We start from the raw sequence: 45,835 nt of genomic DNA on the forward strand, positions 1-45,835 counted from the left end.
CCGGTGCGGGGTTGTGGTCCGGTGCGGGGTCGTGGCCCGGTGTGGTGGCGTCGGACCGTTCGAGGGCGGTGAGCAGGGGGAAGCGCTCGGCGAAGTCGGGGACGAGTTCGGCGAGCGGGGCGGACCGGGCGTGCCACCACTCCTCGTCGGGCACGCCGGTCGCGGTCGCGGCCGCCCGGGCCTCGGCCATCGTCCGGGCGGAGCCCCGGACGAACTGCCACAGGGCGGCGACCACGCCCCGCAGCCGGCGGGCGTCGAGGGCGGTGGCCCCGAGGACGCGCAGCAGGGTCTCCATCGCGCCGAGTTCGGCGGGGCCGAGGACCGGGCGGGCCTGGGAGATCTGGAGCACCCAGGGGTGACGGAGGTAGCAGGCGAGGGTGTCCTCGGCCCAGGCGGTGACGGCGGGCCGCCAGCCGGGGGTGAGGTCGTAGCCGGTGGGCAGCTCGGCGAGGACGCGGTCGTGCATGAGGTCGAGCAGTTCGGCCTTGCCGGGGACGTAGGTGTAGAGCGCCATGGCGGTGCGGCCGAGGTGCTCGCCGACCGCGCGCATGGAGAGCGCGGACATTCCGTCGGCGTCGGCGACGGCGATCCCGGCGGCGACGATGGCCTCCACGCTCAGTCCGGGCTTGGGCCCGCTGCGGCCGGTCCGCGGCGCCTCGGGTGCGCGCCAGAGCAGGGACATCGAACGGCGGGCATCGCCCTGCCCGGCGAAGACGGTCACGAACACAACTCCTTACGGCATAAGGTAACCTCCTTCGAGGCAACTCTTTACGGCATAAGCTATCAGTGCAGCAGGGGAACCGGAGGTCGGCCGTGCGCCTTCCCGTCACATCCGTCCAGGTCACCGAGGTCGAGCGGGTCACTCCGCGGACGGCCCGGATCACCTTCGAGGCCGAGGAGCTCGACCCGGGCGTCGGCGGCTCGCCGGACCAACAGGTCAAGCTCTGCTTCCCCCGGCCCGGCCAGGACGCCCCCGTCCTGCCGGAGCGGAACGACGACGCCATGGGCTGGTACCAGGCCTACCTGGCCATCCCGGAGGCGGAACGGCCGTGGATGCGCAGTCTCACCGTCCGCCGCCGACTCCCCGGCACCCGGCTGCTGGAGATCGACTTCGTGCTGCACGGCGATGCCGGCCCGGCGAGTGCCTGGGCGGAGCGGGCCCGGCCGGGCGACCGCCTGGGCCTGGTCGGCCCCTCCGAGCTGTACGCCCGCCCGGTCCCGCTCGGCTCCGCCGTGGCCGCGGCGGACTGGGTGCTGCTGGCCGGCGACGAGACCGCGCTGCCCGCGATCCACACCCTGCTGGCGGCGCTGCCCGCCGGAACCACGGCGCTGGTGTTCGTCGAGGTCGCGGACCGGGCGGAGGAACAGCCCCTGCCTGCCCCCGACGGGGTGGCCGTGCGGTGGCTGCACCGCGACGGCGCCGCTCCGGGCCGGCCGCTGACCGAGGCCGTCGTCGCCGCCGAACTGCCGGCCGGCACGCCGTTCGCCTGGCTGGCCGGTGAGGCCGCGGCCGTCCGCACGCTCCGGCGCCACCTGGTCGAGGAGCGCGGCGTGCCGAAGGCCTCGATCGAGTTCACCGGCTACTGGCGGCACCGGTTCACCCAGGACGACGCGCCCACGGCCGAGGATCTGGCGGACGCCCGGGAGAAGTCGGCCCAGGCCACGGCCGACTGAGGGCGGGCGCCGGCCCCGGGAGCAGGGGGAGGTTCCCGGGGCGGGTCCGGTGGGCAGGGTGGGAATGGGCGGTCGGGCGCCGGGCGTTCGACCGGATGACGGATCGTCAGACCGGGGAGGGGTCGCATGACCAAGCAGGCGTACGGGCTGATCGCGCACCGGGACGTCGAGGTGAACGGGGTCCGGCTGCACGTCGCCGAGCAGGGGGAGGGGCCGGTGGTGCTGTTGCTGCACGGGTTCCCGGAGAGCTGGTACTCCTGGCGGCACCAGTTCGCCCCGCTGGTCGAGGCCGGGTACCGGGTGGTCGCCGTCGACCAGCGCGGCTACGGCCGCAGTGAGCAGCCCGAGTCGGTGGACGCCTACACGCTGCTCCACCTCGTCGGGGACGTGGTCGGCCTGATCGGGGCGCTCGGCGGCGGGCCGGTGGTGCTGGTCGGGCACGACTGGGGTGCGCCGGTCGCCTGGACCACCGCCACCCTCCGGCCCGACCTGGTGCGCGGGGTGGCCGGGCTCAGCGTCCCGCCGGTGCCGACGCTCGGTCTGCCGCCGCTGGCGCAGGCCCGGGAGCGGTTCGGCGAGGGTTTCTACCAGATCTACTTCCAGCGCCCCGGCGTCGCCGACGCCGAGCTGGCCCGGGACCCGCACGCGACCTTCCGCCGGATCCTCTACAGCGGCTCCGGCGACCGGCCGCGCAGCGAGCAGCCGCGGGCCTGGGTGGTCCCCGAGGGCCAGACCCTGCTGGACGGGCTGCCCGAGCCGGAGAAGCTGCCCGACTGGTTCTCCGAGGCGGACATCGAGGCCTTCGTCGCGGACGTCGCCGGCCTCGGCGAGCGGGCCTTCACCGGCGGTCTGAACTGGTACCGCAACATCGACCGGAACAACGAGCTGCTCGCCGGGCTCCACGGCCGCCCGGTGGAGGTCCCCGCGCTCTACGTGGCGGGCGACCGGGACATGGTCGGCGCCCTGATCCCCGAGGAGGCGATGACCCTGCTGCTCGAACACCTGGCGCCCAAGCTGGTCCGCCGGGTCACCCTCCCGGGGGTGGGGCACTGGACCCAGCAGGAGGCGCCGGCCGAGGTCAACGCCGCTCTGCTGGACTTCCTCGGCCACCTGGACGGCTGAGCGGGCACGGGGAGCCGGGCGGCGGTCAGACCGGGAGCAGCCGGGCGATGAACTCGCCCAACCGGCGGGCGTTGCGGCAGGAGTGCATCTCCACCGCCTCCGCGTAGGCGGGGGCGGCGGAGTCGCCGGTGCCCCAGAGGGCGGGCTGCTCCGGGTTGAGCCAGTAGACCCGGCGGGCCCGGGCGGCGATCCGGTGGAGGGCGGGCAGGTTGGGGTCCCGGTGATTGTTCCGGGCGTCGCCGAGGATCAGCACGCTGGTCCGCGGGCCGACCGCGTCCAGGTGCCGTTCGGCGAACTCGCCGAGCGCGGAGCCGTAGTCGCTGTTGCCGTGGTAGCCCATCACCTTGGCCTCGGTGAGGATCCGCCGGGCCAGCGAGGCCGGGTCGCCGCCGCCCCGGGTGAGCAGGTCCGTCACCTCGGCGGTGCGGTTGACGAAGGCGAACACCCGGACCTTGCTGAACTGGTCGCGCATCGCCTGGACCAGCAGCATGGTGAAGTCGGCGAAGCCCGCGACCGAGCCGGAGACGTCGCAGAGCAGCACCAGCTCCGGGCGGGCGGGGCGGCGCAGCCGGTAGGCCGGGCGCAGCGGGACGCCGCCGGTGGAGAGCGAGCGGCGCAGGGTCCGGCGCAGGTCGATCCGGCCGCGGGCCGCACGGCGCCGGCGGGCGGCCAGCCGGGTGGCCAGCTTCCGGGCCAGCGGGTGGACGGTGCGGCGCAGTTCGGCGAGCTGGTCGCGGCCGGCGGCGAGGAAGTCGATCCGGTCGGGGCTGGGGGCGACGGCGCGCTCGGCGACGCGTTCGGTGCCGCGCACCTCGGCGGCGCGCCGCCGGGCCTCGGTGGCGACCATGGCGCGGAAGCCCTGGATGCGGCGGCGGATCTCGTCGGGGAGGACGCGGTCGGCGAGGTCGGCCCCGGCGGCATCTCCCGCACCGCCGCCCGAGCCCGCGCCCGCGCGCAGGGCCGCGAGGACGCGGGCCAGGAGCGTCTCGGGGGCGAGCCGGCCGAGCGTCTGGTACGCCGACCAGCCGTCCGTCCCCGGGGAGCCCGCGCCGCCGGTGGTGCCGTAGCGGCCGAACACGGCGACCGCCTCGCCCGCCAGCCGGGCCTGGGCGGCCAGGTCGTCGGCGGCGAGCGCGGCGGCCAGCCGCGCCCGGAGGTCCTCGCGCAGCGCGGCGGGGTCCGGGTCGGCGGGGTCCGACGCGGTCCGGGAGCCTTCGGCGATGTCCGGCGCGTCGGGACCGGCGCCCCGGCGGACCGCCTCCGGGTCGCCGACCCCGAGCGGGAAGAACAGGTCGAAGGTCGCGTCGAACACCCCGCGCTGCCCGTCGGTCCGCAGCAGCGCGGCGGCGAGCCCGGCCCGGACCTGCTCGCGCTCGGCGAGGCCGAGGACGTCCAGGACGGCGGCGGCGTCGACCGTCTCGGCCGGTCCGATCCGCAGGCCGTGACCGCGCAGCGTCCGCACGAAACCGGTCAGCCGGGCGGACAGGTCGGCGGGCTCGCCGGAACCGGTCATGCGAGGGTGAGCTTCCGCGCGGCCTTCAGCACGTCGTCCTGGTGCTTGAGGACCACCCCGAGGGTGGCCCGGACGAGCGCCTCGTCGAGCGTGTCGGCGCCGAGCGCGAGCAGGGTGCGGGCCCAGTCGACGGTCTCCGCGACGGAGGGGGCCTTGCGCAGCTCCATCGCCCGCAGCGCGCCGACCACCCGGACCAGCGAATCGGCCAGCGTCGCGTCCAGTCCGGGCACCTTCAGCCGGACGATCCGGCGCTCCAACTCGGCGTCGGGGTAGTCCAGGTGGAGGAAGAGGCAGCGGCGGCGCAGCGCCTCGGAGAGCTCCCGGGTGGCGTTGGAGGTCAGCAGGACGAACGGGCGGCGGCTCGCCGTGATGGTGCCGAGCTCGGGCACGGTGACCTGGAAGTCGCTGAGCACTTCGAGCAGCAGCGCCTCGACCTCGACGTCGGCCTTGTCCATCTCGTCGATGAGCAGCACGGTCGGTTCCTCACCGCGGATGGCGGTGAGCAGCGGCCGGGTGAGCAGGAACTCCTCGCCGAAGATGTCGGTGCGGGCCTGGTCCCAGCCCTCGTCCCGGCCGGCGGTGATCCGCAGCAGCTGCTTGGCGTGGTTCCACTCGTAGAGGGCGCGGGCCTCGTCGATGCCCTCGTAGCACTGGAGCCGGACCAGCCGGGCGCGGCCGATCGCGGCGACGGCCTTGGCGAGTTCGGTCTTGCCGACCCCGGCCGGGCCCTCGACCAGGAGCGGCTTGCCGAGCCGGTCGGCGAGGAAGACGGTGGTGGCCACCTCGGTCGAGGCGAGGTAGCCGACCTCGGCCAGCCGGGCGGCCGTGTCGGCCACCGATTCGAAGAACTCCGTGCCCTCGCCGCCCATGCGTGCCCCACATCCCCGTCGTCCGGTGTCCGTCGCCAGCACCCTACCGGTGGGTCACTTCGCTGTCCCGGCCCGAGGGAGGAAGGGCGCTTCAGGACGGACGGCCGAACGGGCACGCCGGGCGGTGCGCGCCGACCGTCGGTCGTCGCCGCGCACCGCCCGGCTGGTCAACCGGCCCCGCGGAGCGGGTCAGTTGATGTAGATGTGCGGGCTGCCGGCCACCGAGCTGTCGCTCACCGGCCCGTAGGTCGCGCTGAAGTAGCCGGTCGGGAAGCAGGTGCTCGGGCCGGAGACCTTCGGGAACGGCTGGGCGGTGAAGCCGATGGTCTGGCCGACGTTGCTGGTCGTGCCGGCGATGCTGCCGGGCGCGCGGTAGACGCAGGTGATGGTGCCGAGGATGGTCTTCAGCACGACCGTGGTCTGCAGCGGGCCGGCGGCCGTCGGGGCGAGCGTGACCGGGTTGCCGGCCGCGTCGCTGACCGAGTTGGTGTACGGCAGGTTGTTGACGGTGATGCTCTGGACGCCGGTCACGCCGATCACGTTGGCGGTGCAGCTGCCGAAGGTGTGGCTGTTGAGCGACTCGGTGGCCACCCCGGGCGCGGCCGGGTTGCTGGTGACGGTGGCGGAGAAGGAGGAGCTGGCGCACTTGATGCCGCTCGTCCCGGTCGCGCTGGAGTAGAAGGTGGCGTAGCCGCCGGCCACCAGGTCGGCGGTGAGGACGTCGCCGACCGCGACGTCGGGGCCGCCGGGGGCGGTGTGGGTGAGCACGGCCGGTCCGGCGGCCTGGGCGGGGGTGACGGTGCCGGCGGCCAGCACCGCGACGGCGGCGAGGGCTGCGGTTCCGAGGGTACGGCGGATGCGCATGAGGGTGTGCCTCTCTCCGGGCGGAGTCGGGTGGGGGAGCCCGCGCGATCGGTGGTGGGGGTGCGCGCGGCGGCGTGGGCCGCGCCGTGACCGCGACGGGGCGGTGCGGAGAAGGTGGTGCGGGAGTGGATGCCGCGGACTTCGACTCGGCGGGCCCGGCGCCACGGGCCCGCCCCGTAGGGCCGCACGTTCGGCGGCTGCCACCGCCGGGCATGCGTTCGCCATACTGAGCAGTCGGAACGCGTGCGGGTTCCCGGCGGACTCGGCCGCGGATTGGAAACCCGTCAGTGTTGTAAACCGGGCGTCGCGTCAATGTCAATACCGAACACAGGAGTTGGCGATGAAACCGGAGATCGTTCGGAAGCCCGAGGTGGTCCTGCTGCCCGGCGCGCGGACCGGCCGCGACCCGGCCAGATCCATCAAACGGGGCCCGAGCCGGCTGCCCCCGGACGTGGTCGCGGCCACCCAGCGCGAGCGGCTGCTCGACGGGCTGGTGCACACGGTGGCGCAACACGGGTACCAGCACGCCACGGTGAGCGACATCTGTCGCGCGGCGGGAGTGACCAGGCCGGTCTTCTACGAGCTGTTCACCGGCAAGGAGGACGCCTTCCTGGCCGCCCACCGGCACGGCACCGGGGTGGTGATCCGCCGGATGGCGGCGGCCTTCGCGGCGGCGCCGGACTGGTGCACCGGGATCCGCGAGGCGCTGCGGTCGATGCTCGGACTGCTGGCCGGGGTCCCGGCGTTCGCGACCATGGCGGTGATCGAGCTGGACGCGGTCGGCCCGGCCGGCCGTCGCGAGCGCGAGCAACTCCTCACCCGTTTCCGGGGGTTCTTCGCCGAGGTGCCGCAACTCCCGGGCGGGGTGGCGAAGAACGCGATGGTGGACGCGGTGGTCGGCGGCGTCTACAGCACCCTGCAGCGGTGCATCGACGCCGGTCGGACCGCCCAACTCCCGGATCTGCTGCCGACCTTGAGCCTCTTCTGCCTGGCCCCCTTCCTCGGTCCGGCCGAGGCGGCGCGTCGACTGTCGGCGGTCCCGGCACCGGATCCGGCACCGGCCTCGGCCCCGCCGACGGACCAGGACCCGGGCGCGGATCCGGCCCAGGCCTCGGATCCGGCCCAGGCCGACCACCGCCGGGCGGACGATGATCCTTCGTGCACCCGTATTGACCCGCCGAATACCGGGCAGTAGCTTCCCAGTTACCCACTGCGGTCCGACCGTTCCGCCCCGCTGCCGAGGGGCGGAACGCCCGGTCGGGCCGCGCGACGCTGTCCGCGCCAGGACAACGTGCCAGTGCCTGCCCGTCCACCACCCGAGGGAGCACACATGGCCACGTCCGAGGACGCCGCCCCCACCACCGAGAGCGCCGGGAGCACCGAGCCGACCGTCCGGCCCAGAGGCAGGGTCCGGCTGAAGCGCACCGCGCTGATGGCCGTCCCCGCGGTCGCCGTCGGCGCCGTGCTGATGACACTGACGGCACAGGGCGTGCTCGCCGCCCAGTTCGCCATCTCCGGAATGCCGTTCACCGTCACCGCCGACAGCCTGGACGGCGTCGGCTTCGCACAGTTCGGCAGCATGGACCACATGATCGAGAACAGCCCCAACCAAGGGGACACCGGCGGCCAGGTGCTCGTCATGATCTCCGCGATCAAGGACGCCTCGCTCACCAAGCTCTGCCAGAGCGTCGACCTGGGCGGCATCAACCTGCTGATCAGGGCCGGCGACGCGGGCACGCCCGTGACCGCCACCGACCTCACCACCGACTCCGATCTGCTCTCCGGCGACGCGGAGTTCAAGAACATCGAGATCGGCGGCGACGCGAGCACCTACACCAAGGGCGGGGCGAAGGGCCTGCCCGGCGTCTTCGGCCAGCAGGCGGACACCGTCAAGATCCGCAACCTGCGGCAGCACAACTACGCCACCACCGCCGCGGCCTTCAAACTGCCCAACCTGCGGATGAGCTTCAGCTCGGAGGGCTGCTGACGGTGGCCGAGCCCGAACCCGCCACCCCGGCGGCCGCCACCGCTCCCGAGCCCACTGCCACCGCGACCACCCCTGAGGCGGCGCCACCACCCCGGGCGCGCGGCTCCTGGCGGGGGTGGCGGGGCCGGCGGCCGTTCTGGGGCGGCCTGCTGGTGCTGCTGGGCGGGGCGGAGATCCTCTTCACCCTGCGCGCCCCGCTGCCGGTCATCCTGCACATCGGGCCGCAGGGGCTGGCCGGCTACGTCGTCCCGGTGGTCATGACGGTCTGCGGCCTGCTGATCCTGGTCAACCCGGCCCAGCGGCTGTTCTACTCGATCGTCGCCGTCCTGGCCTCGCTGGCCAGCTGGCTCACCTCCAACCTGGGCGGGTTCCTGCTCGGCATGGCGTTCGGCGTGCTCGGCAGCTGCCTCACCTTCGGCTGGCTGCCCGACCAGCCCCCGCGCCGCCGCCGGCTGCGCCGGGGCCGCCCCCGCCCCGAGGCCGCCGACCCGGCGACATCCTGACCCGGCCGCCCGCCGTCCTGCCCCGGCGGCCCGCCGAGCAGTCGGGCCGCCGGGCCGCCGGGCCCCACCGACCGACGCCCCGCCCCCGGTGATGGGAGAGCACCGGGGACGGGGCGTCGTGCACCCGCGGATTCACGGACCGAAGCCCGCGGCCCGCAGACCGCGATCAGATGGTGGCGGTGTCGATGACGAAGCGGTAGCGCACGTCGCTGGCCAGGACGCGGGCGTAGGCCTCGTTGATCCGGTCGGCGGGGATCAGTTCGATCTCGGCGCCGATGCCGTGCTCGGCGCAGAAGTCGAGCATCTCCTGGGTCTCCGGCAGGCCGCCGATCATCGAGCCGGACAGCGAGCGGCGGCCGGTGAGCAGGGCGTGCGCGTTGACCGTGACCGGCTTCTCCGGCGCGCCGACCTGGACGAGCGTGCCGTCGAGGCGCAGCAGGCCGAGGTAGCCGCTGAGGTCCAGGTCGGCCGAGACGGTGTTGACGATCAGGTCGAAGCGGCCCGCCAGCTCGGTGAAGGTGGCCGGGTCGGAGGTGGCGCGGTAGTCGTGGGCGCCGAGCTTCAGGCCGTCCTCGCGCTTGCGCAGCGACTGGCTGAGCACGGTGACCTCGGCCCCCTTGGCCCGGGCGATCTTCACGCCCAGGTGGCCGAGCCCGCCGAGGCCGACGATCGCGACCCGCTTGCCCGGGCCGGCGCCCCAGTGGGTGAGCGGCGAGTACAGCGTGATGCCCGCGCAGAGCAGCGGCGCGGCGACGTCCAGCGGCAGCGCGTCGGGGATGCGCAGCGCGTAGTCCGCGTCGATCACCAGCTGCTTCGCGTACCCGCCGTAGGTCGGCGTGCCGTCCCGCCCGACGGCGTTGTAGGTGAAGACGGGGCCGCCCTCGCTGGTGCAGTACTGCTGGAGGCCGGCCCGGCAGTTGTCGCACTCCCGGCAGGAGTCGACGAAGCAGCCGACCCCGACCCGGTCGCCGACCGACCAGCGGGTGACCCCGGGGCCGACCTCGGCGACCACGCCGGCGATCTCGTGGCCCGGGACCATCGGGAAGATCCCCTGGCCCCAGTCCTCGCCGACCTGGTGGATGTCGGAGTGGCAGATGCCCGCGAACTTGATGTCGATCAGGATGTCGTTCGCGCCCAGCGGGCGGCGCGGGACGGTGCCGCGCTCCAGCGGGGCCTTCGGGGCCGGCGCGGCGTAGACGGCGATGGTGGCGGGGGCGGCGGCGTCGGCGATGTCGGTGGCGTCGGTGGCCGCCCGGGTGGCGGTGGTGGTGAGCGTCGTGTTCGTCATGCCTTCAAGGCTCGGCGCGGCGCCCCCGGCCAACCAGGCCTGTGATCGTCGTACGTTCGCCGTTCCTACCACCGGCAGTATCACCCTGGACCGCCCGCCGGCGCGCCCGGCGGCCGCATACTGCAGACATGGACCAGCGCACCGAGCTCAGCGAATTCCTCCGGTCCCGGCGCGCCCGGCTGCGGCCGGCGGACGTCGGCCTGCCCGACTACGGGGGCCGGCGGCGGGTGCCCGGGCTGCGCCGCGAGGAGCTGGCCCAGCTGGCGGGCGTCAGCACCGCGTACTACGTCCGGCTGGAGCAGGGGCACGGCGAGAACGTCTCGACGGCCGTCCTGGACGCGATCGCCCGCGCGCTGCGGCTGGACTCCGCCGAGCGCGAGCACCTGCGCCGGATCACCAAACCGGCCGCCCGCGGCGCCGGACGGGGCCGCCCGTCCCGTCCGCAGCAGGTCCGGCCGGAGTTCCAGCAGCTGCTGGACGCGATGGAGGGCGTCCCGGCGTACGTGCTCGGGCGGCGGCTCGACGTGATCGCCTGGAACCGGCTCGGCAACGCCCTGATCGGCGACTTCGCCGCGCTGCCGCCGGAGCACCGGAACATGGCCTGGCAGGTCTTCCTCGACCCGGCGGCCCGCGAGCTGTACCGGGACTGGGAGGGCAAGGCGACCGACCTCGTCGGCATCCTCCGCCTCGACGCCGGGCGCGACCCCGACGATCCCCGGCTGGCCTCGCTGATCGGTGAACTCTCCCTCAAGAGCGAGGAGTTCCGCCGCCTGTGGGCCGCCCACGACGTCAAGGACAAGGGCCACGGCGTCAAGGAGCTGCACCACCCGGTGGTCGGGCGGCTCACCCTCCGCTACGAGACGCTGCGCCCGGCGGGCGACCCGGACCAGGTGCTGGTGACGTACCACGCCGCCCCGGGCTCGGTCTCCGCCGAGTCGCTCCGGCTGCTGGCCAGCTGGACCGCCACCGGGCCGACGGGCCCGGACCCCGCACCCGGGCTCGCCCCCGAGGCCGCGCCGGTGGCCGAAACCCCTACGGGCCGGGAGTCCTCTTCGCGCCGCCCGCAGTAGTCCGGTGGTCCCGGCCGACCCGGGACCACCGGCCCTTCCCCGGGCCTCCCGCGCGGCCGTTTACTGGACCAGTCGCCGGTGCGGGCCGCCCCCTGCCCGAAACCGGCCCGGATGCCCGATCGAAGGTGAACAACCGCTTTCCGGACGGTATCTGACGGATGGTTAGGCTGCGGTCCATGGAGCTCACCAGCAACACCGCCGAGTACGACCGGTTGATCGCGCGCCACCACGCCATGCGCCTCCGCCGGCAGATCCTCGCGCCGGCGCCGTCCTTCCCCGACCCGTCCGCCGCGCCCCGTACCGCCCCGGTCCCGGTCGGCGGCGCGCTCGGCACCGGCGGCGCCGGGGACTACGACGGCGCGGCCGACCAGCGGCTGATCCTGCGCAGCCTCGGCCTGGTGACCCCGTTCGCCGACCTCATCGACCACCTGTACGCGTTCATGTTCCGCCGCCGCCCCTATCTGCGCTCCCTCTTCCCGGAGTCGATGGAGTTCCAGCAGGCCCACCTGGAGCGGATGTTCGACTACCTGATCGAGCACCTCCACGACCCCGGCCGGCTCGCCGCCACGCTCGCCCAACTCGGCCGCGACCACCGGAAGCTGGGGGTGCGCCCGGTCCACTACGAGGCCTTCGAGGAGGCGCTCCGCGAGGCGATCCGGCACCGGGCCGGCTCCGGGTGGAGCACCGACCTGGAGGACGCCTGGGTGCGGATGCTGCGGTTCGCGGTCCGCTCGATGGTGGCCGGCGCCGAGTCGGCGCTCACCGAACCCCCGTACTGGCAGGCCGTGGTGGTCGGCCACGAGCGCCGCCGCCCCGACCTCGCGGTGCTGCGGGTCCGCACCGGCGAGCCGTACCCGTACCGGGCCGGGCAGTACGGCACCGTCGAACACCCGCTGCTGCCGCACACCTGGCGGCAGTACTCGATGGGCTGCGCGCCGCGCGCCGACAACGAGTTGGAGTTCCACGTCCGCCGGACCGGGCCGGGCGGGGTGAGCGAGGCGCTGGTCGGCCGCACGGCCGTCGGCGACCGGCTGCGGCTCGGCCCGCCGCGCGGCTCGCTGATGCCGGAGGACGACACCCGGGACCTGCTGCTGGTGGCCGGCGGCACCGGGCTGGCGCCGATGAAGGCCATCGTCGAGGAGCTCGTGGAGCACCGCCCGCGCGGCCGCCGGGTCCACCTCTTCGTCGGCGCCCGGGCCCGGGCCGACCTCTACGACTGGCCGGCCCTCGCCGAACTCGGCGGCCGCAAGCCCTGGTTGGAGCTGATCCCGGTGGCCGACGACGCCGCGCCGGGCGGTGCCGGACCGGGCGGACCGGGTGGGCCGGGCGGCCGGCTGGCCGAGGCGGTCAGCCGGGCCGGCGACTGGTCCCAGCACCTGGCCTGCGTCAGCGGCCCGGCCGGCCTGGTGGACGAGGTCCGCACCCGGCTGGTCGCCGGTGGCCTGCCGTCCGGCCGGATCCACCACGACCCGGTCCTCGGCCGGATCCACCGCGGCCCCGCGCTCGGCCCGGTCCACCGCGGTCCGGTCCTCGGCCGGATCTGACCGGACGGCCCGGTCGGCGACCGGTCAGGGCAACCAGCCGCTACCGGTAGCAGTACGAGTCCGAGGAGGCGTCCCCGCCCGCCAGGTGCGTCTGGTGCACCCGCAGCCCCCGGAACTCCTCGCCGTGCGGGAAGAACCGCGGGTCCACGGTCAGCCCGCCGGCCTCCGGGTCGGCGTCCAGCTTGACGATCCACGGCTCGATGCCGTCGGGGTAGAACTGGTCGTCCCACGAGCCGTACAGCGAGTTGGTGAGGTAGAGCCGCCGGCCGTCCCGGCTGATCTCGACCATCTGCGGCGCGCCGCTCAGCGGACGGCCCGGCTCGGACGGGTGCGGGGTGCGGGCCGCCACGCCGCCGAGCCGCACCGAGGCGGTCTTGCGCGGGTGGAACGGGTCCGACACGTCGAACTGGAACAGCTCGCCGGTGCCCCAGGCCGACACGTACAGCCACCGGTCGTCCACCGACAGGTTGATGTCGGTGATCAGCGGCGGCACGGCGCCGAACGGCTGGAGGGCCGGCGGGAGGTCCTCGGACTTCGCCTCCTCGGCGGGTATCTCGATCACCTTGCGCGCGGTGAACGCCTCGCCCTCGCGGTACCAGAGCCAGACCGAGGCCGAGAGGTCCTCCACATTGGCGACCACGCCGGCGAACCCCCACTCCGCCTGCGGGTCGTGCGCCGGGCGCAGCTCCAGCACCATCTGGTACTGGTCGCCGAGGTCGATCCGCTGCAGGTGCCGCCCCGAGTCCAGCTCCCAGAAGTGCAGCGCGTGCCCGTACTTGCGGCCGAGCAGCAGCTCCGGCACCACGCCGTCCTCGACCATCCACGGCGTGCCCCACTCGCTGGTGACGCCGACGTTGGTCCCCAGGTGCCACCACACGTCGTAGGCGAAGTGCTGCGGGCCGCGCTCGGTCTCCCAGGGGCGCAGCACGTCGAAGGTGGTGTGGTCGAGCAGCGCCACCCCGCCCGGGCCGTCCCCGCCCTCGGCCGCGCCGAGGCAGGAGAGGAACACCCCGTCGGGCCCGCAGTGCAGGGTGTGCGGCCGCGAGTAGCCGGCCCGCGCCGCCAGTTCCTCCGCCGCCACGGTCTTCACCAGTCTGGGCCGCACCGGATCGGGGCGGGTGTCCAGGACGTGCAGCCGGGACGACCGCAGGCCGGGCAGCAGCAGGAAGCGCCGTTCGGGGTTGTCGTGGCAGGCGTGCTGGAGCGCGCTGGAGCAGGCGTTCCAGCCGAAGTGGTGCAGCTCGTCGCCGACCCCCGGCATGTCGGTGAAGTTGAGCACGCGCCCGTAGCTCGGCGAGGCCGGGTCGGTGTCGACGGTGATCAGCGCGTCCGGCCGCTGGGCCGAGCGGTCGAAGCCCGCGACGTAGGCGAGCTTCTCCGGCGGGGCGGCGATCGCCTCGGCGGGGGTGCGGTACAGGGAGGGGTCGCTGTGTCCGTCCGGCTGATGTCCGTCCTGCTGCTCGTGCTGGGGGCCGTGTCCATGCGGCATGCTGGCTCCTCAACTCGCCTGGTCGGCAAGGGAAGTGACAGGGGCCCGGGTAGCCTTCCACAGAGTCGTGGGCGCACAGCAGGCGCACGTAGGAGCGAGCGGGGGGCGGGCGGCGCACCCGGCCGGCCCGCCCCCGGACCTGCTGTCGTGCCGGCGTCCCGGCGTCCCCGGCTCAGTGCACGGCGAGCGGGAAGTAGGCGCCGAGCCAGCGGTCGAGTTCGGCGAACACCTGGCCGCGGGCGGTCTCCCCGGAGAGCACGAGGTCGTGCATGCCGCCCTTGATCCGGACGATGGTGACGTGACGGCCCAGGTGGGGGCCGGCGGCGGCGATGTCGTCGGCGCGCAGCACGGCGTCGGCGTGGTGCAGGGCGTTGTGCCAGCGGGTGGTGGAGATCGAGGCGGTGGAGGCCATCAGCAGGACCGGCACGTCGATGCCGAGGCCGCGCCGGACCTCGCGGTGGCCGCGCTGGATGGCGGCCAGCCACCCGGCGAACAGCGGCACGCCCTCGGCCGGCTTGAGCCGCAGGTCGAACTCCCATTCGCCGCGGAAGTCCTGGTGGATGCTGTGCACGTAGTGCGGGTTGAGGGCGGAGGGCAGCACCCGGGTGGGGGCGAAGCGGCCGAGCGCCTCCAGCGCCGGGGCGCCCAGCGTGCGGACGGCGGGGGCGGTCGGCATGGAGAGGAACGGGCTGTTCAGGAAGAGGCCGTCGACCAGACCCCGCCCGGCCCGGCGGCCCGCCCACAGGGCGGCGATCAGCCCACCGGTGGAGTGGCCGTTGACCAGCAGCCGGCCGTGGCCGTCCTGCTCCCGGATGACGCGGACCGCCTCGTCCAGCTCCTCGTCGTAGGCGGCGAGGTCGCGGACGAAGTTCGGCGAGTGGTGCGGGCGCAGCGAGCGGCCGTACTTGCGCAGGTCGAGGGCGTAGAAGGAGAACCCGGCGGCGACGTAGTGGTCGGCGAGGTGGGTCTGGAACCAGTAGTCGTTGTAGCCGTGGATGTAGAGGACGGCCTGCTCCGAACCGGGGACCAGCCGGCGGACCAGGGTGGCGGAGACCTCGCCCTCCTCGTCCGGACGGAGCGGCAGCTCGGCCGCCTCGTAGGGGGCACCCAGGATGTCTTCGCGGAACTCCATGGCCTCTCGCACCCATCTCTGCTCGGAATCGCGGAATGTCGGAATGTCGGAATGACGACGTGCGGACCCGGACCTCGTCGGGCCCCGGACGCACCGACCATACCGGCCGGTAGCCTCGGGCGTGACGGCGACTCGGGCGGGGCGCCTATGCTGCCGACATGCCCGAGATGCCCGACCCGCCCACCCCCCGACCGCAGGACCCGCCCGTCGGACCCCCGGATCCGCCGGACGAGCCGCTGCCGGTGGTGCGGCGCACCGACCTCGGACAGGCCAAGCTGCTCCCGGACATCGACCACGACGGCGGCTGGCTGCTCACCCTGGACGACACCCCGCAGTCCTACGTCGACCTCGGCGACCCGACCCACCTGGAGTTCGAGTACACCCGCCGGATCGGCCACCTGGTCGACGCCCTCGCCCCGGCGGGCCGCCCGCTGGACGCCCTCCACCTCGGCGGCGGCGCGCTCACCGTGCCCCGCTACCTGGCCGCCACCCGCCCCGGCTCGCGCCAGCGCGTGGTGGAGGTGGACGGTCCGCTGCTGGCCCTGGTCGAGGAGCACCTCCCGTGGCAGGGGCCAGGCGTGGACGTCACGGCGGTGGTCGGCGACGCCCGGGCGGCCCTCGCGTGCGTCGCGCCCGGCTCGCTGGACCTGGTCGTCGCGGACGTCTTCCACGGCTCGCGGACGCCCGCCCACCTCACCTCGGTGGAGTTCCTGCGGCTGGCCGCGGCCGCGCTGCGCCCCGGCGGCTGCTACGCGGCGAACCTCGCCGACGGCCCGCCGCTGGCCTTCGCCCGCGCCCTGGCGGCGACGCTGCGCGCCGTCTTCCCGGAGGCCTGCCTGATCGCCGAGCCGCCGGTGCTGCGCGGGCGGCGGTACGGCAACATCCTGCTGGTGGGTTCGGACGCGCCGCTGCCGGTGGCCGACCTGAGCCGGCGGCTGGCCGGCGACGTCTTCCCGGCCCGGCTGACCGACGGCGCCGACCTCGCGGCGTTCGCCGCCCGCACCGCGCCGGTGACCGACGCCACCGCCGCCGACTCCCCGCCGCCGCCGGACGGGGCGTTCAGCGTCGGCTGACCCGGCGCCCGGGCGCGCGTCGGGCGCGCCGCGGGCGCGAGCGGGCGGGGTCGGCGCGCCGCCGCGCCGCGCGCCCCGTTCGCGCCCCCGGCGGTGTCAGAATCGGCGGGTCCGTGCAGGGGAGCGGCAGGTCGGTGCCGGACCGGACGAGGCCACGGCGGGCCCGGCGCACGAGGAGGCGCGCGCGAGCGGTCGCGCGCGGCAGCGAAGGAGCGAGCGAGTGATGAGCAGCGTGGAGCGGCCGGAGCTGTCGGCGGTGCCCGAGACGGCCCTGTGGACGCTCTGGCACCGGGCCGTCGAAGCCCGCCGGCCGGACACCGTGCTGCCCGACCCCAAGGCCGTCGAGCTGGTCGGGCGGATCGACTTCCCCTTCGACGAGCGGTTCGGCAGCGCGGCGCTGGTGTCCCAGCTCCAGGGGCTGCGGGCGGGCTGCTTCGACCGCGAGGTGTCCGACTTCCTCGCCCGCCACCCGCGCGGCACCGTGGTCGGCCTCGGCGAGGGCCTGGAGACCCAGGCCTGGCGGGTGGACAACGGCCGCGCGCACTGGCTCTCGGTCGACCTCCCCGAGACGGCGGCGCTGCGCGAGCGCCTGCTGCCACCCGACGAGCGGCACCGCATCGTGGCCGGCTCGGCCACCGACCCGGGCTGGATGGACGCGGTGGACCCGGCCGCCGCCGCCCAGGGCGTGCTGATCAGCGCCCAGGGCCTGCTGATGTACCTGCGCCCGACCGAGGTGCGGGAGCTGATCGCGGCCTGCGCGGACCGGTTCCCCGGGGCCACCTTCGTGCTGGACGCGGTGCCGCGCTGGTTCAGCGCCCGTGCGGTCCAGGGCAAGCTGCGCGACCGCCACTACCAGGCGCCGCCGATGCCGTTCGGGATGAACGCGGACGAGCGCGACAAGCTGGCCACCGCTCACCCGGCGGTCACCGACATCCGCGAGGTCTACCCCGAGGGCGGCCGCGGGCTCCTCCGCACCCTGCTGCCGCTGGCGGCGTGCGTCAAGGCGCGCCCGTCGGTGGTGGCGCTGCGCTTCACGGGGCCGACCGGCTGACCGGCCGGCACCCACCGCGGGCCGACGGGTCGGGCCCGCCCGCGACGATCACGCCCGCGCCGGAACCACCGGACGGCTCCGCACGTCGTAACCAGGGGTGATCGGCCGGGGGGACAGGCCGCCCGGCACGTTAGGCTGCCCTCTCGGGGAGCGGCCTGGTGCCGCCATTCGGACGACTGTCGAGACCGGCGCGCGGGCTGCGGGAAACCAGACCGGGCCTGCCGCGGGTCTCGTCCTGCCACGGAGGTACTGGCCTTGCTGCACATCGACGCCTGGATCGAGGGCGTGCCACCGGGCGCGGTGTACGCCCTGGTCGCGCTGATCATCGGACTGGAGTCCCTGGGTATCCCGCTCCCCGGTGAGATCGCCCTGGTGTCGGCCGCCCTGCTGTCCGCGCGCGGCGTGGTCAGCCCGGTCTGGGTGGCGGTCTGCGCGATCCTCGGCGCGATCATCGGTGACTCGGTCGGCTACTCGATCGGCCGCCGGGGCGGCAAGCCGCTGTTCGAGAAGCTCGGGCGGAAGTTCCCCAAGCACTTCGGGCCGAGCCACCTGGCCACCGCCGAGCGCTCCTTCCAGAAGTGGGGCATGTGGGCGGTCTTCTTCGGCCGCTTCATCGCCCTGCTGCGCATCTTCGCCGGCCCGCTCGCCGGCGCCCTGAAGATGCCGTACTGGAAGTTCCTGATCGCCAACGTCCTCGGCGGCATCGTCTGGGCCGGCGGGACCACGCTGCTGGTCTACCAGGTCGGCAAGGTCGCCGAGAAGTGGCTCTCCAAGTTCTCCTGGGTCGGTCTGCTGCTGGCGATCGTCATCGGCGTCTTCTCGGCCTGGCTGATGAAGCGCCGGGCCGCCAAGGCCGCCGCCGCCCAGGAGGCGGAGGACGCCGCCGCGGCCGCCACGCCGGTGACCGCGCCCGCCGCCGACTGACCGGCCGGGCCACCACGCCACCCGCGCCGCCGCCCGGACACCGCTCCGGGCGGCGGCGTCGCAATGACGAACCGATGACGACGAAGAAGAAGTAGGGACAGCATGCGGATCGGACTCCTGGGCACCGGCCCCTGGGCGGAGCGGGTGCACGCGCCCGTCCTGGCGGAGCACCCCGACTTCGAGTTCGCGGGCGTCTGGGCCCGCCGCCCCGAGGCGGCCGCCGCGCTCGGCGAGCGGCACGGCGTCCCCGGCTTCGCCGACCTCGACCGGCTGCTCGCCGAGGTCGACGCGGTCTCCATCGCGCTGCCGCCGACCGTCCAGGCCGACCTCGCGGTGCGCGCCGCCGAGGCCGGCTGCCACCTGCTGCTCGACAAGCCGGTCGCGCTGACCGTCCCCGACGCCCGCCGGGTGGTCGAGGCGACCGAGGCGCACGGCGTGGCCTCGGTGGTCTTCTTCACCGTCCGCTTCGGCGGCGACCAGATCCCGTGGATCGAGCGGCAGGCGGCGGTCGGCGGCTGGTTCACCGGCCGCTCGGACTGGCTCGGCTCGGTCTTCGCCCCCGACTCCACCAGCCCGTACGCGGCCTCGCCGTGGCGCAAGGAGAAGGGCGCGCTCTGGGACGTCGGCCCGCACGCCCTCTCCGTCCTGCTCCCGGTCCTCGGCGACGCCACCTCCGTCACCGCCGTGCCGGGCCCGCTGGACACCGTCCACCTCGTGCTGCGCCACGTCGGCGGCGCGTCCAGCACCCTCGCGCTCAGCCTCACCGCCCCGGTCGCCGGCGGCGGCACCGGCATGGAGCTGCGCGGCGAGAGCGGCACCGTCCACCTGCCCGAGCGCGGCGAGGGACCGATCGCCGCCCTCCACCGCGCCCTGGACGCGCTCGGCACCGCCGCCCGCACCGGCGAGTCCCACCCCTGCTCGGCCGCCTTCGGCCTGCGCACGGTCGAGATCCTCGCCGCCGCCGAACGCTCCCTGGCGGCCGGCACCACCATCGAGGTCTGACACCCGGCGCCGGGCCCCGCCGCCGCAGCGCGAAACCCGGCCGGCCCGGGTTCGGCACCCCACTGGCAGGCCCCGCCGGGCACCGGCCCGGTACCCGCCCGGTCCGGCGCCCGCCCGCCCCCCACGGCCACCCGCCCGGCGGGCCGATCCGGCGTGGAGGGGCGGGAGCCGCGCCCCGCCCGTAGCGTGAGGCGCATGGACATCAAGCTCTCGCAGTGCTTCATCGCCGTCGACGACCACGAGAAGGCGCTCGCCTTCTACCGGGACATCCTCGGCCTGGAGGTGCGCAACGACGTCGGCTACGCGGACATGCGCTGGGTGACCGTCGGCTCGCCCGCGCAGCCCGACGTGGACATCGTGCTGGAGCCGCCGCTGGCGGACCCGAACGCCTCGCCCGCCGACCGGCAGGCCATGGCGGACCTGCTGTCCAGGGGCCTGCTGCGGGCCGTCATCTTCGCGACCGAGGACTGCGACGCGACCTTCGAGCGGATCCGCGCGGCGGGCGGCGTGGTCCTCCAGGAGCCGGTCGACCAGCCGTACGGCGTCCGCGACTGCGCCTTCCGCGACCCGGCCGGCAACATGCTGCGGTTCTCCCAGCCCAGGCGGGGATAGCCGCTACCGCGCCGGCGCCGCGCCACCGCCGGTGCCCGGGCGGCGGTCCGCGGGCCGCGCCGGGGGGACGGACGGGGCGCGGAAGTCGCGCGGGCCGGTCCACAGCGCGGGGACGGCGTCGCTGCGGCGGGCGAGTTCGTAGGCCAGCGCCTCGTAGTTGACCCGCCAGCCGTGGAAGTGCGGCCAGGCCTCGGCGGCGCTCCGCTCGTGCGGGAACCCGGCGGCGGCGATCATCGCGACGGCGGCGTCGAACTCGGTGTAGCCGAGCCGGATCGGGGCCTCCGGCGAGGGGTCGGGGTCGAAGTCGATCCGCAGCGAGCGGCCGATGTCGCGCAGCGCGGTGAACCCGGCCCGCAGCACCAGCCGGGCCTCGGGCGGCGCGGTGCGCGGGCAGACCGCGAGGTGGATCGCGGCGGCGTCCATCACCGCGATCAGGCCGACCACCCAGCTGCGGTTCGGCTGCGGGGAGCGGAAGGAGATCAGCACCGGGTAGTTGGAGTGGCTCTCGCCGAGGTCGGCGGCGAGCCGTTCCCAGTCCCGGTAGAGCTGCGGCAGGGCGTTCTCGGTGTCCACCAGGGACTGCCGGGCGAGCAGTTCGGGGCCCCAGGCGGGTTCGCCGGCCCGGGACTGGAGCAGCGTCACCTCCAGCTCGCGCCGGTTGTAGGCGGAGTAGAGGGTGGGCAGGTAGGCGATCTGCAGGGCGATCACCAGGGGGCCGCTGCCGGCGGCCAGGAAGTCGATCACGGACAGGTGGAGCCGGTCGCCGCTGGCGAAGCCGAGGGTGAAGAGGCTGGAGCCGGCCTCGCGGAAGGAGACCGACCAGTCCAGCTCCGAAGTGCCGTGCAGCAGCAGCATGTAGGCGATCAGCATGGAGCCGAGCCAGACCGCGAGCATGCCGAGCAGCATCAGCGGGGCCAGCCAGGTCTGCACCCGGTCCTGCGCGCGGTAGGTGTCGAACGGGGCGGCCGTCAGTCGCAGCACCGTCCGCAGGGAGCGCCAGAGCCGGTGGACGAGGGCGGAGTACAGGCCGCGCGGGACGACGAGCGTGCGCAGGATGCTGCCGATGGTGAGCAGCAGGAGCAGCGCACCGGCCAGGGTGTGGATCAACCTCATGCCGATCATTGTGACGGGCGGGTGGGATTGACAGGGCGGCGCCGTCGCCTGAATGCTGAGCAAGCGCTTAGTCACCCTGTTCGGCCCGACCGGAGGAGAGTGCCCGTGCCATCGACCCCCAGCGACCCGCCCGGACCGGACCTGACGCGGCTGCGCGCCCACCTCGACGGCGTCCTGCCGGGCACCGTCACCGGTCCGCTGCGCGCCGAACTGATCGAGGGCGGCCGCTCCAACCTCAGCTACCGGCTCACCGACGGCGCCACGGTCTGGGTGCTGCGCCGCCCGCCGCTCGGTCACGTCCTCGCCACCGCGCACGACATGGGCCGCGAGTACCGGGTGCTGAGCGCCCTGCGCGACACCGGCGTGCCCGTCCCCGCCACCGTGCACCTGGCCGCCGACGGCGACGTGCTCGGCGCGCCCTGGTACCTGATGGCGTATGTGCCCGGCACCGTCCACCGGGACGCCGCCGCCCTCGCCGCCCTCGGCGAGGCGCGCGTGCACGCCATCGGCACCGCCCTGGTCGACACCCTCGCCGCCCTGCACCGGATCGACCCGGCCGCCGTCGGACTCGCCGACTTCGGCCGCCCGGACGGCTACCTGGACCGGCAGCTGCGCCGCTGGTCCACCCAACTGGCCGCCTCCCGCAGCCGCGAACTGCCCGGCATCGACCGGCTGCACGAGCTGCTGGTGGCCGGCCGGCCGGACTCCCCGGCACCGGCCCTGGTGCACGGCGACTACCGGCTCGACAACGTGCTGGTCGACGAGCGGGATGCCGTCGCCGCCGTCCTCGACTGGGAGATGTCCACCCTCGGCGACCCGCTGACCGACGTCGGGCTGCTGGTGATGTACACCGAGCTGGCCGGCGTCGGCGGCGGCCTGATCCCCGCCGCCGCCACCGCGCCCGGCTTCCCGCGCAGCGCCGAACTGGTCGCCCGCTACGCCGAGTCCACCGGCCGGGACGCCACCGAACTCGACTGGTACGTGGCCTTCGCCGCGTACAAGCTCGCCGTCGTCGCCGAGGGCATCCACTACCGGTTCCGGCAGGGGAGCACCCTCGGCGCCGGGTTCGAACGGGCCGGCCGGATGGCGCCCGTCCTCATCGAGCACGGCCTCGCCACCCTGAAGGGACACTGACCGATGGACTTCGCCCACGACGCCCGGACCGAGGAACTCCGCGAGCGGCTCACGGAGTTCATGGACCGGCACGTGTACCCCGCCGAGCCGGTGCTGGCCGCGCAGCTCGCCGACCCCGCCCGGCCGGCCTGGACGGTGCCGCCGGTGATCGCCGAACTCCGCGTCGAGGCGCGGAAGTCGGGGCTCTGGAACCTCTTCTTTCCCGGCAAGCACAGCCTGCCGGGAGAGCACGGCGCCGGGCTCAGCAACCTCCAGTACGCGCCGCTCGCCGAGATCACCGGCCGCAGCCCCCAACTCGCCCCGCCCGCCCTCAACTGCGCCGCCCCCGACACCGGGAACATGGAGCTGCTGGCCGAGTTCGGCACCGCCGAACAGCGCGAACGCTGGCTGACGCCGCTGCTCGACGCCGAGATCCGCTCCGCCTTCGCGATGACCGAACCCGCCGTCGCCTCCTCCGACGCCCGCAACATCGCCACCCGGATCGAACGCGACGGCGACGCGTACGTGGTCAACGGGCGCAAGTGGTACATCAGCGGCGCGATGAACCCGGACTGCCGGCTGCTCATCGTGATGGGCAAGACCGACCCGGACGCCGAACCGCACCGGCAGCAGAGCATGCTCCTGGTACCCCGCGACACCCCCGGTGTCACCGTCCGGCGCGGGATGACCGTCTTCGGCTACGACGACGCCGACCACGGCGGCCACGCCGAGATCGACTTCATCGACGTCCGGGTGCCCGTCGGCAACCTGATCGGCGCGGAGGGCGCCGGTTTCGCCATCGCCCAGGCCCGGCTCGGCCCGGGCCGGATCCACCACTGCATGCGCGCCATCGGCGGCGCCGAGCGCGCCCTGGAGCTGATGTGCCGCCGCACCCTCGACCGGGTGGCCTTCGGCGGGCCGCTCGCCGACCAGGGCGTGATCCAGGAGTGGATCGCCGAATCCCGGGTCCGGATCGAGCAGTTGAGGCTGCTGGCGCTGAAGACCGCCTGGCTGATGGACACCGTCGGCAACCGCGGCGCGCACACCGAGATCCAGGCCATCAAGATCGCCACCCCGCGCACCGTCGAGTGGATCCTGGACAAGGCCGTCCAGGCGCACGGCGCGGCCGGGGTCAGCCAGGACACCCCGCTCGCCCAGCTCTGGGCCTACAACCGCACCATCCGGCTGGCCGACGGCCCGGACGAGGTGCACAAGCGCTCGCTGGCCCGCCGCGAACTGCGCCGCTACCGCTGACGCACCCTGCCTGCCGTCCGGGTCATACCCGGGTACTACTCCGCGGGTTGGCTCCCCGGTATGACGTCCACGCACCACCCCGGCCCGTACTGTCGCCGTACGGGCCGGCCGGTCGGCGGCGGGCAGCGGAGAACGGGGAGTCGGGGAGTCATGGGCGAGCGGATCCACGGGCGGCGGGGCGTACGGACGGGGGCCGCGGTGGCGCTGGCGGCAGCGGTCGTCCTGGGCACGGTGGCGACGGCGGCCCCCGCGACCGCCGCGCCCGCCGGCGCCGTGGAAACCGTCGCCGAACGGCAGACCCAGGCCGGACTGCCGCGGCCCACCGGCCCCTACCCGGTCGGCACCACCGCGCTGCGGCTGGTCGACGCCGGCCGCGCGGACCCCTGGCAGCCCGGCCGCGCCCGAGAGCTGATGATCAGCCTCTGGTACCCGGCCACCCGCCCCGCCCACGGCGACGACCGCGCCCGCTACATGGAGCCGGCCGCGGCCGCGCACTTCGGCGGCCCGGACGGCGCCGGCGTCTTCAACTACCGGGTGGAGCCCGGCCGCACCGACTGGTCCGGGATCCGCACCCACGCCCGCCGGGACGCCCCCGCGCTGCCCGCCGCCGGACCACGCCCGGTGGTGCTCTACTCCGCCGGGCTCGGCGACCCCCGCACCTGGGGCACCGGCCTGGTCGAGGACCTCGCCTCGCGCGGCTACGTCGTGGTCACCGTCGACCACCCCTCCGACGCCTCCGAGGTGGTGTTCCCGGACGGCCGCACCGTCACCTCGGTGCTCCCCGGCCTGGCCGGCCAGCCCGGCCTGGACATCGGCGCGCTGCTCCGCAAGGCGATGGACGTCCGGGTGGCCGACACCCGCTTCGTCCTCGACGAGCTCGGCGTGCTGCGCACCGACGGCCGGCTCCCGGCGGCCCTCGCGCGCTCCCTCGACCTGACCCGGATCGGCATGGTCGGCCACTCCGCCGGCGGCTTCACCGCCGCCCAGACCATGCACGACGACCCGCGGATCAAGGCCGGCGTCAACCTGGACGGCCAGCTGCACTTCCCCGGCCCGGACGGCACCGGCGTGCACCTGAGCAGCGTCGCCGAGGACGGCCTGGACCGCCCGTTCCTGCTGATGGGCAGCCAGAGCGAGGACTCCGGCGACTACCACGCCCAGCCCGGCTGGGCCGCGTTCTGGCAGCACAGCCGCGGCTGGAAGGCCGACCTCACGCTGACCGGCTCCCGGCACGGCTCGTACACCGACGCGCAGTCCCTGCTGCCGAAACTCGCCCGCCAGGGCGCCGTGTCGGCGGACGCGGTGCGCGGCGACGTCGGCGAGATCGCGCCGGACCGGGCGGTGCTCGCCACCCGCGCGTACGTCGGCTCCTTCCTCGACCGCTGGCTGCGCGGCCACGACGACCACCTGCTGGACGGTCCCTCGGCGCGCTTCCCGGAGGTGCGCTTCGCCGAGTGAGCCGTTGCGTCGCGGGTGGGTCAGCGGATCTCGGACCCCGGGTTGGCGTCGTCCCAGCTCCGCCGCGAGTCGACGATGGCGTCGTGGTGGTCGTAGGACCAGTCGGCCATCGCCCGGACCAGGTGGGTCAGGCTGTGGCCGAGCGGCGTCAGCTCGTAGTCCACCTGCGGCGGGATGGTCGGGTGGACGGTGCGCGACACCAGGCCGTCCCGCTCCAGACGGCGGACGGTGAGGGTCAGCATCCGCTGCGAGATCCCCGGGACGGCGCGCTGGAGCTCGCGGAACCGCCGTACCCCCTGGGCGAGTTCGACCACCACCAGGACGGTCCACTTGTCGCCGAGTCGGGACAGCAGGTCGCGGATGCCGCAGTCCACGCCGTCCTCGCACCAGACCACCGGGCGGGGGTCGGCGTCCGGGGTGGTTACCGCGGTGTGCCCCACTGACATCGAAGTGCCTCCTTACGTCGAACGCCCAGGTTATCCAGGATGGTCGGCGGGCCGGGCGCGGCGGGGACCGACCGCCCCGGGACGGACCCTCGACGGATTCTTGGAGGAACGATGCTGCTCGTGACGGGTGTCAACGGCGGTCTGGGCTCGCTGGTGCTGGAGCGGCTGGCCGGGCGGGGCGAGGTGGTGGCGGGCAGCCGCACGCCTGACCGGGTCCCGGTGCCGGGCGTGCCGACCCGGACGGTGGACTTCGACCGGCCGGAGACGCTCGCCGAGGCCTTCGCGGGGGTGCGCACCCTGCTGCTGATCTCGGCCGGCTACGGCGAGGACGACGTGGTGACCGCCCGGCACCGGGCCGCGATCGAGGCGGCCGAGCGGGCCGGCGTCGGGCACGTGGTCTACACCAGCCTGGCCGGCGACGGCGACCACCTCGGCTACGCCGCGGCGCACCGCTGGACCGAGCGCCGGCTGCGCGCGTCGGCCACCCTGCGCTGGACGATCCTGCGCAACGGCCTCTACGCGGAGCTGCTGGGCTTTCTGGCCAGGCCGGACGCGGACGGCGTGATCACCGCCCCGCTCGGCGACGGCCGGCTCGCGGCGGTCGCCCGCGCGGACCTCGCCGAGGTCGCCGCGAACGTGGCGCTGGCGCCCGAGCGGCACGCGGGCCGGGTCTACGAACTGGTCGGCGAGGAGGCGGTGGGCGCCGCGGAGGTCGCCGCCGCGCTCACCCGGACCACCGGCCGGCCGGTCGCGTACCGCCCGGGCACGCTGGCCGAGGCCCGGACGGCCTTCGCGGCCACGGGGGCGGCGGCGTTCCAGGTGCCGATGCTGGTGGGCACCTACTCGGCCGTCGCCCACGGCTTCCTCGCCGGGCCCGGCCGCCCCGGCGACCTCGCCGCCCTGCTCGGCCGGCCCCCGCGCCCGGCCCTGGAGGTCATCGCGGCCGCCCCCGAGGCGGCCTGGTGACCTCGGGGGGCGGGCGGGCTCAGAGGCCGCCGCCGAGGGTGACGCCGCCGTCCACCACCAGGGTCTGGCCGGTGATCCAGGCGGCGTCCGGGGAGAGCAGGAAGGCGACGGCGCCCGCGACGTCCTCGGGCAGGCCGAGCCGGCGCAGCGGGTAGGCGGCGGCGACCTGCTCCTCGCGGCCCTCGTACAGCGCCTCGGCGAACTTGGTCTTGACCACGGCGGGCGCGACCGCGTTGACCCGGATGCCCTGCTCGCCCAGTTCGGCGCCGAGTTCGGTGGTGAGCCGGATCAGCGCGGCCTTGGAGACGCCGTACATGCCGATGCCGGGGGAGGAGCGCAGGCCCGCCACCGAGGCGACGTTGACCACCGAGCCGCCGTGCTCGCCCATCCAGGCGGCGTGGGCGCGGCGGGTCCAGGCCAGCGGGGCGAGCACGTTGACGGCGAGGATCTTGGCGGCGGCGGCCTCGTCGGTGCCGAGCACGGGGCCGTAGACCGGGTTGATGCCGGTGTTGTTGACGAGGTGGTCGAGCCGGCCGAAGGCCTCCAGGGTGCGGGCGACGGCCTCGTCCTGGTGCTCCGGGTCGTCGGCGCGCCCGGCGACGCCGATGGCGACCTCCGGTCCGCCGAGGTCGCGGACCGCCTCGGCGAGCGGTTCGGGGGTGCGGGCGGTGAGGCAGACCCGGGCCCCGCGGGCGACCAGCTCGCGGGCGATGCCGAGGCCGATGCCCCGGCTCGACCCGGTGACGACGGCCACCCGGCCCTTGAAATCGTGCACCACGGAGGGTCCTTTCGGCGTGGGTCGTCCCGCGTCCGGTCGGCTGACCAAGCGCTTGCTCAGCATGGTGTCGGTGCGGGACCCTGTCAACAGCCCTCCGGGGCCGCGCGGGCCGAACGTCCGTACGACCGATCTGCGAGGATGGCGCCATGACCAGCACGCCCATCGCCGAACTCTGGCCCGCCCTGCCCGGCGGCGCCGACGCCCGCCCGGAGGCGGCGTACCGGCTGCTCCAGGCCGCGGTGGAGTCCTTCGCCGAGCGCGGCTTCCACGCCACCACCACCCGGGACATCGCCACCGCAGCCGGGATGAGCCCGGCCGCGCTGTACATCCACTACCCGTCCAAGGCCGCGCTGCTGGCCGAGATCAGCCGGGCCGGGCACGCCGCCACGCTCGCCCTGGTCCGGTCGGCGGTCAGCGGCGAGGGCGACCCGGTGGCGCGGATGCGGTGCCTGGTCGAGGAGTTCACCGCCTGGCACGCCCGGGCGCGGACGGTCGGCCGGGTGCTCAACTACGAACTGCACGCGCTGCCGGAGGACGCCTACGCGGTGGTCGCGGCGCTCCGGCTGGACATCGAGCGCGAGGTCGGCGCGCTGATCGAGGCGGGGCTGGCGGCCGGGGTGTTCGAGGTCGCCGAGGTGCGGACGGCCGCCCGCGCGGTCACCTCGCTCGGCATCGACGTGTCCCGCTGGTACACCGACCGCAGCAGCGAGACGCCCGAGGAACTGGGCTGCCGCTACGGGGAGTTGGTGCTGCGGATGCTGGGCGCCGAGGTCTGACCGGACCCGCCCGGACCCCGGAGGGCCGGTCAGTCGTCCCGGACCGCGGTGTGCACCAGCCAGGCGACGTGGTGGCGCACCTCGTACATCTCCACGGTCGAGCGCAGCCCCAGCCAGTGCTCGCTCAGCCCGAGCCGCCGCAGCACCGCGTACGGCAGCCGGAAGTACGCGTACAGCGCCTCGGTGGTCGGCAGGTAGTAGCGGGTGGCGTCGAGCTCCTCCTCCAGTCGGAAGCCGGCCCCGGTGATCAGTCCGCCGATCGTCCGGGAGTCGTAGCGCCGGGTGCCCGGCAGCACCATGGCGTCCATGTACGGCTCCAGCAGCGCCTGTTGGGCGGCCGGCAGCTCCGCCTTCGGCAGCGGGGCGGGGCCCAGCACCACCAGCCGCCCGCCCGGGCGCAGCACCCGGTGGAACTCGGCCAGCGCGCGGGCCGGGTCGTAGGCGTGGCAGAGCGTCTCCATCGAGTAGACGCCGTCGAACGAGCGGTCCGGGTGGTCGAGCCGGTGGTAGTCGCCGCAGGCGAAGGCAGTGCGGCCGGCCAGCCCGGCCCGGGCGCTCAGCCGGTTGGCCTCGCGGACGTGGAAGTCCATCAGGTCGACGCCGGTGACCCGCAGGCCGAAGCGGGTGGCGAGCTGGCGGGCCACCACGCCGGACCCGGAGCCGGCGTCCAGCACCCGGGACCCGGGCGGCAGCGCGAGCTTGCGGCCGAGGACCGCCTCCAGTCGCCGCTGGGCGCGCCAGCAGCGCCACTTGGACTGGCCGGGCTCGGTCCAGCCCCAGTGCCGGGCGTTGCGGCAGACCAGCCGGTAGAAGAGCCGGTGGCCGGGGGTGCCGTAGACGCGCCGAAGCCCGGCGAGATCGAGTTCGCCCTGGACGTCACTGACCATCGCACCCGCCCGGCCTTCCGCTGATCCGCGCCGTCGCCGTCCCGGCCACGCTACCGAGCGGTCCGGCCCGGCGCCGGTCCGGTGCGGCCGGACGGGCGGCGCGCGGTCAGGCGTTCCCCGTTCAGACGGTGGGCGCGGGGACGCCCCGGGCGGCGAACAGGGCGTCGAGCAGGCCGGGGAAGCGCGCGTCGAGGTCGGCGCGGCGCAGCGAGACGTAGCGGTTGCGCCCGGCGACCCGGGTGGTGGTGACGCCGGCCTCGCGGAGCACTCGCATGTGGTGCGAGACGGTCGACTTGTGCAGGTGGTCGAGGCCGAGGTGGCGCGGGTCGCAGGAGTGCTCGGCGCCGTCGGCGTAGCTGGTGAGCAGCCGCATCCGGACCGGGTCGCCGAGTGCGTGCAGCACGGTGACCAGGTCGATCTCGGTGGTCGGCGGCTGCGGCAGCCGCTCCTCGTCGGTCATGGCCGGGGGTCTCCTGGGGTGTCGGGCGAACGGAATGGTTTGACAATCATCCACCGATCCGTACTGTTTGGCGAGTATCAAACAGTTGCCCAAACGTCCAACAATGGGGGGACCCCGACGTGCCCGTCCGCCTGCTCCTGCTCGCCCTCGGCACCTTCGCCGTCGGCACCGACTCGATGGTCACGGCCGGGATCCTCGGCCCGGTCGCCGACGACCTCGGCGTCTCGGTCACCGCCGCCGGCCAGCTGGTCACCGTCTTCGCGCTCGGCTACGCGCTGCTCGCCCCGCCGCTGGCCGCGCTCACCGCGCGCTGGCCGCGCCGCTGGCTGCTGCTCACCGCGCTGACCGTGTTCGGCGCCGCCAACGCGCTCAGCGCGCTCGCTCCCTCGTACGGGCTGCTGCTCGCCACCCGGGTGCTGGCCGCCGCCGGCGCCGCGCTCTACACCCCGACCGCCAACGCGGTCGCCACCACCCTGGTCGCCCCCGAGCGGCGCGGCCGGGCGCTGGCCACCGTGCTGGGCGGCATGACCGTGGCCACCGCGCTCGGCGTGCCGCTCGGCACCTGGGTCGGCCGCTCCGACTGGCGGCTCACGATGTGGCTGGTCACGGTGCTGAGCGTGGTCGCGCTGGCGGGCCTGGCGCTGCTGCTGCGCGAGCTGCCGACGCCGACCGCCACCCCCGGCCTGCGGGACCGGCTGACGCCGCTGCGGGACCGGCGGGTGCTCGGCGCCGCCTCGACCACGCTGGTCTTCTTCCTCGCCTTCCAGTCCGTCTACATCTACCTGGCCACCGCGGTCGCCCCGGCGACCGGCGGGCACGCGGACCGGCTGAGCCTGATCCTGCTGGTCACCGGCCTGGCCTCGGTGGCCGGCAGCTGGCTCGGCGGACGGCTGGTGGACCGGGTCGGCGTGCGGCGGGTGCTGCTGGTCGCGGCCGCGGTGGCGGCGGTCGCGTTCACTACGCTGCCCTGGGCGGGCCGCTCGATGCCGGGCGCGCTCGCCTACGCCGTGGTCACGCCGCTGGCCGGCTGGGCGGTCTCGGTCGCCCTGCCGCACCGGCTCGCCTCGATCGACCCGGCCAACGCGCAGCTGCTGATCTCGCTCAACAGCAGCGCCCTCTACCTGGGCATGGCCGCCGGCGGGGCGGCCGGGAGCACCGCCATCGCGCTGCTCGGCGAGCGCTGGTTCCCCCTCGCGGCGACGGTGCTCGCCCTGGCGGCGGCCGCCACGGCCTGGGTGACCACCAGGGACGCCGTGCCCGCCCGGTCCGGCGCGGGGGAAACGGGCGCGGCGACGGCTGCCGAGCCCGCGCGGTAGGCGTCCGTGGGGCGGGCCGGCCGGTGCTCCCGGCGGACCCGCCCCACACGCGCTCGGCTCAGGCGGGGACGGCGCCCCACTGGGCGACGAGCGCCAGCAGACCGGGGAAGCGGGCGTCGAGGTCGTCGATCCGGACGTGACTGCGCCGCTCCAGCCCGTACTGGCGCTGGCGGATCACCCCGGCCCGGCGCAGCGCTTTGAAGTGGTGGGTGAGCGAGGACTTGGGGCGGTCGAGGCCGAACCAGCCGCAGGGGTGGTCGAACCGGTCCCGCTCCAGCAGCAGCTTGCGGACGATGGTCAGCCGCAGCGGGTCGCTCAGCGCGCCGAGCACGAGCTCCAGCCTCAGCTCGTCCGCCGCCGGCTCGGGCAGCGCCTCCGGGAGGCCGGCCGGCTCCGGCAGGACGACGACGGACGGGGCCTGACGCGGTGTCGAGGGCATGGACGTCTCCTGGTGGGGCCGGTGGGCGGGGGACGGACTCGCTGCTCCGGGCCTCACCGTATGGCAGGCGCCGTCCGGCGCCGCCCCGGGGGTCCGGTCGGCGCCCCGGGTCAGCCCGCGCGGATCGCCCGGAACATCAACTCGGCCGTTTCCGACCAGCGTTCGGCCAGGTGGGCCCGCTCGTGCAGCACGTCCGAGATGTGCTGGGTGCCGAAGAACGCGGCCACCAGCGACCGGGCCGCCGCATACGGGGAGACCTCCCGGTGCAGTTCGCCCGCCTGCTCGGCGCGGACCAGCAGCGCGGCCAGCAGTTCGGTCAGGTCCACGTACGGCGTCGGCAACTCGGCGTCCGTCCGCGGCCGTTCCAGCTGCAGCCGGGCGCCCGCCTGGACGACGACGTCGTCCCGCAGCGCGGCGGCCGCGCCGGCCAGCAGCCGGGCCGTGGTCTCCAGCGGCCCGCGCTCCTCGGCGGTCGCCTGCTGGAGCAGCAACGGCCAGTGCGCGTAGTACCGTTCGACCACGGCGACGGCCAGCGCCTCCTTGGTCGGGAAGTGGAAGTAGACCGCGCCCTTGGTCATCCCCACCCGGTCGGCCACGTCCGTCATCGAGGTGTGCCGGAAGCCCCGCGCCGCGAACAGCTCGGCGGCGGCCGTGAGCACCAGCAGTCTGGTGCGGGCCGACCGGTCCTGTCTGGGGTCGGGGCCGCGCCGGGTGGCGATCGGACGCACCTGGAACGGGGCGGCGGTCTGTGGTTCGGGCATGCGCGGGCTCCTCGGATGTGGGGTTCGAAGGTGGCGCCGGGTCGGTGAGTCGGTGAGTCGGTCGGTCGGGGGGCGTCAGGGGTTGATGTGGCCGAGGCGGCGGACCGTCCGCTCGACGGTGTCGGTGGGCGGCCAGGGGAAGCCGGGCAGGTCGGCGCGGAGGGTGACCTGGCCGTGCAGCGCGGTCCAGATGGCCACCGCGTCGCCGAACGGGTCGGTGCTGGACGAGTGGCCCGCGCGGACGCAGGCGTCGAGGCTGTCGACCAGGATCCGGAAGGCGTCGAGCCCCTGGCGGCCGGTGGCGTCGGCGGCGGGGGCCTCCGGCTCGGGACGGGACCAGCCGAACAGGACGCGGTAGCGGGCGGGTTCGCGGACGCCGAAGTCCACGTAGGCGGCGCAGCCCGCGAGCAGCGCCTCGACCGGGTCGTCGAGCGCGCCGACGGCGGTGGCGATGGTCCCGTGCAGCTGGGCGATCGCCTCGGCGACGACCGCTTCGACGACGGCGTCCCGGTCGGCGAAGTGCGCGTAGATCGAGGGGGCCGCGATGCCGACCTCGCGGGCCACCGAGCGCAGGGTGACGGCCCGGTCGGAGCCGGTGCGCACGATCAGGGCCGTCGCCGCCCGGACGATCTCCTCGCGCAGCAGCAGGCCCTGCCCGCGCCGGTTGCGGAGCCGCGGCGCCGCCTCCCCGGCCCGGTCGGCCTGCTCGGCGGGGTGGTCGGGGGAGCTGGGGGCCCTCGTCATGGTCTCGACTTTACAGGTGTTAGCCGATCGTGGTGGGGGTCCCCGCCACCACCCGGTGTGTCCGGCCGGTCACCGATCGGTTTCCGCCTGATCGGTGAACGGCCGGGAAACCGGCGCCTCCTCCTGACAACATTCCTTCAGGAAGGTTTGTTGCCGACCAGGGAGGGAGCCTGGATGGTCAAGCAGCAGGAACGGTCACGGCGCACCCGGGAGAAGGTGCTGGACGCCGCCGCCGAGGAGTTCTCCGCCCAGGGCTACAGCCGGGCCACCCTCGACGCGGTGGCCCAGCGCACCGGGATGACGAAAGGCGCCCTCTACGGGCACTTCGCCTCCAAGCAGGTCCTCGCCGGGGCCCTGCTGACGCAGTCCCGGAAGGTCTGGGACGAGCTGCGGCTGGCCCGGGACGTCCCCGGCGCCGAGGCCGGCGAGGTCCTGGAGGCGCTGGTGCTCGACCTGGCGTGCCGGCTGAAGGAGGACGTCCGGCTGCGCGCGGCGCTCCGACTCGCCACCGACGCGCCGGACCTGACACCGCCGGTGCCGGACGTCTTCGAGGACGTGCAACGCGGCCTGGCCGGACTGATCCGGCGCGCCCAGGGCACGGGCGAGACGGCCGCCCGCCCACCCGAACTGGTCGCCCAACTGCTGCTCGCCGTGATGTACGGCGCGCCGCACGTGGCCTTCGAGTCCCCGGCCGGCGGGGGCCCGGCCGCGGACGAGGCGGCCTGGCGTCTGCTGCTGGACGCCTTGACCGGTGGTGGCGGGCGGCCCGCGCACCTCACTGACGCCGCACCACCCGGGTGACGCTCACCAGCACGGTCGCGCCGAGGAACCACCCGGAGACGACGAGGAACGAGGCCAGGAAGTTGGTCTCGTCCGTCGACGGGTGCCAGCGCTCCTTCTCCCCGAACCCGACCAGCGGGATGAGCAGATCGGCGGGATAGGTGCAGTGCTCGACCCAGTTCATCCCGGGCAGCTCCGTCGTCTCCTCGGTGACCACGGCCTGCCGAAGGTAGGGGTCGGGGGGATAGACGCAGAAGACCGCGACGGCGGCCAGCCAGAGCCCGAGCAGCCAGAGCAGCGCTTTGCCGGGGCGGTAGCCGTATCCGATGAAGACGTTCTGGATGACGTTCCAGAGCCGGGGCAGGAACCCGGCCGCCATGCGCTGGAGCTTCGTCCGGCGGTTCGGCGCGTCGCGTGCGATGCTCCGGCGGTGGTGTTCGATCTCCTGGTTCTTCCTCAGGAGGATGTTCTGGGCGTCGCGATCGTGCCCGGCCGCGGTGTAGGCCGCGGCCAGCTGGTCGTAGGGCTGTGGAGCGGGCGCGCCGCGGACGTAGCTCGCCCGCTCCCGGCCGGGCCGGGTCGCCGAGCGAACGTAGCGGGCGCTTTCGGCCAGCCACTCCTGCCGAAGCCCGAACGGGACGCCACTGGTGTGGATGGCCTCGTACCGCAGGCCCTTGAGGACGTAGTGCAGACCTCCGGCCGTCCCGGCGGCCTTCTGCCAGACCTCGTTCTCGTCCCAGAGCACGACCAGCTTCGCCTGGGTGAGGTCGATCAGCGCGCCCTCCGGGGCTCGCCGCCCGGTGCCGCCGGAGAGGCGCAGGACCGTGGTCTGGAGGCGCGCGAGGTCGGCGATCACGGTCGCGCCGCCGGGGGTCCCGCCGAGGTCGGCGGTGGTGCCCGCGATGCCGGTGACGTCGAGGTGGACGTCCTGGCCGACCTGGGCACCGGTCAGCGTGACCGCGCCCTCGGCCCAGAACCGCAGCTCCTGGTCGGCCGCGCCGTCGGCGGCGGGGGTGCGGCGGAACTCCCGCACCCGTGCGGCCACCTCGTCGTCCGGCGCCGTACCCTCCCGCAGGAGCAGCCTGCCGATCACCGCCCGGTCGAGTTGCAGCGCGGCGCCGTCGGACTTGCCGCCCGCGGTGACCGTGGCTCCGTTGAAGACGGCCGAGGCGCTGACCTTCAGGCCCACCGCGCGGAACGTTCCGGCGCAGAGGAAGCCGTTGTCGCAGAAGAGGCTCCCGCCGATGTCGGCGCGGTCGAGCATGACGGCGCCCTCGCCCGGCCTGGCATTGGCGTCACTCCGGTGGACCCGGGTGCCGTGGAACTCGCAGGCTCCGCCGATGGTGGCGCCGACCAGCCGGAGCTGGCCGTGTGTCTCCAGGCCGGAGCCGTAGAACGAGCCGCCGACCACCATGCCGTCCCCGGAGACGGCGTACTGCGGCTCGGCCTCGGCCCGCCCGATCGCCGCGCCGTTGAAGTAGGCCGATCCGTCGATCCGCGCGTCCTCCAGGAGGATCGTTCCGGCGGCTTCGAACCGGCCGCCGTCCCGGTCCCCGGGCGCCGGGCGTTCGTGGGCCACGTCCTGGCTGTTGCCGATGCAGAGGTTGCCGCCGATCCGCAGGTTCGCCGCCCGCAGTGAGTGGGTCTCCCCGGCCTTGGCCGAGAGCCGCGCGCCTTCGAGATGGAGGTCGTCCCGGATGTGGGCCCCGCCGAGGTCGATGACGCCTTGGAACCGGTCCAGGTGGAGGTCACCGCCGGTGATGCTGAGGTGGCATGCCTTCAGCTCGCCGTTCCAGGGTTCCGCCGTGCCCACCCGGCAGTCGACCAGGCTGAGTTGAGGGAAGCTCGCCTCGGTCAGCACGATCTCCTCGAAGACGCAGTCGATCAGGGCGACCGGGTGCTCGACCCTCGCCTGGGCGAGGTCGAGGGAGCCCGTCACCCGCAGGCCGCGCACCTCGTGCCGCCGCTGTCCCGAGGGCGGGGCCAGCAATCGGCGCGCCAGGTCGTGCCCCGAGATGCGGTCTCGGCAGATGGGATTGCGCATCCCGACTCACCCTCGTGTCATGGTCCAGGGCTCGTTGCTGACAGTGTTCGGCTCCGATCGTATGCGTAGCGACCCGCCATCGCCCGCTCAGTGGGCCACCGGTGCGATTGGCCCGGGTTCGGTGCGGCCGGGTCGGGCGGCCTACCGGTCCGGGCGAAGCGGAACGTTTCTGCTTGGCCCGGACCGGCGGGCATGGGGCGGGATCAGCCGTTGGCGAGGGCCTGGAGGCGGTCGTAGGCGCCGTTGAAGAGGTTCTGGTCGCCGGGGAAGGTGCCGGAGTCGGCGTACTGCCAGAAGGTCTGGTAGCTCCAGCCGGCCGGGAGGGTGCCGACGGCGGAGGCGTAACGCGCTATCCAGAGCGGGTTGGTGGCGCCGAAGGAGGCGTTGTTGCCGGTGCAGCTCGACCACCAGTTGGTGGTGGTGTAGATCGTCGGGTAGCGGCCGGTGCGCGAGCGCACGGTGTCGCTGAAGGAGCGGATCCAGCTCACCATGGCGGCCTGGCTCAGGCCGAAGCAGGTGGCGCCGTAGGGGTTGTACTCGATGTCGAGGGCGGGCGGGAGGGTCTTGCCGTCGCGCGACCAGCCGCCGCCGTGGTCGACGAACCAGTTCGCCTGGGCGGCGCCGGAGGAGCGGTCCGGCAGCGCGAAGTGGTACGCGCCGCGGATCAGGCCCGCGTTGTAGGAGCCGTTGTACTGCTGGGCGAAGTACGGGTTGGTGTACGTGGTGCCCTCGGTGGCCTTGACGTAGGCGAACCGGGCGCCGTTGGCGGCCACCGAGGACCAGTTGACGTTGCCCTGGTAGCTGGCGACGTCGAGCCCGGGCGTCTGGGTGACGGCGAGCGCCGCGATCCCGGCCGTGCTCGCTCTGCCCTCGTGGGCGGCCACGGTGGAGCCGGCGAAGTCCCGCTCGGGGTGGAGCGGCGGCAACGGGCGGGCGGGGGAGCCCTCGGCGGAGGGGGAGGAGGAGACGGGGTCGGGCTCGGCCGCGTACGCCGGGGCGCCGATCCCGACGGTCAGGGCGACGGCGGTGGCGAGCGCCGCGAGGGCGGGGAGCCGGCGGGATCTCGACTCCTGGGTGGGGCGGGCGGAGCGGGAAGTGCTGGGCATGAACACTCCTCTGGTCCGGTACTGACGACCCGTGGATTTGCGGACAGCCGGTGCACGCCGGTGACGGCACGCCCGGCTGGAGCAGGGTAGCCATGTACGTGCCACTTCACCAGGGATCCCAGGTCCCATCCTGAACGGCCGCCTCATGTGGCAGATCCCCACCACCGCGCCGGAACCCCGAGGTGGCGGGCGTGCCGGAGCGGGCCCGGCGCACCCGCGTCGGCGCCGCGCCACCCCGGCGTTCCGCCGCCGTCAGCCGGTCGCCGCCCAATCGTCACGCAGCCGCGCGAACGCCTCGTGGAACCCGGGGAAGGTCTTCCGCACGCAGCCGGGGTCGTCGAAGCCGATGTCGGGCGCCCGCAGACCGGTCACCGAGAAGGACATCACCATCCGGTGGTCGCCGTGGGAGGCGAGTTCGGTGCCGCGCGGGGTGCCCGGCCGGATCTCGATCCAGTCGTGCCCGGTGGCGACGTCGACGCCGAGCCGGCGGAGGTTCCCGGCGCAGGCCTCCAGCCGGTCGCACTCCTTGATCCGGGTGTTGGCGACGTTCTCGATCCGCACCGGGCCGCCCGCGTACGGGGCGATCGCGGCGAGCGTCGGCATGGTGTCGGAGATGTCGCGCATGTCGACGGTCAGGCCGGCGAGCCCGCCGTCCCGGGGGCCCTCGACGGTGACCCGGTCCGCGCCGACCTCGACCCGCGCGCCCATCCGGGACAGCACGTCGACGAACCGCAGGTCGCCCTGGAGCGCCTCCCGGCCGAGCCCCGGGACGGTCACCCGGCGGCCGGTCAGCGCGGCGGCGGCGAAGAAGTAGCTCGCGGTCGAGGCGTCCGGCTCGACCGCGTACGTGGTGGCGCGGTAGCCGCCGGGCGCGACCTCGAAGACCCGGCCGGTCCGGGTCACGGTGGCGCCGAAGGCCCGCATCATGGCGATGGTGATCTCCACGTACGGCGCCGAGACCAGGTCGGTCACGGTGATCCGCAGGCCGCGCTCGGTGAGCGGACCGAGCAGCAGCAGCGCGGTCAGGTACTGCGAGGAGCGGCTCGCGTCCAGCGTCAGCTCGCCGCCCCGGACGCCCGCGGCGGCGATCCGCAGCGGGTGGTGCCCCTCGGCGTCCTCGTGGGTCAGGTCGACGCCGAGCGTGCGCAGCGCCTCGGTGAGCGGGCCGAGCGGGCGGCGGCGCATCTGGGCGGAGGCGTCGAACCGGAACGCGCCGCGGCCGGCGGCGGCGAGCACCGGCAGGAAGCGGGCGGTGGTCGCTCCGTCGCGGCAGTAGACCTCGGCGTCGTGGGCCGGGCCCTGCGGGCGGCCCTCGATCCGCCAGCGGCCGGGTTCCTCGGTGAGCCGGTAGCCGAGGGTCCGCAGGCCTTCGGCGAAGCCCTCGGTGTCGTCGGAGAGCAGCGGGCGGACCAGGGTGGTGGTGCCGTCGGCGGCGGCCGCGAGGAACAGCGCCCGGGCGGTGACCGACTTGGAGCCGGGGATCTCGACGGTCGTCATGGGGCCTCCGGGTGCGGCTCGGGTTCGGGTGCGGGTGGGCGTGTGGGGGCACGGTGCGGGTGCGAGCGGCAGGTGCGGGCTCGCGGGTGTCCTGCGGCCATCCTGCCGGAGGCGGTGCGGCGCCCGGGCGGGCGTCCGGGTGGTGGACGCCGGGGACCGGGCCGGCCTGCGGGAGGGGCCGGGATCCGGGGGTCCCGGGCAGGTCACGGCCCGGGGCGGCTGTGGCACGATGCCAGGGATCGGCCCGAACGGCCGCCGCCCCGCCCGGGCCACCGTCCGGGCCATCGCGAGAAGAGGACGACCGTGCCCGAGAGCACCACCCGACCGGCCGCCGAGGTTGCCGAGGTTGCCGAGGCAGTGGAGGCCGCCGAGCCCGCCGAGGCCGCGACCGACCGGCTCAACTTCCGCCCCGCCACCACCGCCGACGTGGCCGCCCTGGTCGACCTGGTCGAGTCCGCCTACCGGGGCGACGCCAGCCGGGCCGGCTGGACCACCGAGGCCGACCTGCTGGCGGGCCAGCGCACCGACACCCAGGGCGTCACCACGGCCGTCACCCACCCCGACGGCGTGGTGCTGCTCGCCGAGCGGGGCGGCGAACTGCTCGCCTGCTGCCAGCTGGAGCACCGGGGCGAGCACGCCTACTTCGGGATGTTCTCGGTGCGCCCGGGCCGCCAGGGCGGCGGTGTCGGACGGGCCGTGCTGGCGGAGGCGGAGCGCTTCGCGGCCGAGGAGTGGGGCGCCGCGCAGCTGGAGATGACGGTGATCGAGCAGCGGACCGAACTGATCGCCTGGTACGAGCGCCGGGGCTTCAGCCGCACCGGCGACTACTCCCCGTTCCCGTACGGCGACGAGCGTTTCGGCGTCCCGCTCCGCCCTGACCTGCGGTTCGAGAAGCTGATCAAGGCGCTTACCGTCCGGTAGCGGTGACGGGCCGTCAGGTTGTGCACGAATCTGACGAAACGTCAAACTCCTGACCTGCGACTATGCGGACTCGTCATATCTCGTTAACGAATGGTCTAGGCCAGCGTGAGAGGGTGATCGGCGAAAGGCCACGTTCCGTCCCAGCTCAGGGGGGCCATTTCCGCATGCCCGTACTCCATGGCAATGCCATGTCCGCACCCGACCGCGATCCGCGCCGCGCCCACCGAATACCCGTCGGCCGGCCCGGCGACGGATCGCCCCGGCTGCCCAGTCCGCCCGACGACCAGGAGCTCTACTGGTACTTCGGGCCGCAGCGCCGCTGGGTGCTGCTCTGCGCCACCCTCTCCTACGCCGGCGCCACCGCGACGCTCGGCCTGTTCGCGCTCAGCCGGCCGTTACTCTGGCCGTTCCTGATCCTGACCCTGCTCAACGCCGCCACCTGGCTGCTCTCCCTCGGCGACGGCCAGCGCTCCCGCCGCTTCACCCGCGACTCGCACGACCTGCTGGTCCGGGCCTGGCGCCCCGCCCGTCACCCGGGCGTCGACCTGCTGCTGCCCACCGCCGGCGAACCGCTCGCCGTCCTGGACAACGCCTACCGGCACACCGCCGCCGTCCACTGGCCCGGCGAACTCACCGTCATCGTCCTCGACGACGCCGCCCGGCCCGAGGTCCGCGAACTCGCCGAGTCCTACGGCTTCGAGTACCGCGCCCGCCCCGACCGGGGCCGCTTCAAGAAGGCCGGCAACCTCAACCACGGCCTGGCCGAGGGCAGCGGCGACATCATCGCCGTCCTCGACGCCGACTTCTGCCCGCGCCCGGACTTCCTGCACCACCTCGTGCCGTACCTCGACGACCCGAACGTCGGCATCGTGCAGAGCCCGCAGTGCTTCGACACCGACCCCGGCATGTCCTGGCTCGAACGCGCCGCGGGGGCGACCCAGGAGATCTTCTACCGCTGGATCCAGCCCTCCCGGGACGCCCAGGACGGCACCGTCTGCTGCGGCACCAACGCGCTGTACCGGCGCGCCGCCCTCGAACGCGTCGGCGGCTTCGCCGAGATCGACCACAGCGAGGACCTCTACACCGGCCTCTCGCTCGCCCGCGCCGGGTGGACCACCCGGTACGTGCCCGCGCTGCTCGCCAAGGGCATGTCGCCCACCGGCCTGCCCGCCTTCATCAGCCAGCAGTACCGCTGGTGCCTCGGCTCGCTCGCGCTGGTCGGTGACCCCGGCTTCCGGCGCGGCCCGCTCTCCCGCTCGGCCCGGCTCTGCTTCTGGAACGGCATCCTCGGCTACCTCACCAGCGCGGTGAACGTCTTCGCCGTGCCGCTGCCGGCGCTGATCATGCTGTTCTTCCGGCCCGAGGAGATCGCCCCCTGGCAGGTGCTGCCGTTCCTGCCGCCGATCTGGGTCGCGCTCGTCCTGCTGCCCGCGATGTCCCGCACCCGCTGGCGCTTCGAGGTCACCCGGGTCCAACTCCTGGGCGGACTCTGCCACGTGGTCGCGATCGCGCACGCGCTGCGCCGCCGCAGCGCCGACTGGGTGCCCACCGGCGCCGTCTCCGGCGGCACCGCGCTGGCCCGCACCGTCGCCCGGATCGGCGTCGGCTGGCTCGGCCTGGTCATCCTCGCCGGCGCGGCCGGCCTGGCCCGCGCCGTCGCGCTGTACGGCTGGCAGCCCTTCTGGGCGCTCGCCGGACTGCTGGCGCTCACCACCTACACCATGGTTCCGCTGATCAGGGCCCTGTGGCCGCTGCTGCGCGGTGGCAACGGCGCCACCGTCGAGGACCTCGCCCGGCCCGCGACGCGCACGGCCGACGGCTCCGCCGACCTGCGGTTCGGCCAGGCCGAAGCGGTCGCCGTCACGGCGGTGCTGCTCCTCTGCGGCCTGCTGGCGTCCGGCTGGGCCGACCCGCTCATTTTTTGACGTTTCGTCAATTCCCCTTCTTGTCCTCGTCATCGCACCCTTCGCCGATTCCCCTCTAGCCTTCCTCCCTAGCCGTTCTCCCCAGCTTCCCAGCCTCAGCTTCCCCAGCTGTCCTAGCCTCCTCCCGCATTCCTTGCGCGTCGCCCCACCGGCGCGGACCAGCCGCCCGGCCGCCCCATCGGCCCGGCGGCCCCCGACCACCGCTGCCAGCCCCTGCAAGGAGCTTCGCCGTGTCCACGGCCGTACCACCCGGCGCCGATCCGTCGCGCGCCCTCGTCCCGACGACCGAGGCCCTGCCGCCCTCGACGGACGTCCTCTCCTCTTCCTCCTCTCCTTCCTCCGCGTCCGCCTCCGGGGTCGCCATCGTCCCGGCGGCCACCGGCACCCTGGTGCCCGCCTTACCCGACCGGGGCGCCGAACCGGCCGAGCGCCCGGCCGAACCCCGCACCCGGGCGGCCTTCCGCCCCGACATCGAGGGCCTGCGCGGCATCGCCGTGCTCTCCGTCCTCGCCTTCCACGCCGCCGTCCCGGCCTTCACCGGCGGCTACGTCGGCGTCGACATCTTCTTCGTCATCTCCGGCTTCCTGATCACCGGACTGCTGCTCGCCCGCCCGATCGGCCTGTGGGACTTCGCCGCCCGCCGGGCGCGCCGCATCCTGCCCGCCGCCGCCGTCGTCCTGGTCGTCACCGCACTCGCCGGCGGCGCCCTGCTCGACCCGCTGCGCGGCACCGACCTCGCCCGTGACCTCATCGCCGCGGCCGGGCAGTTCGCCAACTGGCGGTTCGTCGGCCAGCAGACCGACTACCTCGCCGCCGAACGCGACCCCAGCCCGCTCCAGCACTTTTGGTCGCTCGGCGTGGAGAACCAGTTCTACCTGCTCTGGGGCGTCCTGCTGCTCGGCCTCGCCCGCCACCTGGCCGGCCGCCGCCGTCGCCGCACCGCCGCGATCACCACCGCCACGCTCGTCATCGGCGGCGTCTCCCTGCTGCTCTGCGTCCGCTGGACGGCCGGCTCCGCCGCGCTCGGCTACTTCTCCACCGCCAGCCGGCTCTGGGAGTTCGCCGCCGGCGCGCTGGTCGCGCTCGCCGCGCCCGCGCTCACCACCCGACTGGCCCGCGGCGGCCCCGGCACGCAGGCGGCCGGCTGGGCCCTGCGGGCCGTCGGCTGGGCCGGCGCGGCGGCGGTCGCCCTCGCCGTGTTCCGCTACGACCGCAACACGCCGTTCCCCGGCACCGCCGCCCTGCTGCCCGTCCTCGGCACCGCCGCCGTCCTGCTGGCCGGCCCCGCGCACCGCGCGTTCGGCGCCGCCGACGCGGGCCGGCTGCTCGCCGTCCGCCCGCTGCGGGCCGCCGGCCGCCTCTCCTACGCCTGGTACCTGTGGCACTGGCCGGTCCTGACCATCGCCCAGGCCCGCTACGGCGCCCTGCCCTGGACCGCCCTGGTCGCCCTCACAGCGGCCAGCGCGGTACCGGCCTGGCTCACCCTGCGCCTGGTCGAACAGCCGCTGCGGTACGGCAGCAGCCCGGCCCCGCGCCGCGGCCTGGCCGTCGGCGCCAGCGCGCTGGTCATCCCGCTGATCGCGGGCCTCACCCTGGGCGGCGGCACGGTCCGCGCGCTCGGCGACCCCGACGCGGTCACCGTCGCCCCGGCCGGCGCCGTCGACGGCCCCGCCCTGTTCGGCCCCGGCACCCGGGTGCTGACGCTCACCCCCTCGCTCGCCCGGGCCCGGGAGGACTTCCCGCCCGGCAAGGGCTGCGAGATCCCGCTCGGCGCCGAAACCAGCCCGCGCTGCCTGTTCGGCACCGAGACCAGCCCTGACCGGATCGTCCTGATCGGGGACTCGCACGCCGGACAGTGGATCTCCACCGCCCTCGCGATGGCCGAACAGCGCCGCTGGGCCCTGGAGGTGCTGGTCAAGCCGGGCTGCCCGCTGGCCACCCTGACCGTGCGCAACAACGTGCTCGGCCGCACCTTCGAGGAGTGCGACCGCTGGCGCGAGAACGCCTTCGCCCGGCTCGCCGCCGGCCCCCGGCCGCGCCTGGTCCTGATGGCCGGCCTCAACCGGTACGGCGGCCAGGAGGAACGCGCCGAGGGCTGGACCCGCACCCTGGACCGCCTCGCCGCCCTCGGCGCCCCGCTCGCCTACCTCGGCGACACCCCGATGCCCGGCAAGGACATTCCCACCTGCCTGGCCGGCTCCGACGGCCGCTCCGACGCGTGCTTCTTCCCGCGCGAGTCCGCCTTCGAGCGCGACCCGCTGATCGACGGCGGCCTCGCCGAACGCTACCGGGTCCGCGTCCTCGACCTCGGCCCGCTGCTCTGCCCGGGCACCGGCCCGGACTGCCCGTCCGTCCTGGAGGGCGTGATCCTCTACCGCGACACCGGCCACATCACCGACACCCTGGCCCGCGTCCTCGCCCCCCGCATCGACCACGCCCTCCTCAGCCCCCCACCAAGCTGACCCCCGGCCCCACCACGCCGCCTCACCACGCCCCGCCCACCCGGCCTTTCCCCCGGGCGGGCGGGGCGGCCGCCGTCAGACCGAGGCATGCTCGGAAGAATCGAACTCGGAACCAGGCAAAATGTTCTGACGAATAGTCAGGAGCGACTCCTCCACGGTCGCCACCATCGCGAAGGGGAACCGGTCGAGTTCGAGGCAGAGCGCGACGTCGTCAGGGTGAGCCCCTTCCCGGACGCCCTCCGTCAACTCGGTAGCGGCGTGCGACAGTGCGGCGCGGCGGAGGAAGCCGGCCGGATCCGGCGCGGCTCCGGTGGCCCTTCCGGCGATGTACTGGGCGCACGCCAGGTCCTCCTCGGCCCGCCCCTCCTCGCCGGTGACCACGAACGTGACGCCGTCGGCCCCGCGCGTCCGCAGGAGACGGGCGGTCGCCTCCGCCACGACGAAGCTCGCGCACAGCACCAGCGACGCGTCCTTGACGGCGAGCGCGCCGACCGTCCCCGCCGTGGTCTTCTGCACCACGGTCCGCCCGCGCAGGTCGGCCGTCCGCAACAGCCCCGGCGAGTTGACCAGTTCGAACCCCGGCGCGGCCGGACCGTCCTTGAGCGCCAGCCAGTCCGGGTGCCGGGCCTTGAGCGCCCGCGCGTCGTCCAGCGACTCGGCGAGCACGATCCGCTCCGCCCCCTGCCCGAAGGCCCAGGCGGCCACGGTGAAAGCGCGCATGACGTCGATCACGACCGCCACGGAGGGGACTTCGGTCAACTCGGGGATGCCGACGAAACGTGTGTCCATGCCGCTCATGATCGCGCACACCCGGTCCGAGGCGATCGCCGAGGGTATGGTCCGGTGCTGGACTCTCCCACCGTGGGAGGGTCCACGATGATCCCGTGCACGACGAACTCCTCACCATCGGGCGCTTCGCCCGCCTGTGCCGCCTGAGCGTGAAGCAGCTGCGGCACTACGGCGACCTGGGGCTGCTGGCCCCCGTCCGTGTCGACCCCGCCTCCGGCTACCGCTACTACGGGGCCGAACAGGCGCGGGACGCCCTGACCATCGCCCTGCTGCGCGAGATGGACCTGCCCCTGGCCGTGATCGCCCGGGCACTGGCCGCCGGTCCCGAGCAACGGGCCGGCATCCTGCGTGACGAGCGGGACCGGCTGGCCGAGCGGATCAGCCGCGACCAGGCCCGGCTGGAGCTGCTGGACCGGCTGGCCGAGGGCGGCCTGCCCGGCTACGAGGTGACGTTCGGCCGGGAGCCGGAGCGACGGCTGGCGGTGGTGCGGACGGTCTGCGCCCCCGCCGGGATCGGCGCCGCGTTCGCGGAGTGCGTCGGCCGGCTGCTGCCCGTGCTCGGCAGGGCGGGAACCGCGTGGGAGCCGCCACTGTGGGGGCTGTACCCGCTGGACCTGGAGGAGCGGCTGGAGATCGCCATCGGCGTGCAGGTCCGGACGGGAGACGTCCCGCCGCCCGGCGTGGAAGTCGAGGTGCTGCCCGGCGGACCCGTCGCCGAGACCACGCACATCGGGCCCTACGCGCAACTCCCGCTGGCCTACAACGCGCTCTTCGCCGCCGTCCACGAGCGCGGGCTGCGTCCGCGGACCCCCGTCCGTGAGGCCTACCTGGTCGGACCGGCGGAAGCACCACAGGAAGAACTGATGACCCGACTGATCATCCCCGTCGAGGAGAGCACGGCATGACCACGCTGGAACACATCGACGCCCGCGGCACCCAGCACTGCGAGACGACGGCCCTGGGGGTGCTGCTGCGGCACCTCGGCCTCGACCTGTCCGAGCCCATGCTGTTCGGCCTCGGCTCCGGGCTGTCCTTCGTCTACTGGGACGGCAAGAACATGGACTTCCCCTTCCTCGGAGGCCGGGTCAAGCCCTTCGAACTGACCAGGAACCTGGCCACCACGCTCGGACTGGAGCTCCTCGACCAGGAGACCGCCTCCCCGCGCAGGGCCTGGGACAACGTGACGGCCGCCATCGACGCCGGCCACCCCGTCGGGCTCCAGCTCGACAGTTACTACCTGGACTACTTCGGCTCGAAGGTCCACTTCGGCGGCCACGTCGTCGCCATGTACGGCTACGACGACCACCACGCGTACCTGGTGGACACCGACCAGCAGGGCGGAGCCGTCTCCACCAGCCTGGCCGGCCTCGCCCGGGCCAGGGCCGCGCGCGGTCCGATGACCGCCAGGCACCGCTCCTTCACCCTCACCGCCGCCGGGGACGCGTCCGTCCCGCACGGACGGACCGTCCCGCACCAGCGGATCGTCCCGGCCATCACCGCCTGCGCCCAGGCGTTCCTGAACCCGCCGATCGCCAACCTCGGCCACCGCGGGATCGAGAAGGCCGGAAAGCTGGTGCGCACCTGGCTGCAGCGCGCCGACGACCCGCGGCGGGACCTGCCGCAGGCCGCCCTGCTGATGGAGAAGGCGGGCACCGGCGGCGCCCTGTTCCGCAACCTCTACCGCGACTTCCTCGCCGAATGCGCCGATCTGCTCGACAGCGGCCACCTGCGCGCCGGCCACGCGCTGTACGCCGAGGCGGCCGTCCTGTGGACGGAGGTGGCGGTCCTGATCGAGAAGGCCGGTGAATCGGGCGACGAGCAGTGCCTCGCCCGGGCGGGCTCGGTCCTCGGCGAGCTCGCCCGCATCGAGCGCGAGGCGATGCAGGCGCTGAGCCGCCTCGGCGAGTGAGCCCGCGCGGGGTGACGCGGTCGGGGGAGCAGGCTCAGCCGTAGATGCTGTGGCAGAGCCGGGCCTGCTCGGAACCGGCCGCCCAGCGGCCGAACCGCTCCGCCTGGTCGCAGAGCGTGCCCGCGCCCGCCGCGAGCGCCCCTGCGGGGGGAACCGCGCCCGGCGGCGCAGCGG

The 45,835-nt window shown here is 74.7% G+C and carries 43 protein-coding genes; 24 read left to right on the plus strand and 19 right to left on the minus strand.

The window, feature by feature from the left end; genetic code table 11:
- On the minus strand, positions 1–721 hold a 721-nt coding region (locus AB0N76_RS26945), incomplete at its 3' end, for a TetR/AcrR family transcriptional regulator C-terminal domain-containing protein (protein WP_363561223.1).
- Positions 722–813: 92 nt separating this feature from the next.
- Between AB0N76_RS26945 and AB0N76_RS26950 the strand changes: the two genes are divergently transcribed.
- Together AB0N76_RS26950 and AB0N76_RS26955 are read left to right on the plus strand one after the other, a co-directional pair.
- Complete coding sequence (locus AB0N76_RS26950; RefSeq protein ID WP_363561225.1) at positions 814–1,674, plus strand: siderophore-interacting protein; 861 nt, start codon at positions 814–816, stop codon at positions 1,672–1,674.
- 126 nt (positions 1,675–1,800) lie between these two features.
- Positions 1,801–2,796 (plus strand): alpha/beta hydrolase, encoded by a 996-nt coding sequence (locus AB0N76_RS26955; RefSeq protein ID WP_363561227.1) that lies wholly within the window; start codon positions 1,801–1,803, stop codon positions 2,794–2,796.
- 25 nt (positions 2,797–2,821) lie between these two features.
- Here AB0N76_RS26955 and AB0N76_RS26960 read toward each other — a convergent pair whose 3' ends face one another.
- From AB0N76_RS26960 to AB0N76_RS26970, 3 genes are all read right to left on the minus strand, one after another.
- Complete coding sequence (locus tag AB0N76_RS26960) at positions 2,822–4,309, minus strand: VWA domain-containing protein (protein ID WP_363561229.1); 1,488 nt, start codon at positions 4,307–4,309, stop codon at positions 2,822–2,824.
- Positions 4,306–5,178, minus strand: coding sequence for a MoxR family ATPase (locus AB0N76_RS26965; RefSeq protein ID WP_363561231.1), 873 nt, complete (start codon positions 5,176–5,178; stop codon positions 4,306–4,308). The genes AB0N76_RS26960 and AB0N76_RS26965 overlap by 4 nt, the downstream gene beginning before the upstream one ends.
- Positions 5,179–5,367: 189 nt before the next feature.
- Positions 5,368–6,042: a Tat pathway signal sequence domain protein gene (locus AB0N76_RS26970; protein WP_363561233.1), complete on the minus strand. Its 675-nt coding sequence runs from the start codon at positions 6,040–6,042 to the stop codon at positions 5,368–5,370.
- 340 nt (positions 6,043–6,382) lie between these two features.
- Here AB0N76_RS26970 and AB0N76_RS26975 point away from each other — a divergent pair, with 340 nt between their 5' ends.
- The 3 genes from AB0N76_RS26975 (at position 6,383) to AB0N76_RS26985 (ending at position 8,532) form a co-directional block, all read left to right on the plus strand.
- Positions 6,383–7,237 carry a TetR/AcrR family transcriptional regulator gene (locus tag AB0N76_RS26975; protein ID WP_363561235.1) on the plus strand — a complete coding sequence of 285 codons (855 nt, stop codon included), beginning with the start codon at positions 6,383–6,385 and terminating at the stop codon, positions 7,235–7,237.
- A 135-nt stretch (positions 7,238–7,372) separates the two neighbouring features.
- Positions 7,373–8,029, plus strand: a complete 657-nt coding sequence (locus AB0N76_RS26980) for a DUF6230 family protein (protein ID WP_363561237.1) — start codon at positions 7,373–7,375, stop codon at positions 8,027–8,029.
- A gap of 2 nt (positions 8,030–8,031) precedes the next feature.
- On the plus strand, positions 8,032–8,532 hold the full coding sequence (locus AB0N76_RS26985; protein WP_363561239.1) for a DUF6114 domain-containing protein: 501 nt from the start codon (positions 8,032–8,034) through the stop codon (positions 8,530–8,532).
- Positions 8,533–8,698: 166 nt separating this feature from the next.
- Here the strand turns inward: AB0N76_RS26985 and AB0N76_RS26990 are convergent, their stop codons facing one another.
- Positions 8,699–9,820 (minus strand): NAD(P)-dependent alcohol dehydrogenase, encoded by a 1,122-nt coding sequence (locus AB0N76_RS26990; protein WP_363561241.1) that lies wholly within the window; start codon positions 9,818–9,820, stop codon positions 8,699–8,701.
- A gap of 128 nt (positions 9,821–9,948) precedes the next feature.
- Here AB0N76_RS26990 and AB0N76_RS26995 point away from each other — a divergent pair, with 128 nt between their 5' ends.
- A complete protein-coding gene (locus tag AB0N76_RS26995; RefSeq protein WP_363561243.1) occupies positions 9,949–10,890 on the plus strand; it encodes a helix-turn-helix transcriptional regulator in 942 nt (313 codons plus the stop codon).
- Between the two features lie 176 nt (positions 10,891–11,066).
- Positions 11,067–12,434: a globin domain-containing protein gene (locus AB0N76_RS27000; protein WP_363561245.1), complete on the plus strand. Its 1,368-nt coding sequence runs from the start codon at positions 11,067–11,069 to the stop codon at positions 12,432–12,434.
- A 40-nt stretch (positions 12,435–12,474) separates the two neighbouring features.
- Here the strand turns inward: AB0N76_RS27000 and AB0N76_RS27005 are convergent, their stop codons facing one another.
- Positions 12,475–13,923 (minus strand): selenium-binding protein SBP56-related protein, encoded by a 1,449-nt coding sequence (locus AB0N76_RS27005; RefSeq protein ID WP_363561247.1) that lies wholly within the window; start codon positions 13,921–13,923, stop codon positions 12,475–12,477.
- 172 nt (positions 13,924–14,095) lie between these two features.
- Positions 14,096–15,055: an alpha/beta hydrolase gene (locus AB0N76_RS27010; RefSeq protein WP_363561249.1), complete on the minus strand. Its 960-nt coding sequence runs from the start codon at positions 15,053–15,055 to the stop codon at positions 14,096–14,098.
- A 167-nt stretch (positions 15,056–15,222) separates the two neighbouring features.
- Here AB0N76_RS27010 and AB0N76_RS27015 point away from each other — a divergent pair, with 167 nt between their 5' ends.
- The 5 genes from AB0N76_RS27015 to AB0N76_RS27035 all read left to right on the plus strand — a co-directional run bounded on the left by AB0N76_RS27015 (position 15,223) and on the right by AB0N76_RS27035 (position 19,717).
- Positions 15,223–16,128 carry a fused MFS/spermidine synthase gene (locus AB0N76_RS27015; protein ID WP_363561303.1) on the plus strand — a complete coding sequence of 302 codons (906 nt, stop codon included), beginning with the start codon at positions 15,223–15,225 and terminating at the stop codon, positions 16,126–16,128.
- A 223-nt stretch (positions 16,129–16,351) separates the two neighbouring features.
- Positions 16,352–17,179 carry a class I SAM-dependent methyltransferase gene (locus AB0N76_RS27020; protein ID WP_363561251.1) on the plus strand — a complete coding sequence of 276 codons (828 nt, stop codon included), beginning with the start codon at positions 16,352–16,354 and terminating at the stop codon, positions 17,177–17,179.
- Between the two features lie 258 nt (positions 17,180–17,437).
- A complete protein-coding gene (locus tag AB0N76_RS27025) occupies positions 17,438–18,103 on the plus strand; it encodes a DedA family protein (protein ID WP_363561305.1) in 666 nt (221 codons plus the stop codon).
- Positions 18,104–18,205: 102 nt separating this feature from the next.
- Positions 18,206–19,105, plus strand: a complete 900-nt coding sequence (locus AB0N76_RS27030) for a Gfo/Idh/MocA family oxidoreductase (RefSeq protein WP_363561253.1) — start codon at positions 18,206–18,208, stop codon at positions 19,103–19,105.
- Between the two features lie 195 nt (positions 19,106–19,300).
- Positions 19,301–19,717: a VOC family protein gene (locus tag AB0N76_RS27035; protein ID WP_363561255.1), complete on the plus strand. Its 417-nt coding sequence runs from the start codon at positions 19,301–19,303 to the stop codon at positions 19,715–19,717.
- Positions 19,718–19,720: 3 nt separating this feature from the next.
- On the opposite strand, the gene AB0N76_RS27040 is transcribed toward AB0N76_RS27035, so the two are convergent.
- Positions 19,721–20,830, minus strand: a complete 1,110-nt coding sequence (locus AB0N76_RS27040) for a hypothetical protein (protein ID WP_363561257.1) — start codon at positions 20,828–20,830, stop codon at positions 19,721–19,723.
- Between the two features lie 105 nt (positions 20,831–20,935).
- On the opposite strand from AB0N76_RS27040, the gene AB0N76_RS27045 reads away from it, so the two are divergent.
- From AB0N76_RS27045 to AB0N76_RS27055, 3 genes are all read left to right on the plus strand, one after another.
- A complete protein-coding gene (locus AB0N76_RS27045) occupies positions 20,936–21,964 on the plus strand; it encodes a phosphotransferase family protein (RefSeq protein ID WP_363561259.1) in 1,029 nt (342 codons plus the stop codon).
- Between the two features lie 3 nt (positions 21,965–21,967).
- A complete protein-coding gene (locus AB0N76_RS27050) occupies positions 21,968–23,197 on the plus strand; it encodes an acyl-CoA dehydrogenase family protein (protein ID WP_363561261.1) in 1,230 nt (409 codons plus the stop codon).
- Between the two features lie 150 nt (positions 23,198–23,347).
- Positions 23,348–24,655, plus strand: a complete 1,308-nt coding sequence (locus AB0N76_RS27055) for an esterase (RefSeq protein WP_363561263.1) — start codon at positions 23,348–23,350, stop codon at positions 24,653–24,655.
- A 20-nt stretch (positions 24,656–24,675) separates the two neighbouring features.
- Here AB0N76_RS27055 and AB0N76_RS27060 read toward each other — a convergent pair whose 3' ends face one another.
- Positions 24,676–25,101 (minus strand): helix-turn-helix domain-containing protein, encoded by a 426-nt coding sequence (locus AB0N76_RS27060; protein ID WP_363561265.1) that lies wholly within the window; start codon positions 25,099–25,101, stop codon positions 24,676–24,678.
- 111 nt (positions 25,102–25,212) lie between these two features.
- On the opposite strand from AB0N76_RS27060, the gene AB0N76_RS27065 reads away from it, so the two are divergent.
- Positions 25,213–26,067 carry an NAD(P)H-binding protein gene (locus AB0N76_RS27065; RefSeq protein WP_363561267.1) on the plus strand — a complete coding sequence of 285 codons (855 nt, stop codon included), beginning with the start codon at positions 25,213–25,215 and terminating at the stop codon, positions 26,065–26,067.
- Positions 26,068–26,086: 19 nt separating this feature from the next.
- Here the strand turns inward: AB0N76_RS27065 and AB0N76_RS27070 are convergent, their stop codons facing one another.
- The gene (locus AB0N76_RS27070; RefSeq protein ID WP_363561269.1) at positions 26,087–26,845 is read right to left on the minus strand and encodes an SDR family oxidoreductase; all 759 of its coding nucleotides are present in this window, start codon (positions 26,843–26,845) and stop codon (positions 26,087–26,089) included.
- Between the two features lie 146 nt (positions 26,846–26,991).
- Between AB0N76_RS27070 and AB0N76_RS27075 the strand changes: the two genes are divergently transcribed.
- A complete protein-coding gene (locus tag AB0N76_RS27075) occupies positions 26,992–27,621 on the plus strand; it encodes a TetR/AcrR family transcriptional regulator (RefSeq protein WP_363561271.1) in 630 nt (209 codons plus the stop codon).
- A 29-nt stretch (positions 27,622–27,650) separates the two neighbouring features.
- Here the strand turns inward: AB0N76_RS27075 and AB0N76_RS27080 are convergent, their stop codons facing one another.
- Positions 27,651–28,508: a class I SAM-dependent methyltransferase gene (locus AB0N76_RS27080; RefSeq protein ID WP_363561273.1), complete on the minus strand. Its 858-nt coding sequence runs from the start codon at positions 28,506–28,508 to the stop codon at positions 27,651–27,653.
- Positions 28,509–28,629: 121 nt separating this feature from the next.
- Positions 28,630–28,968 carry a transcriptional regulator gene (locus AB0N76_RS27085; protein ID WP_363561275.1) on the minus strand — a complete coding sequence of 113 codons (339 nt, stop codon included), beginning with the start codon at positions 28,966–28,968 and terminating at the stop codon, positions 28,630–28,632.
- Positions 28,969–29,087: 119 nt separating this feature from the next.
- Between AB0N76_RS27085 and AB0N76_RS27090 the strand changes: the two genes are divergently transcribed.
- A complete protein-coding gene (locus AB0N76_RS27090; protein ID WP_363561277.1) occupies positions 29,088–30,284 on the plus strand; it encodes an MFS transporter in 1,197 nt (398 codons plus the stop codon).
- Between the two features lie 58 nt (positions 30,285–30,342).
- Here the strand turns inward: AB0N76_RS27090 and AB0N76_RS27095 are convergent, their stop codons facing one another.
- The 3 genes from AB0N76_RS27095 to AB0N76_RS27105 form a co-directional block, all read right to left on the minus strand.
- Positions 30,343–30,723, minus strand: coding sequence for an ArsR family transcriptional regulator (locus AB0N76_RS27095; RefSeq protein WP_363561279.1), 381 nt, complete (start codon positions 30,721–30,723; stop codon positions 30,343–30,345).
- A gap of 110 nt (positions 30,724–30,833) precedes the next feature.
- Positions 30,834–31,484: a ScbR family autoregulator-binding transcription factor gene (locus AB0N76_RS27100; RefSeq protein ID WP_363561281.1), complete on the minus strand. Its 651-nt coding sequence runs from the start codon at positions 31,482–31,484 to the stop codon at positions 30,834–30,836.
- 75 nt (positions 31,485–31,559) lie between these two features.
- Positions 31,560–32,228, minus strand: a complete 669-nt coding sequence (locus AB0N76_RS27105; protein ID WP_363561283.1) for a TetR/AcrR family transcriptional regulator — start codon at positions 32,226–32,228, stop codon at positions 31,560–31,562.
- A gap of 174 nt (positions 32,229–32,402) precedes the next feature.
- Between AB0N76_RS27105 and AB0N76_RS27110 the strand changes: the two genes are divergently transcribed.
- Positions 32,403–33,029 (plus strand): TetR/AcrR family transcriptional regulator, encoded by a 627-nt coding sequence (locus tag AB0N76_RS27110; RefSeq protein ID WP_363561285.1) that lies wholly within the window; start codon positions 32,403–32,405, stop codon positions 33,027–33,029.
- On the opposite strand, the gene AB0N76_RS27115 is transcribed toward AB0N76_RS27110, so the two are convergent.
- The 3 genes from AB0N76_RS27115 to aroA form a co-directional block, all read right to left on the minus strand.
- Positions 33,004–35,052: a hypothetical protein gene (locus AB0N76_RS27115; RefSeq protein WP_363561287.1), complete on the minus strand. Its 2,049-nt coding sequence runs from the start codon at positions 35,050–35,052 to the stop codon at positions 33,004–33,006. The two genes, AB0N76_RS27110 and AB0N76_RS27115, sit on opposite strands and share 26 nt — an antisense overlap.
- 203 nt (positions 35,053–35,255) lie before the next feature.
- Positions 35,256–36,158 carry a lysozyme gene (locus AB0N76_RS27120; protein WP_363561289.1) on the minus strand — a complete coding sequence of 301 codons (903 nt, stop codon included), beginning with the start codon at positions 36,156–36,158 and terminating at the stop codon, positions 35,256–35,258.
- A 252-nt stretch (positions 36,159–36,410) separates the two neighbouring features.
- A complete protein-coding gene (gene aroA / locus AB0N76_RS27125) occupies positions 36,411–37,655 on the minus strand; it encodes a 3-phosphoshikimate 1-carboxyvinyltransferase (protein ID WP_363561291.1) in 1,245 nt (414 codons plus the stop codon).
- Positions 37,656–38,012: 357 nt separating this feature from the next.
- Between aroA and AB0N76_RS27130 the strand changes: the two genes are divergently transcribed.
- The 3 genes from AB0N76_RS27130 (at position 38,013) to AB0N76_RS27140 (ending at position 42,963) form a co-directional block, all read left to right on the plus strand.
- Entirely contained in the window at positions 38,013–38,576 is a 564-nt protein-coding gene (locus AB0N76_RS27130; RefSeq protein ID WP_363561307.1) for a GNAT family N-acetyltransferase, read from the plus strand.
- Between the two features lie 188 nt (positions 38,577–38,764).
- Positions 38,765–40,501, plus strand: a complete 1,737-nt coding sequence (locus AB0N76_RS27135) for a glycosyltransferase family 2 protein (RefSeq protein WP_363561293.1) — start codon at positions 38,765–38,767, stop codon at positions 40,499–40,501.
- 230 nt (positions 40,502–40,731) lie between these two features.
- Positions 40,732–42,963: an acyltransferase family protein gene (locus tag AB0N76_RS27140; protein ID WP_363561295.1), complete on the plus strand. Its 2,232-nt coding sequence runs from the start codon at positions 40,732–40,734 to the stop codon at positions 42,961–42,963.
- A 75-nt stretch (positions 42,964–43,038) separates the two neighbouring features.
- On the opposite strand, the gene AB0N76_RS27145 is transcribed toward AB0N76_RS27140, so the two are convergent.
- Positions 43,039–43,752, minus strand: coding sequence for a 2-phosphosulfolactate phosphatase (locus AB0N76_RS27145; protein ID WP_363561297.1), 714 nt, complete (start codon positions 43,750–43,752; stop codon positions 43,039–43,041).
- A 95-nt stretch (positions 43,753–43,847) separates the two neighbouring features.
- Between AB0N76_RS27145 and AB0N76_RS27150 the strand changes: the two genes are divergently transcribed.
- A complete protein-coding gene (locus AB0N76_RS27150; RefSeq protein WP_363561299.1) occupies positions 43,848–44,657 on the plus strand; it encodes a MerR family transcriptional regulator in 810 nt (269 codons plus the stop codon).
- Complete coding sequence (locus AB0N76_RS27155; RefSeq protein ID WP_363561301.1) at positions 44,654–45,661, plus strand: BtrH N-terminal domain-containing protein; 1,008 nt, start codon at positions 44,654–44,656, stop codon at positions 45,659–45,661. Before AB0N76_RS27150 ends, AB0N76_RS27155 begins: the two co-directional genes overlap by 4 nt.
- The last annotated feature ends 174 nt before the right edge of the window (positions 45,662–45,835 follow it).

The sequence above is a fragment of the Kitasatospora sp. NPDC093806 genome (assembly GCF_040683335.1).
Classification (GTDB): Bacteria; Actinomycetota; Actinomycetes; order Streptomycetales; family Streptomycetaceae; genus Kitasatospora.

Bases quoted from the DNA above. Each gene is read 5' to 3' on its own strand.
- AB0N76_RS27060 (WP_363561265.1), bottom strand. From the start codon at position 25,101: ATGTCAGTGGGGCACACCGCGGTAACCACCCCGGACGCCGACCCCCGC.
- AB0N76_RS27075 (WP_363561271.1), top strand. From the start codon at position 26,992: ATGACCAGCACGCCCATCGCCGAACTCTGGCCCGCCCTGCCCGGCGGC.
- AB0N76_RS27035 (WP_363561255.1), top strand. From the start codon at position 19,301: ATGGACATCAAGCTCTCGCAGTGCTTCATCGCCGTCGACGACCACGAG.
- AB0N76_RS27030 (WP_363561253.1), top strand. From the start codon at position 18,206: ATGCGGATCGGACTCCTGGGCACCGGCCCCTGGGCGGAGCGGGTGCAC.
- AB0N76_RS27005 (WP_363561247.1), bottom strand. From the start codon at position 13,923: ATGCCGCATGGACACGGCCCCCAGCACGAGCAGCAGGACGGACATCAG.
- AB0N76_RS27105 (WP_363561283.1), bottom strand. From the start codon at position 32,228: ATGACGAGGGCCCCCAGCTCCCCCGACCACCCCGCCGAGCAGGCCGAC.
- AB0N76_RS27115 (WP_363561287.1), bottom strand. From the start codon at position 35,052: ATGCGCAATCCCATCTGCCGAGACCGCATCTCGGGGCACGACCTGGCG.
- AB0N76_RS27055 (WP_363561263.1), top strand. From the start codon at position 23,348: ATGGGCGAGCGGATCCACGGGCGGCGGGGCGTACGGACGGGGGCCGCG.
- AB0N76_RS26975 (WP_363561235.1), top strand. From the start codon at position 6,383: ATGAAACCGGAGATCGTTCGGAAGCCCGAGGTGGTCCTGCTGCCCGGC.
- AB0N76_RS27000 (WP_363561245.1), top strand. From the start codon at position 11,067: ATGGAGCTCACCAGCAACACCGCCGAGTACGACCGGTTGATCGCGCGC.
- AB0N76_RS27145 (WP_363561297.1), bottom strand. From the start codon at position 43,752: ATGGACACACGTTTCGTCGGCATCCCCGAGTTGACCGAAGTCCCCTCC.
- AB0N76_RS27085 (WP_363561275.1), bottom strand. From the start codon at position 28,968: ATGACCGACGAGGAGCGGCTGCCGCAGCCGCCGACCACCGAGATCGAC.
- aroA (WP_363561291.1), bottom strand. From the start codon at position 37,655: ATGACGACCGTCGAGATCCCCGGCTCCAAGTCGGTCACCGCCCGGGCG.
- AB0N76_RS27120 (WP_363561289.1), bottom strand. From the start codon at position 36,158: ATGCCCAGCACTTCCCGCTCCGCCCGCCCCACCCAGGAGTCGAGATCC.
- AB0N76_RS26965 (WP_363561231.1), bottom strand. From the start codon at position 5,178: ATGGGCGGCGAGGGCACGGAGTTCTTCGAATCGGTGGCCGACACGGCC.
- AB0N76_RS26995 (WP_363561243.1), top strand. From the start codon at position 9,949: ATGGACCAGCGCACCGAGCTCAGCGAATTCCTCCGGTCCCGGCGCGCC.
- AB0N76_RS26970 (WP_363561233.1), bottom strand. From the start codon at position 6,042: ATGCGCATCCGCCGTACCCTCGGAACCGCAGCCCTCGCCGCCGTCGCG.
- AB0N76_RS27015 (WP_363561303.1), top strand. From the start codon at position 15,223: ATGCCCGACCCGCCCACCCCCCGACCGCAGGACCCGCCCGTCGGACCC.
- AB0N76_RS26980 (WP_363561237.1), top strand. From the start codon at position 7,373: ATGGCCACGTCCGAGGACGCCGCCCCCACCACCGAGAGCGCCGGGAGC.
- AB0N76_RS27050 (WP_363561261.1), top strand. From the start codon at position 21,968: ATGGACTTCGCCCACGACGCCCGGACCGAGGAACTCCGCGAGCGGCTC.
- AB0N76_RS27135 (WP_363561293.1), top strand. From the start codon at position 38,765: ATGTCCGCACCCGACCGCGATCCGCGCCGCGCCCACCGAATACCCGTC.
- AB0N76_RS27010 (WP_363561249.1), bottom strand. From the start codon at position 15,055: ATGGAGTTCCGCGAAGACATCCTGGGTGCCCCCTACGAGGCGGCCGAG.
- AB0N76_RS27100 (WP_363561281.1), bottom strand. From the start codon at position 31,484: ATGCCCGAACCACAGACCGCCGCCCCGTTCCAGGTGCGTCCGATCGCC.
- AB0N76_RS27020 (WP_363561251.1), top strand. From the start codon at position 16,352: ATGAGCAGCGTGGAGCGGCCGGAGCTGTCGGCGGTGCCCGAGACGGCC.
- AB0N76_RS26960 (WP_363561229.1), bottom strand. From the start codon at position 4,309: ATGACCGGTTCCGGCGAGCCCGCCGACCTGTCCGCCCGGCTGACCGGT.
- AB0N76_RS27095 (WP_363561279.1), bottom strand. From the start codon at position 30,723: ATGCCCTCGACACCGCGTCAGGCCCCGTCCGTCGTCGTCCTGCCGGAG.
- AB0N76_RS27065 (WP_363561267.1), top strand. From the start codon at position 25,213: ATGCTGCTCGTGACGGGTGTCAACGGCGGTCTGGGCTCGCTGGTGCTG.
- AB0N76_RS27080 (WP_363561273.1), bottom strand. From the start codon at position 28,508: ATGGTCAGTGACGTCCAGGGCGAACTCGATCTCGCCGGGCTTCGGCGC.
- AB0N76_RS27155 (WP_363561301.1), top strand. From the start codon at position 44,654: ATGACCACGCTGGAACACATCGACGCCCGCGGCACCCAGCACTGCGAG.
- AB0N76_RS27040 (WP_363561257.1), bottom strand. From the start codon at position 20,830: ATGAGGTTGATCCACACCCTGGCCGGTGCGCTGCTCCTGCTGCTCACC.
- AB0N76_RS27110 (WP_363561285.1), top strand. From the start codon at position 32,403: ATGGTCAAGCAGCAGGAACGGTCACGGCGCACCCGGGAGAAGGTGCTG.
- AB0N76_RS26990 (WP_363561241.1), bottom strand. From the start codon at position 9,820: ATGACGAACACGACGCTCACCACCACCGCCACCCGGGCGGCCACCGAC.
- AB0N76_RS26955 (WP_363561227.1), top strand. From the start codon at position 1,801: ATGACCAAGCAGGCGTACGGGCTGATCGCGCACCGGGACGTCGAGGTG.